This window comes from Stenotrophomonas beteli, assembly GCF_001431665.1.
Lineage (GTDB): Bacteria > Pseudomonadota > Gammaproteobacteria > Xanthomonadales > Xanthomonadaceae > Stenotrophomonas > Stenotrophomonas beteli.
Map to the genome: position 1 here is coordinate 225,418 of NZ_LLXV01000021.1, position 51,783 is coordinate 277,200.

Genomic DNA, 51,783 nt, shown 5'->3' on the forward strand with positions numbered 1-51,783 from the left:
CACCGTACTGAGCGCCATGAAAGCGATCCAGCCGCCCCCGAAGAAGGAATCGGCCACCATGCAGCGGAACTGGACCACCGCCGGCTGGCGGGAACGATGGGTCAGCAGCAGCGCCAGCGCCGGCCAGGCCAATGCGTTGAGCAGCAACAGGCCCCAGGCCAGCGCGCCGTCCTGGCGCTCGAGGATGATCGAGGCAATCGGAACCGCACCCAGCCCGTTGCCGACGAAGCGCATCCAGCCGATGCGCCGGGCCGCACCAATGCCTTCGACCGCAACTTCCGTCGAGTCGGTGAAGTAAGGCATTGACGCCCCCCTTGCGTGATCGCACGTTCCACTACGGCCCTGCCGGGCGGTCCGCTACGAGTCTGACAGCTTTGCGTCAATTCAGGATCAAGGTGGCATCGGACGCAATGGAACTACCTGGCCGCATCCGCTCCCGAAGCGCCGGCGAGCATGGCCGCTTCCGACTGCCCGCGCGTCAGCGGGGGAATCTGACCCTTCTTCCATCACTTCCACGACGCGGTCATCGAGCAGTACTTGCGGCCGGCCAATTAATTCGATTATTCTAGAAATATGAAAACAAAGCAGGCAATCACGGCCCTCACCGCCCTCGGCCACGCCACCCGCCTGGCCGCCTTCCGCCTGCTGGTCGAAGCCGGGCCCGCAGGACGCATGGCCGGCGACATCGCCTCGATCCTGCAGGTGCCGCCGGCCACGCTGAGTTTCCATCTGAAGGAACTGCTGCAGGCCGGCCTGGTGGAAAGCGAGAGCCAGGGCCGCAACGTCTGCTACCGCGCCAACTTCAATGCCATGACCGGCCTGATCGATTACCTCACCCACAACTGCTGTGCCGGCTCACCTGCGCCGGGCTGCAGCCCCGGCGCGCCCGACTGCGCCGGCTGAACGGAGATCTGCGTGTGACCACAAAACGCGTGCTGTTCCTGTGCACCGGCAATTCCGCCCGCAGTGTGCTCGCCGAAGCCACCCTGCGGGCGTGGGCCGGGCATCGCTTCGAGGTCTTCAGTGCCGGCAGCCAGCCGACCGGCCAGGTCAATCCGTTCGCCATCGCCCAGCTGCAGGCCGACGGCATCGCCACCGCCGGGCTGCACAGCAAATCCTGGGACGTGTTCGCCGATGCCGCACCGATGGACCTGGTGATCACCGTCTGCGACGCCGCCGCGGCGGAAACCTGCCCCGTGGTGTTTGGCGATTTCCTGCGCACGCACTGGGGGCTGCCGGATCCGGCTGCGGTCGAAGGCAGCGACGCCGACATGGCCCAGGCATTCGCCCAGGCCCATGCCATCGTGAAAGTCCGGCTGCTCGCCCTGCTGGCCCTGCCTGCGGCCACCTGGAACGACCGTGGTGAACTGAAACACGCCCTGGACCGTATCGGCTTCGTGCAGCCCGCAGACCCGGGCGCATGAGCCGCCCCGCTCCGATGGGGCGCTTCGAACGCCACCTCACCCTGTGGGTCACCTTGTGCATCGCGGCGGGCACCGCACTGGGCCATTTCCTGCCCGCTGCATTCGCCGCGCTGGCGCGCACCGAAGTGGCCAGAGTCAACCTGCCGATGGCGGTGCTGATCTGGTTGATGATCATCCCGATGCTGCTGAAGGTCGACTTCGGCGCAATGCGCCAGGTCGGCCAACATTGGAAGGGCATCGGCGTGACGTTGCTCATCAACTGGGCGGTCAAGCCATTCTCGATGGCGCTGCTGGGCTGGCTGTTCCTGCGCCATGCCTTCGCCGGCTGGCTACCGCCCGGGCAGGCCGACAGCTACATCGCCGGCCTGATCCTGCTGGCGGCGGCGCCGTGCACGGCAATGGTGTTCGTGTGGAGCAACCTGTGCCGTGGCGATGCCAACTTCACGCTGAGCCAGGTGGCGTTGAACGACGCGATCATGGTGGTCGCCTATGCGCCGGTGGTGGCGTTGCTGCTGGGTCTGTCGGCCATCAGCGTGCCGTGGAACACGCTGATCCTGTCAGTGGGTCTGTACATCATCGTGCCAGTGATCGCTGCCGCAGCGCTGCGGCGCATGCTGCTGGCGCGTCATGGCCAGGCCGGCCTGGAGGCCGTGCTGCGCAGGCTCGGGCCGCTGTCGCTGGCCGCGCTGCTGCTCACCCTGCTGCTGTTGTTCGGCTTCCAGGGCCGCCAGATCGTGCAGCAGCCGCTGGTCATCGCGCTGATCGCGGTGCCGATCCTGATCCAGGTGTACTTCAATGCGGGGCTGGCCTACCTGGTGAACCGGCAACTGGGCGTCGCCCATTGCGTGGCCGGTCCGTCGGCGCTGATCGGCGCCAGCAACTTCTTCGAACTGGCCGTGGCGACCGCCGTGGGCCTGTTCGGTGTGCATTCCGGTGCAGCGCTGGCGACGGTGGTCGGCGTACTGATCGAGGTACCGGTGATGCTGTCGGTGGTCCGCATCGTCAACGCGTCGCAAGGCTGGTACGAACGCAGGCGATGATCACGCGCCCCAACCCTCACCCGCGCCGGGGCGCCGCCGTCGAACCCCGCACCATCAGGCTGAACTCCAGCGTCTGCTGAAGCGGCATATCGACGTGCTCGATGATGGCGAGCAGCAGATTGACCGCACGCTCGCCGATCTCCCGCATCGGTTGCCGGATGGTCGTCAGCGGCGGCGTGAGGTAACGCGACGATGCCAGATCGTCGAAGCCGACGATGGACAGGTCATCGGGCACGCGGATGCCCAGATCGCGGCAGGCCGCCAGGGCCCCCAGCGCCATCTGGTCGCTGAAGCAGAAAATCGCGGTCGGTGCGGGCGTGCTGCCCAGCAGCGCCGACGCTGCGGCATGGCCGGAATCCACCGAAAAATCGCCCGGCACGACGTTCAGCTGGCGCAGGCGACCACGCGCCCTGGCAGCCGCCCGCACTCCCTCCAGGCGCTGCTGGTGCAGAGGGTTGTCGGGCGGCCCGCCGACCACGGCGATCCGCTCGTGGCCCAGCGCGTACAGGTGCTCCATGACCGCGCGTGCGGCGGCCGCGTTGTCGATGTGGACGCTGGGCAGCCCCAGCGCCGGGTCGAACTCGCAGCCGTTGACCACCGGTGCGGCGGCGCCCTGCTGCTGGACGATGGCGCGCGCGGTGGGCGGCAGGCGATGCCCGAGCACGATCATGCCGTCGGCCTCATTGCGACGGAGCATCTGCGCGTAGCGCTCCTCGCGGTCGGGCTGGTCCTGGGTATCGCCCAGCAGCACCGCGTAGCCGAGCGCCTGCGCGGCGTCTTCGGCGCCCTGCAGGATCTGCGCGAAGAACGGGTTGGCGATGTCCGGCACGGTGACCAGGATCTTGCCGCTGCGCTGGGTCTTGAGCGTCCGCGCAACCGTGTTGGGCACATAGCCCAGCGCGGCGGCGGCCTGCTCGATGCGGGTGCGTGTGGCCGGCAATACCTTGTCCGGCCGCGAAAGCGCGCGCGACACCGTGCCGGCGGAGACGCCAACGTGCCTTGCAATGTCGTAGATGGTGGCCATGGCGTTAGTTGTCCTGTCCGCTGTGCAGTGCACAACAGCTCCTGCGTGCGCCCCTGCTAGGATAATGCAATCGATTGCATCGAGGGCGAATCCTCTTGAAGACGCTCAAGGGTCCAGCGCTGTTCCTGGCGCAGTTCATCGGCGACACAGCTCCTTTTGATCGACTGGACACGCTGGCCGGCTGGGCGGCGGGCCTGGGCTATTCTGGCCTACAAGTACCCACCAACGCGCCCCACCTGTTCGATCTGGCCGAGGCCGCGCGCAGCCAGGCGTACTGCGATGACATCGCCGGCATGCTGGCCGGGCACGGCCTGCAGATCACCGAGCTGTCCACCCACCTGCAAGGGCAGCTGGTGGCCGTCCATCCCGCCTACGACAGCCTGTTCGACGGGTTCGCGCCAGCGGACAAGCGCGGCGATCCAGCGTCGCGGCAGGCCTGGGCGGTCGAGCAGCTGCTGCTGGCGGCCCAGGCCAGCCGGAACCTCGGGCTGAGCGCACATGCCACCTTCTCCGGCGCGTTGGCCTGGCCCTACTTCTACCCCTGGCCGCAGCGCCCGCACGGCCTGGTGGAAGAAGCCTTCGCCGAACTCGGCCGCCGCTGGCGGCCCATCCTCGATGCATTCGACGCCTGCGGCGTGGACCTGTGTTTCGAAATCCATCCGGGCGAAGACCTGCACGACGGCGCGACCTTCGAGCGTTTCCTCGACAGCGTCGACCAGCATCCACGCGCGAAGATCCTCTACGACCCCAGCCACCTGCTGCTGCAGCAGCTCGACTACCTCGGCTTCATCGACCGTTATCACGACCGCATCGGCATCTTCCACGTCAAGGACGCCGAGTACCGCCCCAGCGCGCGCAGCGGCGTGTATGGCGGCTACCAGGACTGGATCGATCGCCCGGGGCGGTTCCGCTCGCCGGGCGACGGCCAGATCGACTTCAAGGCGATTTTCTCGAAGTTCGCGCAGTACGACTTCCCGGGCTGGGCCGTGCTCGAATGGGAGTGCTGCCTGAAGCACCCGGAAGACGGCGCACGCGAGGGCGCGGCCTTCATCCGCGACCACATCATCCGCGTGACCGAACGCGCCTTCGACGATTTCGCCGACAGCGGCACGGACACCGCTTCATTGCACCGCATGCTGGGAATCTGAGCCATTACCGCCCCGGGAGGGCAAGCCATGACGCACGCCATGTCGCGCTTGGGCGCGATGATGTTCCTGCAGTTCTTCATCTGGGGCGCCTGGTTCGTGACCCTGGGTACCTACCTGGTGCAGGGCCCGCTGCAGGCCAGCGCGAGCCAGGTGGCCACGGCCTTCCTCAGCCAGTCCATCGGTGCGATCGTCGCGCCGTTCCTGGTCGGGCTGATCGCCGATCGCTACTTCGCCGCGCAGCGCATCCTTGCGGTACTGCACCTGGCCGGCGCGGTGCTGCTGTGGCTGGCCTCCACGGCGGACAGCTTCAGCGCGTTCTCCGCCTGCGTGATGGGCTACATGCTGCTGTTCATGCCGACGCTGGCGCTGGCCAACAGCGTGGCGATGCGGCACATGCAGTCACCTGAAAAGCAGTTCCCGCTGGTGCGGGTGGCCGGCAGCGTCGGCTGGATCGTCGCCGGTGTGCTGATCGGCTGGCTGGGCTGGGAGCAGGCACACCGGCTCGAACTCACCTTCCAGATGGCGGCCATGGCGTCGCTGGTGCTGGGGCTGTACGCGTTCACCCTGCCGCATACGCCGCCGCTGGCCCGGCAGCGTGACGCCGGGCTGGGGCAGATCCTGGGGCTGGATTCGCTGCGGCTGCTGAAGTCGCGCTCCTATCTTGTCTTCTTCCTGGCTTCCATCGCCATCTGCATCCCGCTGGCGTTCTACTACAACTTCACCAACCCCTACCTCAACGACCTCGGCGTACGTGGCGCTGCCGGCCTGCAATCGCTGGGCCAGGTATCGGAAGTGCTGTTGATGCTGGCCATGCCGTTCCTGTTCGTGCGGCTGGGAGTGAAGACGATGCTGGCGGTGGGCATGGCGGCATGGGTGCTGCGCTATGCGCTGTTCGCCTTCGGCGATGCGGGCAGCGGCTTCTCGCTGCTGGTGATCGGCATCGTGCTGCACGGCATCTGCTACGACTTCTTCTTCGTCACCGGCCAGATCTACACCGATGCGCATGCCGGCCCGGACGCGCGCAGCAGCGCACAGGGTTTCATCACCCTGGCCACCTATGGCGTGGGCATGCTGATCGGCACGTTCCTGTCCGGCGCGGTGGTGGAGCACTTCACCACCGCGGCAGGGCCGGACTGGCAGCAGATCTGGCTGTTCCCGGCGGGCGTTGCGCTGGTCGTGCTGATTGCCTTCCTGCTGCTGTTCCGCGACCGGCCGCTTGCCGCGGCCGCGCCTTCCACACCCTAAGGACGCCTGCCGATGCCAACGCCTGGAATCGCCATCATCGGAACCGGCATGATCGGCGCCGTACACCACCGCGCGGCACTGCTGGCCGGCGCCCGCATCCGTGGTGTTGCGGCCTCTTCGCCGGACCGTGCACGCGAAGTCGCGCAGTCGTGGAATGTCGCGCGCGCCTATCGGGATGTCGAGGAGGTCATCGCCGATGCGCAGGTGCAGGTCGTGCACATCTGCACACCCAACCATCTGCACCGGCCGATGGCGCAGGCCGCCCTGGCAGCAGGCAAGCACGTGATCTGCGAGAAACCGCTGGCGACCACGCTGGACGATGCACAGGCGCTCGCGGCGCTGGCTGCCTCGACCGGATTGGTTGCCACGGTGCCGTTCGTCTACCGCTACCACCCGGTGGTCCGCGAGGCGCGTGCGCGCATCATGCAGGGTGAACTTGGGCCGTTGCACCTGATCCATGGCAGCTACCTGCAGGACTGGCTGCTGGACCCGGCCAGCAACAACTGGCGGGTCGACCCGGTGCTGGGCGGCGCGTCCCGCGTGTTCGCCGACATCGGCTCGCACTGGTGCGATCTGGTGGAATGGGTCAGCGGTGAGCGCTTCGCCGAGGTCAGCGCAGCGTTCGATACCGTGATCCGAGAGCGCGGCGCCGGCACCGCACAGAGCTTCAGCACCCCGGCCGACGGCGGCGCGCTGCAGGCGGTGGCCAGCGAAGATGTGGCGATGGCGATGTTCAGGACCGGCGCCGGCACGCTGGCATCGTTGACGACCAGCCAGGTCTCGGCCGGGCGCCACAATCGTCTCTGGTTCGAGATCGATGGTGCCCGGGCCAGCGTGGCCTTCAACCAGGAAGATGCCGAGCGGCTCTGGATCGGCCGGCCCGAGCAGCGCGAGGAGATCTTCGTGCGCGGCCCGGGCGCGGGAAGTGCCGGGCAGCGCCGGTTGTCGGTGCTGCCGGCCGGGCACGCACAGGGCTATGGCGCATGCTTCGACGCATTCGTCGCTGACACCTATCGCGCCATCGACGGCGAACGTGCCGAGGGCCTGCCGACCTTCGACGACGGCGTGCGCTCAGCGCGGGTCGTCGACCGTGTCATCGCATCAGCCAGGACACGCGCCTGGACCACCATCGACTGAACCCTGGGAGGAACGCCTGATGAAAGCCCCTGTCCGCCGGACCGCAGCGCTCGCCGTTCTGCTGCTTGCTGCCCTGCCCGCCTTTGCAGGGCAAGCCGTCGCCGCGCAGAAGCCCATCGCGGTGCAGATGTACTCGCTGCGCAATGCCGGTTCGCTCGACCAGCAGTTGAAGATCGTCCACGACGCCGGCGTCCATGCGGTGGAAACAGTCGGCACGCAGGGCGTCAGCGCCACCGAACTCAAGCAGCTGCTGGACCGTTACGCGATCACGGCCATCTCGTCCCACGTTGCCCTGGCCGAGCTGCGCAGGGACCTCGACGGCGTGGTGGCCTTCAACCGTTCGATCGGCAACACCACGCTGGTGGTGCCCTACCTGGACGCGAAGGACCGGCCGCGCGATGCCGCAGGCTGGACCGCACTGGGCCAGGAGCTGGGTCGCCTGGCGAAACAGGTGCGCGCCCAGGGCATGCGCCTGGCCTACCACAATCACGACTTCGAACTGGTCGACGTCGACGGAAAGACCGGCCTGGAACGGTTGTTCGCCGCGGCCGGGCCCGATCTGCTGACCGAACTGGACCTGGCCTGGGTCGCGCGCGCGGGCCTGGACCCGGCCGTGATGCTGGGCACGTTCCGCGGCCGCCTGTTCGCGGTGCACGCCAAGGACAACGCCCCCAAGGGCCAGGCCGAAGACGAAGGTGGCTTCGCCGCCGTCGGCCAGGGCGTGCTGGACTGGAACACGATCCTGCCGGCCGCATCCGCCGCCGGCGTGCAGTGGTACATCCTCGAACACGACCAGCCACGCGATCCGGCCAAGGTGATCCAGACCGGCGCGGACTACCTGCGTGAACACCTGACCGTCAGCCCCCGGCCCGCGCACAGCGCTAGCCCGCGAAGGAGACTTGCTTGAAGACGATGCTGAAACTGGCGCTGATGCTGTGCGGCGCAACGCTTGCGACCACCGGGTGGAGCAAGGGCGATCCGGCTGCCGGCGCCAAGCTCTACAGCACAAACTGCACGGCCTGCCATGGTGCCGATCGCGCCGGCATGCCCGGGGCGTTCCCGGCGCTCACCGATATCGGCAAGCGCCTGGATGGCGCACAGATCAAGGACAAGATCAGGAAAGGTGGCGGACTGATGCCGCCGTTTCCACAGCTGTCGCAGCAGGAGATCGACGACATCGCCAGTTACCTGGCGAAGTAGTCGATCGGCATCAGAGCTCGCGCACCCAGATATTGCGGTAGCTGACCTTCGAGTCATGCTCCTGCAGGTAGAGCGGCGCACATCCGTGCGGTGCATAGGAGGGAGGGCCGATGTACTCGGTCCTGCCCGCCACAACCGTATCGTCCTGCACCAGCACACCGTTGTGCAGCACGGTGATACGCGCGGGCGAGATGAGCCCGCCGCCCGGCGAGAAGCGCGGCGCCTTCCAGATGATGTCGTAGGCCTGCCACTGCCCCGGCGCCCGTGAGGCATTCACCCGCGGCATGGCCTGCTTGTAGATCGAGCCGGCCTGGCCGTTGGCGTAGGTCGGGTTGTTGTAGCTGTCGAGCACCTGCAGCTCGTACAGCCCCTGCAGGAAGATGCCGCTGTTGCCGCGGTTCTGGCCGTCGAAGCCCTTGGTCCCGACAGGCGTGCGCCACTCGACATGCAGCTGGACATCGCAGAAGCTCTTCCGGGTGCGGATACCCTTGCTGCCCGGCACCACGGTCATCGCGCCGCCGGCGACGGTCCAGGGCACGCGCCCGCCCTGCTCGGACTCCCAGCGCGAAAGATCCTTCCCATCGAACAGCACGATCGCGTCGGACGGCGCGGCGCCCGCCGGCGTGGCCACGATCGCGGGCACGGGTGACCACACCTCGGTTTTCTCCGGATCGCGCGCCGGATCGGCAGCGGCCTGCGCGAACACAGGTGCGGCGGCCAGCACGCCAGCGGCGATGAACAACGGCTTGATCCTCATGACGCGTTCCATCAGCTGGTCCCCCATGCAGGTGTACCAGGCACATAGGCCAGATCACCGTCATAGCGCCCTGGCACGGCGACGTACTGCAGCACCCCGGTCGCACCCACCTTGGAGGTGAAGAAGCCAAAGATGGCCAACTGCTTGATCATCGTGAAGTAATGCGGCATCGCATCGCCCTCGTCGGGGGTGCCGGTCTCGGTCACGTCGGCAGGGCGTGCCCTGGCCTCCGAATCCAGAACACGCAGCAGTTGGGTGCGGGCCTCCGGGGTGAGTGACACGAAGCGGCCACCGGCGCGCTTGTCGATGTCGGCCAGGCCGGCGCGGAACGTCGCCTGCTGCCGGGCGGTGTAGCAGTCGCTGACGAACGTCGCCATGAACGCGCCAGCGCCCGCATCCTTCGCCCCGGGTGTTCTCGTTCGCGGCAGGATGGTCTCGGCGATCTCATCCAGCATGCCGATATCGGCATCGGAAAAATGGACCGCTGCGGATGCAGCCCTTCCCTGCCCCTGCGCCAGCGCAGGCAGGCCCACCATCGCCGCTCCGGTGGCGGCGACAATCATCTTCAGCAGTTCGCGCCGATCCATCACAGGTTCCCCGCTTTCAGTTCGCGCACGGCGTGGTCGGCCGCGCGCGCGGTCAGCGCCATGTAGGTCAGCGAGGGGTTCACGCAGGCGCTGGAGGTCATGCAGGCACCGTCGGTCACATAGACATTGGGCGCATCCCAGACCTGGTTGTGCGCATTCAATACCGAGCTTTTCCGATCACGTCCCATGCGCGCGGTCCCCATCTCGTGGATGCCCTTGCCCGGGGCATAGTCGTTGTCGTGCATCTTCACGTCCTTGACGCCAGCCGCCTCCAGCATCTCGGCGGCGTCGGCGGCCATGTCCTTGCGCATGGCCAGTTCGTTGGCGCGCATGGACACATCCATCGCCAGCACCGGCAGCCCCCACTTGTCCTTGCGCTCGCGGTCCAGGCGGATCGTGTTGTCGTGGTGCGGCAGCATCTCGCCGAAACCGGTCATGCCGATCCGCCAGTCACCCGGCACGGTCAGTGCCTCCTTCAGATCGGCACCGATGTTGAGCTCGGCGATCTCGCGCGACCAGCCGGTGCGGCTGGCACCGCCCTGGTAGCCGAACCCGCGCAGGTAACCGCGCTTGTCGGCAGCGACGTTGCGGAACCGCGGAATGTAGAAGCCGCAGGGACGGCGGCCGAAGTAGTACTTGTCCTCGTAACCCTCGACCCGGCCCGAGGCACCCGCACCGAAATGATGGTCCATCACGTTGTGCCCGAGCTCCCCCGACGAGGAGCCCAGCCCGCCATCCCACACATCGGTGGCCGAGTTCATCAGCAGCCAGGTCGAGTTGAAGGACGATGCATTGAGGAAGATGACCTTGGCCGTGTACTGGTAGGTCTGGCCGGTTTCGGCGTCGATGACCTCCACGCCGCGGGCGCGCTGGCGGTCCTTGTCGTAGAGCACTTCCTTGACGATCGAGAACGGCCGCAGCGTCAGGTTGCCGGTCTTCATCGCCGCCGGCAGCGTCGCCGCCTGGGTCGAGAAGTAGGCGCCGAACGGGCAGCCCAGGATGCACTTGTTGCGGTACTGGCAGTTGACGCGGCCCTGCTCGGGCATCGGCTTTGTGATGTTGGCGGTGCGCGAGTGGATCATGTGCCGCGTTCCGCCAAACGCCTTCCTGATCCGCGCCGCCACATCCTTCTCGACGATGTTCAACGGGATCGGCGGCAGGAACTCACCGTCCGGCAGCACATCCAGCCCCTCGCGCGTGCCGGCGATGCCGGCGAATCGCTCCACGTGGTCATACCAGGGCGCGATATCGGCGTAGCGGATCGGCCAGTCGGTGGCGATGCCCTCCTTCAGGTTCGCCTCGAAATCCAGATCGGAGAAGCGATAGCTCTGGCGCCCCCACATCAGCGAGCGGCCGCCCACGTGGTAGCCACGGAACCAGTCGAACCGCCTGGTCTCGATATAGGGCGATTCCTGCTCGTTGGCCCACATCCCCTGCAGGTTCTCGGCCAGGCCGTAATCGCGCATCAGCACCGGGAACTCGGCCTTCATCGCCTGCGTCGGCCGGTTGCGGTGCGGGAAGTCCCACGCCTCCTTCATCGCGTTGACGTAGTCCTTGACGTGCTCGATGTTGCGACCGCGTTCGAGCATCAGGACTTTCAGCCCCTTTTCGGTCAGTTCCTTTGCCGCCCAACCGCCACTGATTCCCGAGCCAACAACGATGGCGTCGTAGTGATTATCTGCCATGGGTTTCTCACCTGGGTGGATATCGTTTTCAGACGTCGCAGAGGCGGATCGCCTCACGCAATGAGCCAATGGGATCGGGCGCTGCAGGCGTGAACTCCTGCGCCAGATACCCCTTGAAACCGGTGTCGCGGATCGCGCGGCAGATGGCCGGATAGTAGAGCTCCTGCTGGTCTCCGATCTCGTTCCGGCCGGGCACGCCTGCGGTGTGGTAATGCTTGAAGCAGGCGTGGTGTTTCCCGATGGTGGCGATGATGTCGCCTTCCATGATCTGCATGTGGTAGATGTCGTAGAGCAGGCCGAAATTGTCCGAGCCCAGCCGCTTGCACAGCTCCACGCCCCAGGCCGTGTGATCGCACAGGTAGTCGCGATGGTCGACCCGGGAGTTCAGCAGCTCCATCACCAGCACCACGCCACGCTTTTCCGCATGCCCGAGGATGCGCTTGAGGCCCGCCTCGGCATTGGCCATTCCGTCATGGGGATCCATGCCGTTGCGGTTGCCCGAGAAGCAGATGAGATTGCGATAGCCGGCATCGGCCACCAGGTCGATGTGCCGCGTGTAGCGCTCCACCAGCTGATCGTGGAACTCACGGCCGGCAAAGCCCTTGCTCAGTCCCAGCTCCGCGCCGTTGCACATCGAGCTGTAGACGCCGTGGGCTTTCAGCGTGGGCCAGTCTTCCGGGCCGACCAGATCGATGGCGGCAAACCCGATGTCCTTCACCGTCGTGCAGAGCTGGGCAACCGACAGCTGCGGGAAGGTCCAACGGGCAACGGCCTGCTTCAAGGTGCCTTTGAGCGGGGCATCGGCGGCGAATGCAGGGAGTACACCTGCAGCCCCCAGGCCAATGCCGCCGGCAACCGCAAGGCGTAGCGCGTCGCGTCGCGTGATGCCCATCGCCGGGGCCGGTCTGATCGAATGGATGGACATCCACCTGCCGGCCTCCCAACCGACATCAAACACTGAGGATTCACTGCAATGCAATCGATTGCACCATAGGGGAGGAATTTGTGTGTTTGCAAGTCGCAGTGCACGAAAATCAATGCTGCGAGGCACAACTCCGCAGCCGACCTGGAAAACAAAAGCCCCGCGTGAGCGGGGCTTTCCTTCTGACGGTGGGAGCAGGACGACGCCTGTTGGCTACAGGGTCGAAACCGTGCCACCGTCGATCCGATACTCCGCTCCGGCAATCGACGCCGACCGGGGAGACGCCAGGAACACAATCAGATCGGCCACCTCCTGCGGTGCCGCGGGCCGTCCCACCGGGATCCCGCCGAGCCAGTCCATGACCAGCCTCTTGCCGCCTTCATAATCGGTTCCCGCTTCTGCCGCGATCCGCTCTGCAAATTCCCGGGATGCTTCTGTCTCGATCCAGCCCGGCGCTACGCTCAGCACCCGCACGCCCTTGGGGGTGACCTCTCGTGAAAGCGACTTGCTGTAAGTCGTGAGTGCCGCTTTGGCGGCGGCGTAGGCGGTGGTGGACTCCGGCAGAGGCAGCATGCGCTGGATCGAACTGACGTGGATGATCACGCCAGCGTTCTGCGCGAGCATGGATGGCAGCAAGGCACGATCCAGACGGACCGCCGGCATCAGATTCAGGTTCAGCTCGGCAAGCCAGTGCGCATCACTGATCGCTGCGAAGCCGCCGCCAGGTGTCTTTGATCCCCCCAGCACATTGACCAGGATGTCTGCGCCGCCCCATGCCTGCAGCACGGCGTGGGCGAAGATGCTGGTGCCCTCGGCCGTCGACAGATCGGCGGCTACGTAGGCGACTCCTTCGACCGGGCGTGCCGGCAGGCTGCGCGCCGACGTCATCACCCTGGCCCCGGCCCCGGCGAGGGTCCTGACCACGGCCGCCCCCACACCGGCCGTGCCGCCGGTCACCACGGCCCTCAGGCCGCCGAGTTGAAGATCGAAGCTCATGCCGTGATCTCCAGCGACGCGATCAGGCCCCGCTCCAGTTCGAAACGGTAGCTCAGCAGAATCGGGCTGCCGGGGAAGTTGCCGCTCACGATGGCACGGACAACGTGGTATTGCGCCTGCTGCTCGATGGCGCTCGGCACGCTGGTGGCACTGTATCTGGCCGATGCCTCGGCCAGGAAGGCCTTGATGGCGTCGACGCCGACGACGGTGTGCCCGTCGTCCTTCAGCACAGCCTGGGCGGCAAAACAACGCGCCAGCACTTCAGGGTCATGTTCGGCCGCGAAGTACGCGGCAATGGGCTCTGGGAGGGTCAACGCATTCATTCCTGGCTCCTGCAGTGGTGAGGGGCTCAGGATGTGCACGCAGGCCAGTTAAGTGAATGCCCTATAATCCGAATGGGTTATGTCAAGAATCTCGCATAATGCGCGGATCCGAGTTCGCTGAACTGAAGGCCTTCATGGCGGTGGTGGAACGTCAGAGCTTCGCGCGGGCGGCGGAACATCTGGGGGTATCGCCCTCGGCCCTGAGCCAGACCATCCGCCAACTGGAAGGCCGTCTCGGCACCCGCCTTCTGAATCGCACAACACGAAGCGTGGCACCCTCGGCAAGCGGCGGGCGACTGTACGCGCGCATCGCGCCGCTGTTCCAGGAGTTGGCGGTAGCGGTCGCTGAAACCAGCGAAGCCAGCGGACGGATCAACGGGACCCTGCGAATCAACACGCTGGGCATCGCCGCGAGAACACTCATTGCCCCGCGGCTTGCCCGCTTCCACCAGGCCTACCCTGATGTCGTTGTCGACATCGTGGTCGACGACGCGCTCAGCGACATCGTCAGTGGCCGCTTTGATGCGGGCATCCGCGTGGGTGGCCAGCTCGAGAAGGACATGGTGGCCATCCGCCTCACCCCGGACCTGAACATGGTGGCCGTGGCGTCACCGGATTACCTGGCACGCCGCGGAACACCGCGAACTCCGGCGGAACTGCAGGATCACGCCTGCATCAACTGGCGGCTGCAGAGCGATGGCAGGCAGTACCGATGGGAGTTCAAGAAGCGAGGTCGCCACCTCGAGGTCGCCGTGGACGGTCCTGTCGTCACCAATCACGCTGACATCGGGATTGCGTCGGCCCTGGCCGGCCTTGGAATCGCCTATCACTTCGAACAGGATGGCGTGGGCGAACTGCTGGCCCAGGGACTGCTGGTGCGGGTACTGGCGGATTGGTCGGTCTCGCGGCCCGGGCTTTTTCTCTACTACCCGAACAGGCGGCATCGCCCCGCCCTGCTGGGCGCGTTCATTGACTGCCTGCTGGACCAGGGAATGTTCGGCAATCGGTGACGAGCTCGACGAACGTCCGCATCCTGCCGCCGGGCAATGGGATCCTGCCACGTCGCCTGTAACGAGAAGGGCCCCGGGCACGCGTGCCAGCAGCCCTTGCCGGGATACACGGAAGGTACGCTTAGAACGGAATATCGTCGTCAGCGAAGTCGTCCATCGGCGGTGCCTGCTGCGGCTGCGGGCGCTGGTTGCCACCCTGGTTGCCGTAACCGCCGCCCTGGTTTCCACCCTGGTTGCCGTAGCCACCGCCCTGCCCGCCACGCTGGCCACCGCCACCGCCGTACTCCTGGCGCGGGGCCTGCTGGCGCTGCGGGCGATCGCCGCCGTAGTTGCCGCCACCGCCACCGCCGCCTTCACCGCGACCGCCCAGCATCTGCATCTCATCGGCGACGATATCGGTGGAGTACTTCTCCACGCCGTCCTGGCCGGTGTACTTGTCGTAACGCAGGCTGCCTTCGACGTAGACCGAGCTGCCCTTGCGCAGGTACTCGCCGGCGATCTCGCCGAGCTTGCCGAAGAACACCACGCGGTGCCATTCAGTGCGTTCCTGCTGGTTGCCATCCTTGTCCTTGCGGACGCTGGTGGTGGCCAGGCTGATGCGGGTGATCGCCATGCCGCTCTGGGTGTACTTCACGTCCGGGTCGTTGCCGAGATTGCCGACCAGGATGACCTTGTTGATGCCGCGCGCCATAGATACCTTCGTCCGTTGTCCAGAGGCTGACCGCCAGTGATAGCACAGCCCCATGCGGGGGTGCAGTACGCGGGGCCGCCCCGGGTGAAATTTGGGGAAATGCAGGAACGAGACATCTTAGCATTGCCGCCGCCCTCTGCCCGGCCAGAAGACCTCGGCTGCCTCACAGAGTTGGCCTGATTTCCTTGTCCGGCAATGACTTATGTTCGGGCGGATGAATGCCTGAAGCGGCATTCGCTTCGGCCCATGGCATCATGCCCGGGCACCTTTCCCCTGCCCCCTCCGCGTTCCCATGACGATCAAAGGCAAAGCCACCTCCCTGGACATCGCCCACCTGGCCGGGGTCTCCCAGCCCACCGTGTCGCGGGCCCTGCGTGGCAGCCCGATGGTCAACGCCGAGACCCGCGAGCGGATCCTGCGCATCGCCCGCGAACTGAACTACAAGGTCGACAAGAACGCTTCCAGCCTGCGCCTGCGCAATGCGGGCACCCTGGCGCTGCTGTTCTTCGAAGACCCGACCAATGACGACTCGCTGATCAACCCGTTCTTCCATTCGATGCTGGGCTCGATCACCCGCGCCTGCGCGCTGCATGGGCAGGACCTGCTGGTTTCCTTCCAGCAGTTGTCCACCGACTGGCAGGCCGACTACGAAGACAGCAACAAGGCCGACGGCATCATCCTGCTTGGCTATGGCGACTACCATGAATCACGCGACCGCCTGCAGCGGCTGGTCGAACAGGGCACGCATTTCGTGCGCTGGGGCGCGGCCCTGCCCGGCCAGCCCGGCGTGTCGATCGGCAGCGACAATTTCCAGGGCGGGCATGACGTCACCACCCACCTGTTGCAGCGGGGCTGCCGCCGCATCGCCTTCCTCGGCCATGCCTCCAGCCATTATCCGGAATTCCAGGAGCGTTACCGCGGCCATGTCGCGGCGCTGCAGGAACACGGCCTGGCCGCCGAACCGGCGCTGCAGCACGATGCCATCACCACCGAGGCGTCCGGCCAGGAGGCCTGCCAGCTGCTGCTGGCGCGGGGCGAACCGATCGACGCGATCTGCGCGGCCAGCGACCTGATCGCCATCGGTGCACTCCGCGCCCTGCGCGACGCCGGCCTGCGGGTACCCCAGGACGTGGCGGTGACCGGCTTCGACGACATCCCTCTGGCGGCCTCGGTGTCGCCGGCATTGACCACCGTGCAGCAGGACACCAAGCAGGCCGGGCAGCTGCTGGTCGAACGCCTGCTGGCGCTGATCGGCCGGCAGCCGGTGGACAGCCAGAGCATCCCGGTGAAGCTGGTGGTGCGCGAATCGTCCCTGCGCGGCTAAGCGCCGCAGGGTGCGGTCGCTCTTTGCCTCGCCCTTGTTGCGTGGCCTGGTCTTGCCGTAGTGCCGAGCCATGCTCGGCCAACAGTCCACGTCAGCCGCGCAGGTTCAGCGCGCCCCGGCCTTCGGCCCCAGCAACGCCAGCAGCACGTACACCACGATCGAAGCGACGGTGCCGAGTGCCGCCGGCCACCCGAACGCCCAGGCCGGGCGACCCTGCTGGCGCGCCCAGTGGCCCAGATGCCAGGCCGCGCCCAGGTTGATCAGCCACGCAATGACGAACACCGGCCACTGCGCCATGCCCACCGCGCGCAGCAGGGGCATGGACACCAGCGCGGCAACGATGGCTGCGATCAGGAAGATCAACGCGGAGCGGGAATGCCGTGATGCCGGTGCGTCGGCGGGTAGTTCCCTCAATGCCATGGCCGAGCCTCGGTCCCGGTATTGCCCAAGGGGATCACGTACGACGCCCGAAGGGAAGCTCTCTGTAGAACCGAGCCGTGCTCGACTGATCCGGCATGGCGCGAACGGCAGCCGAGCATGGGCTCGGCTCTACATGACAATCAACCCGGGGCGAAGTCCTTCAGGATCTCGCCAACGCCGCTGGGCGAGATCTCAAAGCCGAGCGCAGTGCCTGGGTTGATCACCACCCCGTAGCCACCCGGTACGCGGCGCAGCACGTCCAGCATCAGCCAGCGGATCTGGTGTTCGGCCTGCTGGCTGTAGATGCCCACCCGCGACGGGTCGGTGAACACGGCCACATGCAGGATGCCCTGCTTGTCGAACAGCAACGGGTCGAAGCCGCTGCCATCGGGGGTGACCAGGCTTCCGGTCAGCAGCACTACCTCGGAGGCGACAAAAGCCTCCATGAAGGCGCGGATCGGCACCGCCCCGTCCATCGCCGCCTTCAACAGGGTTTCGATCGGGGTCTGCGGGGCGAGGTCGGTCATGGCGATACGGCGAAGCGTGAGGGATGCCTATTGTGCCGGATGCGGTCCCCCCGGTAGTGCCGGCCGCTGGCCAGCACCTGAAAGTGCCATGGATTCACGGGTTGCCGGCCAGCGGCCGGCACTACCGCCCCAGTCGCACGTCCCGCGCCTTCTGGTCGGCCATCGCCTTGTCCAGCTCGGCCTGCAGCGCTGGCTGCTGCACCGGCGCATCCAGCACGTAGACCTTCACCCCGTGCGCGGGCACTTCGGTCTGCAGGCGGTTCTTCACCTTCACCTCGCCGCCGCCCAGTGCGTCACGCCAGATGCCAGCCTGCAGGTAGCGCGCCACCTCGAAGGTGCGCGCCACATCGCCCTTGTTCAGCAGCACCAGCGCGGTCTGCGCCACATTTTCCTGCTGCAGCACGCGCAGGAACACCGCTTCGTCGCCGTGCAGGCGCTCGTTCACCTGCAGGCCGCGCTGCAGCGCCGGCGTGGCCTGGCGCAGTTTCGCGATGCGCTGCAGCGGCGCGAAGATCGGGCTCTGCGGCGCGGCATCGACTCGCTGCTGGCCGAAGTAGGCACGGTTGCCGGCATGCTCGGCACGGCCACGCATGAAGCCGGTTTCCGAACCGTAATAGACCACCGGAATACCGCGCGCGGTGAACAGCCAGTTGTGCGCGTCGATGAAGCCGTTGTCGCTGGCCTGCAGGCGCGGCATGTCGTGGTTGTCGTAGAAGCTCATCAGCTCGTACGGGTTCGAATACGGGCCGCCGCTCAGGTGCAGTGGCTCGGCCAGGACTTCAAAGCCCTTGCCCGCAGTGCCGAAGGCCTGTTCCAGCGCACCGCGTAACGGGAAGTCGAGCACGCTGACGTTGGCATTGGCCGGCCAGGTGTGCTCGGCAATACGCGCGGCATCGTAATCGAACGCTTCGCCGAACATGAACATGCCCGGATGCTGCGCACGGATGCGGCTGACGAATTCATGCCACCACGGGTGCGGCAGCCAGCCGATGGTGTCGATGCGCAGTGCATCCACGCCCTGTGCGGTCCATTGCAGGTAGGCGCCCACCAGGTAGTCCATCACCGCCGGGTTGTCCTGGTTGAAGTCGGACAGCTCGGCCAGATTGCCGTCGAAGATCGAACCGTCCTTGCTGTCGACCGGCCCGATGGTGTTGTAGAACGCGTGCAGCGGGTTGTGCTTCGGATCCAGCTTCTGTGGCGGCAGGTTCTGGTGATCGGCGATGAGCCTGCCGTCCTTGTCGAAGATCTGGCCGAACTGCGGTTGCCGCGTCGGCATGGTCCAGGCCGGTGAGCCGTGGTTGCCGACGATGTCCAGCACCACCTTCAGGCCGGCGCCGTGCAGGCCCTGGGTCAGACCGGCAAAGTCCAGGTCCTTGCTGGGCAAGTGCTCGTCCACCTTGTAGAAATTGATGCCCCAGTAGCCGTGGTAGCCGGTCTTGCCACGGTCGGTCAGCGTGCTGGTGCAGCTGATCGGCTTGCTGCCGGTGAAGGCCTCATCCGGGTTGTCGACGATCGGCGTGATCCACACCGCGCCGAAGCCGAGGTTGCGGATGTACTGCGCATTGTCGAGCACGCCGCGGAAGTCGCCGCCGAGGTAGCCGATGTTGCCATCCACCTTGTCCGGACAGGGCACCGGAATATCGAAGGTGGGGTGCGGGCCACCCTGGTCGCGGTGATCGTTGGACGGGTCACCGTTGACGAAGCGGTCAGTGACCACGAAGTACACCGCATCGCTGGCGAACGGCTCGGTGGTACCGACGTAGTCCGGGCGCGGCGCGGCCACGGCCTGGCCGGCGAACAGGGCAACGGAAACAGCAACAGCCAACGCAGCACGCATCACACCACCTCCGGACGGGACGGAACCCGCAGCACGCACAGGCCGGCCACGAACAGGCTGCAGCCGCCCAGCACCAGCACCTGCATCGGCTGGCCGCCCAGCCAGGCGCGCAGGGCAAAGCCGAGCGCACTGGCGGCAACCAGCTGCGGGATCACGATGAAGAAATTGAAGATGCCCATGTACACGCCCATCTTCGATGCCGGCACGCTGTCGGACAGCAGTGCATACGGCAGCGACAGGATCGACGCCCAGGCAAAGCCCACACCGGCCATGGACAGCAGCAGCCAGTGCGGATCGCGGATGAACATCAGTGAGACCAGGCCGGCGCCGCCCAACCACAGGTTGACCAGATGGCTCCAGCGCAGGCCGATGGCACGTACCATCGGCGGAATCAGCACCGCCGCCAGTGCGGCGAAGCCGTTGTAGGCACCGAACAGCACGCCCACCCAGTTGGCGCCTTCGTTGTAGGCCGCCGACTGCGGATCGGTCGAACCGAAGTGGGTACCAGCCACCGCAGCGGTGGTGTAGATCCACATGGCGAACAGCGCGAACCACGAGAAGAACTGCACCCACGCCAGGCGACGCATGGTGATCGGCATCGCGCGCAGGTCGCCGACGATGGCGGCCAGCATGTGGGTGGCCGGCAACGCGCGCGCGGCCGCCAGCAACAGGCCATAGCCTGCGCACAGGCCGGCCAGCACGTACAGCATCCTGTCGCCTTGCCGCCAGGTGATCAGCAGTGCCAGCAACACACCCAGCCCGAGCCACACCGCCACCTGCGTCCACGGTGCAGGACCGCTGATCACCGCTGCGGCGTGATGTGCCGGAGGCTCGGCATCCTCGAAACCGGCCAGCTCTGCCGGCGAGTATTCGCGGGTGCTGAGCACCGTCCAGGTGATCGCCGCCAGCAGCACGACGGCGCCGAAATAGAACGCATAGCGCACCGTGTCGGGCACTTCGCCGGCGGCGGCGGTGTTGGCCACGCCGAAGTGGGCCAGGATGAAGGGCAGGAAGCTGGCGACGATCGCGCCCACACCGATGAAGAAGCTCTGCATTGCATAGCCGGTGGGGCGCTGGCGCGGTGCCAGCTGGTCACCGACGAAGGCACGGAACGGCTCCATCGACACGTTGATCGAGGCGTCCAGCACCCACAGCGTGCCGGCGGCGATCCAGAGTGTCGGCGAATTGGGCATCACCAGCAGCGCCAGCGTGGTCAGCACCGCGCCAATCATGAAGAATGGACGACGGCGGCCCCAGCGCGTCCAGGTGCGATCGGACAGGTAGCCGATCACCGGCTGCACCAGCAGGCCGGTCAGCGGTGCGGCGATCCACAGCCCCGGCACCGCCTCCATGTCCGCACCCAGGGTTTCGAAGATGCGGCTGGCATTGGCGTTCTGCAGGGCAAAGCCGAACTGGATGCCGAGAAAGCCGAAACACATGTTCCAGATCTGCCAGAACGACAGGTGTGGCTTGGCGGGACGATTCATCGTGCGCCCTCGTTCGCAGCCACCGGCGCCACCTTCAGCGCTTGCACCCGGGCCTGGTTGAGCACGCCGTCGCGCCCGCCCCTGCCGCCGGTGTAGTGCGCGAAATGCTCAAGCGCACTCATGTTGAAGCCCTCTTCAAGGGTGGCCGTGCATCGCCCCTTGGGCACCACGAACGTTGCCGAAGTGGACTCCTGCACGGCCACGCTGTGCGGAAGCACCACCGCATGCCGCTGCAGCGGCTGCCCCGGGCACTGCAGTGCCAACTGCTTCACTGCGGCGGTGACGCCGGTGTTGATGGGTCCATTCGGATTGGCGTACTGCAGACGCAGGCGCACCTGGCCGGCGGCGGCTGGGCTGAACTGCCAGCGCTGCGCGCCCTTCAGCACCTGCTGCGGGCCGACGCAGGCCGTGGGGCTGTGCAGGGATTCCAGCGCACCTTCGCGCCGGGTCAGGCTCAGGCAGTGCTGCAGGCCATTGTCGTCAATGCGCGCCAGGCCCTTGCTCGCCGGAACCGCTCGACCGTCCAGCCACAGCACCTGGCCGGCCGCGACCGCGACATGCCAGCCCTTGCCACTGCGTCGTGCCTGCGGTGCCGCCGGCGTGGCCGGCGCGCGTGCATTGGCGTCGGCGGCCGTTGCGCCGATGCCGGCCACCGGCGGAGCAGCCACCAGCTGCACGGTCGTGGTGGCGCCACGCGTCTTCACCTTGCCCGCCACCAGCAGGCCGTCGCCCAGCTGGTTCGGGCGCACCAGCACATAGCGCTTGCCAGCGGCGTCCAGGCTGATGCGGCGCTGCGTGCCGAACAGTTCCGGCACCAGCACCGCTGGCAGCTTGGGTTGTACACGACCATCGTCCTGCACGCCGAACACGCCCTCGATCACCATCGACAGATAGCCGGCCACCGACCACAGCTGGCGTTCGGAATTGACCACCGGGCCGCTCAGCGCACCCTCGTCGACATGCACGGCCTGGCTGGCCAGTTCGTAGTTTTCCATGTTGGATCCGGCCAGCGCGGCGCCGCGCATCAGCGAACGGATCTCGGCGGCAATGCGCGGGGCATCCTCCAGCTGGCGCGCAGCACGCAGCGAATAGGCGCTGACGAACGGCCAGATCGCGCGGTTGTGATAGATCGATTGCTGCGCTTCCTGCGGCCAGACCACCGGGCTGCCGGCCGGCCCCATCGGGTAGGCCGCCAGCGCATGGCGCGCACGCTCGGCCGGCAGCACGCCGGCCAGGATGCCCAGCGACAGGCCCAGCAGATCGACCTTGGCGTACGGCACCGGGTGCGCGGCCTCGCCGATGTAGCTCATGTACTGGCCGCTGTCCTGCCGCCAGAAGCGTGCATCGATCTGCACCGCCAGCGCATCGGCCCAGGCCTTGTATTGCCCGGCGCGCTCGTCGCCCAGCTGCGTGGCCATCTGCTGGCCCAGGCGCAGGGCCTGGTAATGCAGCACGTTGGTGGACAGCGCATAGGAATCGCCGATGAATCGCACGTTCTCGCGGGTCCAGTCCGGGTAGGTCTGCTCGCGCCAGTCCAGGAACGAGGTCTCGCCACGGTACAGGCCCATCTGCGCGTCGAACACCATCGCACGGTCCTGCGCCAGCGTGCCCTGCAACGCCTGCCAGACCTGGTCGGCAAAGGCCGCATCATCCAGCAGGTGGCGCGCGGCCAGGAACCACACCACGCGGTCGCTGCTGATCGGCCAGCTGCCGCCGGAACCGGTGTCCTGCGCCACGAACAGGCCGGGCGTGTGCCCATCGCGCGCCGCCGACAGCTTGAACTGCAGTGACTGCCGCGTGCGCTGCGGGTCCAGCCGCGCCAGCGCCAGATCGGCGGCAAAACTGACATCGCGGGTCCACACGTAGGGCCAACGCGCGCCGGTCTGGAAACATTCGCAGGGCACCGGCCGGCCTTCGTCGAAGGCCGGGTCACGGATCGCATCCACGCGGTCCTGGTCCATGTCCTGCTGGGCCAGTGCAAACAGCGCATCGAACATCACGCTGCCGGTCTGGCTGCGCATCGGCATCGGCGCGATACGCACCTCGCCCGCCGGCGCATGCAGCACGAAGCTGCCGTTGGCAGCGGCTTCGGCGCGCGCATTGCGGCCGTCGAATTGCAGGTCGGCCGCCTGCGCGGTCGAACCCAGCGCTGCCCCCAGGGCAGCGGTCAGGCAAATGATCTTCAGCATCGAAGCGGCGGACCGGCTTGCGCCCGTCGGCCTCCCTCCCTCTCTGCACGCGTTGTAGGTCCGCACCGTCGTTGCCGGCGGGCGGGCGCGGCCCCTCCCTCAAGGTGCCCTGGCCCCATGGTAGACGCGGGGCTGTCGGCTGCGTCCAGTTGCATACGTATTCATGGCATCACGCGGTGGCGCGCCCGCCGCGCTGGCTTATGGTCCGGGTCTGCCAACGGCGCCTTGGGAGGGGAATTGCCGATGTCACCTACTGCTGTACGCGCGGTGTTCGCGCACATGCTCGGCCTGGCCCTGATCGGGTGGGCCACGCTGCTACAGGCCGCGCCGCAGGTGGCCAGCGTCGAATCGCCGGGCAAGGTTCTGAAGGTCACTTTGGTGCTGGACGGCGGCACCGCCCGCTACCGTGTCGAGCGCCTGGGCGACACCGTGGTGGAGGATTCCAAGCTCGGCTTCGCCCTGCGCGACGGCCGCCTGGACCGCGATTTCGCCCTGCTGGGCCAGCAGCGGCGCAGCGTCGATGACACCTGGGCGCAGCCGTGGGGCGAACGCCGGCTCACCCGCAACCACTTCAACGAGCTGACCGTACAGCTCGCCGGAACCACCGGCAGCAAGCGACGGCTGGATGTGGTGTTCCGCGTCTACGATGATGGCCTTGGCTTCCGCTATGTGTTCCCTGAACAACCGAACCTGCGCGAAGCCATCATCGATGATGAACTGACCGAGTTCGCCATCGCGCCCGAATCAACCGCCTGGTGGATTCCCGCCGGCGAGCCGATCCACTACGAGTACCTGTACCAGCGCACGCCGCTGCGCGAAGTGCCGCTGGTGCATACGCCGATGACCCTGCGCAGCCGCGACGGCCTGCACGTGGCGATCCACGAGGCGGCGCTGGTGGACTACGCCGGCATGTGGCTGCGCCGCACCGAGGGCCAACGCCTGCGCGCGCAGCTTTCGCCCTCGGCCGAAGGCTGGAAGGTACGCCGCACCCTGCCCTTTGCCACGCCGTGGCGCACGCTGCAGATCGCCGATCGCGCCGGCGGCCTGGTCGAGTCGGACCTGATCCTCAACCTCAACGAACCCAACGCGCTGGGGGATGTGAGCTGGGTGAAACCGGCCAAGTACCTGGGCGTGTGGTGGTCGATGCACCTGGACAACGAGAGCTGGGCGACCGGGCCGAAGCACGCGGCCACGACCGCCAAGACGAAAAAGGTCATCGATTTCGCTGCCGCCCACGGCTTCCGCGGCGTGCTGGTGGAAGGCTGGAACCCGGGCTGGGACGGGATGTGGGTGGGCAATGGCTACGACTTCGATTTCACCCGCGCTACGCCTGATTTCGACATTGAAGCGCTGTCGGCATATGGCCTGAAGAAGGGCGTGCACCTGATCGGCCACCATGAAACCGGCTGCGCCATCGAGCACTACGAGGACCAGCTGGGTGCCGCACTGGACCTGTATGCACGGCTGGGGGTGGACCAGTTCAAGACCGGCTATGTGTGCGACGACGGCCAGGTCGATCGTCGCAATCCGGCAGGGGGGCCGCTGTGGCGCGAGTGGCACGACGGGCAATTCATGGCCCGCCACCATCTGAAGGTGGTGCAGGAGGCCGCGCGCCGGCACCTGTCGGTCAACCCGCATGAACCGATCAAGGACACCGGCCTGCGCCTTACCTACCCCAACTGGATCTCGCGCGAAGGCGCGCGCGGCATGGAATACAACGCGTGGGGCCAGCCACCGAACCCGCCCGAGCACGAGGTCAACCTGGTGTTCACCCGCATGCTGGCCGGGCCGATGGACTACACCCCCGGCATCCTCAGCCTGAAGGGCCGCCACGGCCAGGCGATCCCCAGCACGCTGGCGCGGCAGCTGGCGCTGTACGTGGTGCTGTACAGCCCGATCCAGATGGCCGCCGACCTGCCCGAACACTACCTGCAGCATCGCGAGGCGTTCCGTTTCATCGAGGACGTGGCGGTGGACTGGGAGCAGAGCCGCGTGCTCGAGGGCGAAGTGGGCGACTACGTGACGATCGTGCGCCGCGACCGCAACAGCCGCGACTGGTTCCTGGGCAGCATCACCGACGAGCACGGCCGCGTGCTGCCGGTGTCGCTGGGCTTCCTGGAACCCGGCGTGCGCTATCGCGCCGAGATCTACCGCGATGGTGAAGGTGCTGATTTCCGCAGCAACCCGTTCGCATTCGCCCGCGAAACCCGGGAGGTGACCAGCGCCGACGCCCTGACGCTGGTGCTGGCGCCGGGTGGCGGCCAGGCCATCCGCTTCACGCCGATCCGCTGAACGTTTTCCTACCTGCGCCCGCGTAGCGCCCGAGCCCATGCTCGGGCGGCGGTGCGTAGCACCGAAACGCAGCCGAGCATGGGCTCGGCTCTACCGAACAAGGCGCCTGAAAGCGATTACATCCCTGCACACGCCATTGAATACGTATGCAGGGTGATTCCCGCGAAGAACGCGCTGCCTACCATAGCGGCGACGACAGCGGCCACCGCGTCGCACGTTCACGGCCCTGCCGGAACGCTCACAAATCGATCTGCAACATTGCCTGGGAGGGGAAAATGTTGAACCACAAGCGCAGCGCGCTGAGCATCGCGCTGGCCGTTGTCCTGGCGCCGACACTGGCGTCGGCACAGTCCACGCAGAACACCACCACGCCGGCCGGCACCAGCGCCACCAACCTCGATACGGTGCAGGTCACCGGCATCCGCCGTGGCATCGAGAACGCGATCGCGGTCAAGCAGGACGCCACCTCGGTGGTCGAGGCGATTTCCGCCGAAGACATCGGCAAGCTGCCCGACGTCAGCATCGCCGAATCGATCTCGCGCCTGCCCGGCCTGGCCGCACAGCGCGTGGCCGGCCGTGCGCAGGTGATCAGCGTGCGCGGCCTGTCGCCGGACTTCGCCACCACCCTGCTCAACGGCCGCGAAGTGGTCAGCACCGGTGACAACCGCGGCGTCGAGTTCGACCAGTACCCATCCGAACTGGTCAACGGCGTGACCGTGTACAAGACCCCGGATGCGGCACTGGTCGGCCAGGGCCTGTCGGGCACCATCGACATGCAGACCGCACGTCCGCTCAGCTTCGGCGAGCGCGTGATCGCGGTCAGCGGCCGCTACCAGAAGAGCTCGCTGGGCCGCGCGGCCAATGTCGATCCGTACGGCAACCGCTTCAGCGCCAGCTACATCGACCAGTTCCTGGACAAGACCCTGGGCATCGCCATCGGCTACGCGCACAGCGACATGCCGATCCAGGAAAACCAGGTCGGCCTGTACGAACCGTGGACCACCGAGCACACCGACAAGGGCGACCGCCCGGGCGTCGGCGCCGGCACCTACTTCTCCGATGGCATCAAGGCGCTGCGCCGTACCGGCAACAACAAGCGCGACGGCGTGATGGCCACGATCCAGTTCCGGCCGAACAACGGCTGGACCAGCACCTTCGATGCGTTCCACACCGAAGCCGAGCAGATCGATACCGCCAACCAGTTCGAGCTGAATCTCAGCAACTACAACGGCAACTACACCCCGGGCCTGCTGGTCAGCAATCCGCAGGTCAACGCCAACGGCTCGTTCACCGGCGGCACCGCCAGCGGCGTATACCCGCTGGTGCGCGGCATGTACAACAAGCGCAAGGACAAGATCGATGCGTTCGGCTGGAACAACGAGTTCAACTTCGGTGGCGTCAAGCTGGTCGCCGACCTGAACTACTCCAAGGCCACGCGCGATGAGCTGAACCTGGAGAACAACCTGCAGCTGACCCCGATGCCGCAGCTGGATACGGTCGGCGTGTCGATCCGCCAGAACGGCTTCTCGCAGATCAGCCCGGGCCTGAACTACTCCAACCCCGACGCGTTGTTCCTGACCAACACCATCTACGGCTCCGGCTACGGCAAGGTGCCGCAGGTGGAAGACCGCCTGAAGGGTGGCAAGCTGGCCGCAACGATCGCCTTGCCCGAAGCGATCGCCTCGTGGGCGCCGGACATCGACATCGGCGTCAACTATGCCGACCGCCGCAAGGTGAAGACCCAGTCCGAGGGCAACATCCTGCTCGGCGCGCAGGGCGATGCCAACATCGCCGCGGACCTGCAGTACCGCCCGGTCAATCTCGGTTTCGCCGGCCTGGGCACCATTCCGGCGTGGGATGTGCCGGCTGCGGTCGGCCGCTACATGACCTTCAATCCGGTCGACAACCTGGACTACCTGATTCCCAAGTCGTGGACGGTGCAGGAGAAGATCACCACCGCCTGGGCGCGCCTGAACATCAACACCGACATCGGCGAAGTCGGCGTGCGCGGCAACATCGGCGTGCAGATGCAGCACACCGACCAGAGCTCGGATTCGCGCTACTGGGACAGCTCGCAAACGGCCGGCAACAACATCCAGCCCTACTCCGCGGGCCGCACGTACAACGACTGGCTGCCGAGCCTGAACCTGGCCTTCCTGTTCCCGCACCAGCAGACCCTGCGCTTCGCCGCCGCCAAACAGGTCGCACGCCCGCGCGTGGACCAGATGCGCGCCGGCCTGGAGTTCGGCGTGGATACCGGCACCGGCCGCCCCGGCGGCAGTGGCGGCAACCCGCTGCTGGACCCGTGGCGTGCCACCGCGCTGGACCTGTCCTATGAGAAGTACTTCGGCGAGAAGGCCTACGTCGCCGCCGCGATCTTCTACAAGGACCTGAAGAGCTACGTCTACACCCAGTCGGTGGACAACTACGACTTCACCGAACTGCTTCGCAACTACGTTCCTCAGCAAGGTGCGGCGCCGGTTCAGTACACCGGCACCTTCTCCGCGCCGCAGAACGGCAAGGGCGGCACGCTGAAGGGCCTGGAGCTGACCGGGTCGTTCCCGCTGGAGATGCTGACCGACAGCCTGCGCGGGTTCGGCGTGCAGGCCAGCGCGACCTTCAACAAGAGCGACATCACCATCCTGGACCCGGAAAGCGCGTCCAGCGTGGGCAGCGACCCGATCAGCCTGCCGGGCCTGTCCAAGCGCGTGTACAACTTCACCGCCTACTATGAGCGCAATGGCTTTGAGGCACGTGTCAGCCAACGCCGTCGTTCGGACTTCATCGGTGAGATCGGCAACTTCAACGGCAACCGCAGCCTGCGTTACGTCGTCGGCGAGAACGTGACCGACGCGCAGGTCAGCTACACCTTCAGCGACAGCAGCGCCCTGCGGGGGCTGACCGTGCTGCTGCAGGGCAGCAACCTGACCAACGAGCCGTACCGCACCTACGCCGGCAGCAAGGATCGTCCGCTGGAGTACATCGAGTGGGGCCGCACGTACATGCTGGGCGTGAACTACAAGTTCTGACCCGCACCGGGTAGGGCCGGCCGCTGGCCGGCAACAGAAAACAGGGAGCAGGACCGGAAACCCGCTGCGCAGGCAGCGGGTTTTCTTTTGCGCGGGTGCCGGCAGTTGGTCGGCCAGGGCCACCCACAAAAAAGGGACGGGGCGCTTCGGCCCCGTCCCCGCAAGTACCGCCACCGGAGAAAACGGTCAGCTGCGTCGGGCGCAATACACCGCGCGCGGCGGCAGCTGGAGTTCATTGCCCTGCACCGTGCCCGCATCCGGGCCCGGCACCGCCACCTGCTGCCAGTCACCTGGCGGCAGCGGATGGCTCACCGCCTCGGCCGACAGGTTGAAGGCCAGCAGGAGGGTTTCATCTGCAAGCATACGCTCGAACAGCAGCACGGGCTCGGCGCTTTCAAGAAATCTGATGCTGCCATGCAGGAGGGCCGGCTGGGTATGCCGCCAGGCCAGAAACGCGCGGAACGCCGACAGCACCGAATGCGGATCGCGCTCCTGCACGGCGACCGCCGCGGCCCGATGTTCGGCCGGGATCGGCAGCCAGGGCTGGCCGGTGGTGAAGCCGGCCAGCGGCGCGTCGGTCCATGGCAGGGGGGTACGGCAGCCGTCACGGCCCTTGAAGTTCGGCCAGAAGGTGATGCCATAGGGATCCTGCAGGGCCTCGAACGGCACCTCGGCCTCGGCCAGGCCCAGCTCTTCGCCCTGGTACAGGCAGACCGAGCCACGCAGCGAGCACAGCATCGCCACCAGCATCCGCGCCAGGCGAGGATCGGCCGGGTGGCCACCCCAACGGCTGACCGCGCGCTCCACATCGTGATTGGACACCGCCCAGCACGGCCAGCCTTCGGTCATTGCCGCTTCCAGGCGCGAGACCGTATCGCGGATATAGGCCGCGCTGTAGTCATCCACCAGCAGCTCGAAGCTGTAACCCATGTGCAGGCGGCCGTCGCGGGTGTACTCGGCGGTGGTCGCCAGCGAGTCCTCCGAAGAGATTTCGCCCAGGCTGACCGCCCCCGGGTATTCGTCCAGCAGCGCGCGCAGGCGCTCCAGGAACGGCAGGTTCTCTGGCTGGGTGTTGTTGTAGTAGTGGTACTGGTAGGCGTACGGGTTGTCCGGGCTGAAGCCGCGCCCAACCCGCTTGTCGGCGGGCTTGGCCGGGTTGTCACGCAGCTGTGCGTCGTGGAAGCAGAAGTTGATCGCATCCAGGCGGAAGCCATCCACGCCGCGCTCCAGCCAGAAGCGCACGTTGTCCAGGGTGGCCTGCTGCACGTCCGGGTGATGGAAGTTCAGGTCCGGCTGGTCGACCAGGAAGTTGTGCAGGTAGTACTGCTCGCGGCGCGGCTCCCACTGCCAGGCACAGCCGCCGAACAGCGACAGCCAGTTGTTCGGCGGCGTGCCGTCCTCGCGCGGGTCGGCCCAGACGTACCAGTCGGCCTTCGGATTGCTGCGGTCCTGGCGGCTCTCGCGGAACCAGGCGTGCTCGATCGAGGTGTGGCTGAGCACCTGGTCGATCATCACCTTCAGGCCCAGGCCGTGGGCCTTGGCCAGCAGGCGGTCGAAGTCGTCCAGGCTGCCGAACAGCGGATCGACGTCGCGGTAGTCGGCGATGTCGTAGCCGAAGTCGGCCATCGGCGACCTGAAGAACGGCGAGATCCAGATTGCATCCACGCCCAGCGCGGCAATGTGGTCCAGGCGCTGGATGATGCCTGGCAGATCGCCCACGCCATCGCCGTTGGCGTCCAGGAAACTGCGCGGGTAGATCTGGTAGATGACGGCTCCGCGCCACCATGGATAGTGCGACATCGACAGCCCCCCTCCGGGCATGCAGGACCCGCCGGGAGCGGGCCGAAATCCTGATCCGGCAAGCTTAGCGGCGGGCTCCCGGGCATGGCGCAACCTGCATACGTATTCACGCCGGCGTCGGCGTTGGCCGGCCAGCAGACGCCCGCCCGCCCGGTTTGCGCCCGAATTCACGGCCAGCGCCTATAATCGGTGGTGAGCCTGAAAGCCTGATCGCATGACCATCACCGAAGACACCCGTCCCGCCCTGGGCCTGCCCCAGATCCAGTCGCTTGCCGCGGCCGACATGGCCGCCGTCGACGCCCTGATCCGGCGCCGGCTGTCTTCGGACGTCGTGCTGATCAACCAGATCGCCGACCACATCATTTCCGCCGGCGGCAAACGCCTGCGCCCGATGCTGGTGATGCTGGCCGGCCACGCGGTTGGCCAGGCCGGCCCGGAGCACCACCAGCTGGCGGCGATCATCGAGTTCATCCACACCTCCACCCTGCTGCACGACGACGTGGTGGACGAATCCAGCCTGCGCCGTGGCCGCAGCACCGCCAACGCGCTGTGGGGCAACGCGCCCAGCGTGCTGGTCGGCGACTTCCTGTACTCGCGCAGCTTCCAGCTGATGGTCGAGCTGGAGCGCATGCCGGTGATGCAGATCCTGGCCGATGCCACCAACCGCATCGCCGAAGGTGAGGTGCTGCAGCTGCTGCACGTACACAACCCGGATACCGACGAAGCCGCCTACCTGCGCGTGATCGAGCGCAAGACCGCCGTGCTGTTCGCCGCCGGCACCCGCCTGGGTGCGCTGGCCAGCGGCGTGGACGAAGCGACCCAGCAGGCCCTGTTCGACTATGGCATGCACCTGGGCTACGCGTTCCAGATCGCCGACGACGTGCTGGACTACTCGGCCAACGCCGAGGAGCTGGGCAAGAACCTGGGCGACGACCTCGCCGAGGGCAAGGCCACGCTGCCGCTGATCCACGCGATGGCCCACTCCGACGACGCCACCCGCGAGCGCCTGCGCACCATCGTGCAGGACGGCGACGCCTCGGCGATGCCGGAAGTGCTGGCGGCGATCCGTGCCACCGGCGGCCTGGAGTACAGCCGCCGCCGTGCCGAGGAATACGCCGAAGCGGCCGAGCGTGCACTGGATGGGCTGGCCGACAATGATGCCGTGGCCGCCCTGCGTGGCCTGGCCCGCTACGCGGTGCAGCGCTCGCATTGATGGCGGAGGTGTGCCGACCGTTGGTCGGCACTGAAACATCGGTAGTGCCGGCCGCTGGCCGGCAACCTCATGATGCTGCGGATGTCACGGGAATGCCGGCCAGCGGCCGGCACTACCGCTGCACGAATCAACGTTTCTCGAAGCGTTCCTCGAAGAACTCATCCAGCGCCTTCCACGCGCGCTTGGCCGCCCGTTCGTTGTACTGGCACCCCGGCGGGCTGTTGGCATCGCGCTCGGCGAAGCAGTGCACCGCACCGCTGTAGCTGGTGAATTCCCAGTCGACCCTGGCCGCGTCCATTTCCTTCTGGAAAGCGGCGATGTCCTCAGCGCTCACGCTCTTGTCATCGGCCCCGTTCAGCACCAGCACCGACGGATGAGTGCCACCCGCCTGCGCCGGCAGCGGTGAACCCAGCCCACCATGCAGGCTGACCACAGCGGCCAGCGGCGCACCGGCACGGGCCAGTTCCAGCACGGTGGTACCGCCGAAGCAGAAACCGACCGCGCCGATCCGGCTGGCATCCAACGGCGCCTTGCCGGCCTGCGCCTTGAGCACGTTCACCGCCTCCAGCGCGCGTGCACGCAGCAGCGGCCTGTCATTGCGCAACTTGGTCGCCACCGGCCCGGCCTCGGCATCGGTCTTCGGCCGCACGCCCTTTCCGTAGACATCGGCCACCAGCACCACGTAGTCATCCCCGGCCAACTGCTTGGCCTTCTCGATGGCCGATGCGTTCACGCCCTTCCAGTTCGGCACCATCACCAGGCCCGGGCGCTTGTCGTTGTCGCCATCGTCATAGACCAGCACGCCACTGAAGGTCGCGCCCTGGTGCGTCCATTCCACCGGCTGGGTCTTCATCGCCGCCCACGCCGGCATCGCCGCCAGCCCCAGCATCATCGCCACACCGCATCGCCAACGATTCATGCGCCTGCTCCGCAAGAAAAAGGGGACGGAGGGGATTAAGCCGTTTTCGCCCCTCCCGCGTCGCATTCTGCATTGGCGGCGTGACGCAGGTGTGGTTGGATACGACTTAATCCCCTCCGTCCCCTTTTTTCGCATGAACCTGGTTGACCGCTTTCTGTCTGGCCTGATCCCGCGCCTGCCTGCCGACGATGCCCCGCAGTGGGCACATGTCCAGGGCGCCAGCGCCGAAGACCTGCAACGGCTGCGTGTGCAGTGGCCGCTGGTGCCGGACAGCCTGGTGGAGCTGCTATCGCGCGTGGATGGCACCCACTTCCGCGACTACCCCGGCGGCAAGGTCTGCGTGCTGATGCTCGGCTCGGACGTGGAGGACGGCGGCTACCCGTACTACCTGCGCTCGGTCGCGCAGATCTTCGAAGACCAGCAGCACTGGGACGACAGCATCCGCTCGATCTACGAAGAATGGCTGGATGACGAGCCGGAGATTCTCGGCGAGGGCATCGACGCCGATCTGCCGATGAACCGCCGCCTGTGCTTCTCGCACTGCATGAATAATGGCGGCACCTCGATGCTGTATCTGGATTTTGATCCTGCGCCGGGCGGCACCATCGGCCAGGTAGTGCGCTACCTGCACGATCCGGACAGCTACGCGGTGATCGCGCCGAGCTTCGATGCGTATCTGCAGCAGTTGATTGACGGCGGCTACGCGTTCATCGACGAAGACGAATGAAGGCAGCCGAGCGTGGGCTCGGCCCTGCAGTAGATCCACGCCATGCGTGGATGAATGTCTCTCCGTAGGTTGCCGGCCAGCGGCCGGCACTACCCGCGATCGATCCAGTACAACGTGCCCGGCTCGAATGCCAGCAGATCCGACGCCGTCAGGCGCGCTCGCGGCCAGTGGTGCTCCGGCGGCTTCGGCTGCCGGGCACCCAACGAACCGTCATAGTCGCGCACCAGCAGGCCGATGCGCGCGGCCCCAACCTGCAGCAGCGCGTCGATACGCTGCAGCCACTGGCCGGCGTCGATCAAGGCTTCATCCCGGCGCGCGTCCTGTTCCTGCTCATGCCGCGCCAACTGCCCGGCCAGCGCACGGGCGATCTTCGCCTCGCTCCAGCCCTTCTTCCGCCAGCGTTCGGCATCGCCCTTCCACGCCTGCTCGGCATGCGACGAGGCCAGCGCCGTACCGCAATCGCAGTGGGCGGCACTCAACCACGGCTGCCAGCCAGGCCCGACCGCCGCCTGCAGGCTGGGCGAATCCTGCGCGAACAGGCGCCGTCCGCTGCGGTGGAAGACCGCGGCGGCCGCCTCATGGTCCAGCGTGCTGGGCAGGAACACGGTGATGAAAGTACACATGCGGGCTTCTCGATCCATCCTGGAAGGGCCCATGGTAGATCCACGCCATGCGTGGATGGGGGGTCAGAGCCCTTTCCTGCGGAAAGGGATCCGACCCCGATCCGGCGGATCAGGCGATGCCCAATCCCGGGATCGCACTGATGCTGTCCGGATCGAATCCAGCCAGCTCGGCGAAATGACGGCCACGCGCGACGTAGTCCCGGTAGGCCCCGAAACTCGGCGCACCGGGCGACAGCAGCACGACCCCACCCTGCGCGCCCAGCGCCGCGCGAGCCAACGCCATCGCCTCCGGCAGATCAGCGGCGGCGTGCAGGCCGAAGCGACCGGCGTCGGCCAGCGGCTGCAGCATCGCGTGGATGCGCGGGCCGTTGCTGCCCATGGTCACGATCTCCACCGGCGGCACATCGTGCGCCATGTGCTGCATGAAATCGGTCCAGTCCAGGCCACGGTCGTGCCCGCCTACCAGCAGCGCGATGCGCTGGCCAGCGAAGCACTCCAGCGCGGCCAGGCTGGCGTGCGGCGTGGTGCTGATCGAATCGTTGATGTAGGTCAGGCCATCGGCCACGCCGATGCGCTGCAGGCGGTTGGGCAGCGGGCGGAACTCCTGCACCGCCGGCGCCAGCGCCACTGCATCCAGCCCCAGTGCTTCCAGTGCGGCCAGCACCGCGCACAGGTTGCCGCGGTTGTGGCGGCCCGGCAACGGCGTGTTGCGGGTATCGAACACGGCCTGCTCACCGCGGTGCACGACATCGCCGCGCATGTGCCAGCCCTGCGGCTGGCTGAACCAGACCACCTCACTATCGGGCAGCGACAGCGCGGCCAGGTGCGGATCGGCGGCATTGAGCACGGCGATGCGCGGCGCGGCTTCGGTCACCAGCCGCAGCTTGTCGTCGATGTAACGCTGCTCGCTGCCGTGCCAGTCCAGATGTTCCGGGAACAGGTTCAGCACCACCGCCACCTGCGGATGGGCGCCACTGCGCGCCACTTCGCCGGTCTGGTAGCTGGACAGCTCCACGGCCCAGTACTCGGGCGCGGGGTGCGGGTCCAGCACTTCCAGCAGCGGCAGGCCGATGTTGCCGACCAGGCCGGTGCGATGCCCGGCCGCGCGCAGCAGGTGCGCAACCAGCGCGGTGGTGGTGCTTTTGCCCTTGGTTCCGGTCACGCACACGGTGTCGTGCACGATGCCATCGGCACCCGCATGCTCGGCGAACCACAGCGCAGTACCACCGATGAAGGCGGTGCCCTGCCCCGCCGCCGCCAGCGCGATCGGCTGGTAGGGACTGATGCCGGGCGATTTGATCACCACGTCGAACGCGGCCAGCGCTTCAGCGGAAGGCTCGCCACGCACGTCCAGCACGCCCTGCGTTTCCGCACGCGCGGCCTCGACTTCGGCCGCCGGGCAGAACAGGCTCAGCGGCAGCGTGGGCAGGCGCTCACGCAGTACCGCAAACGCGGCACGGCCCTCACGCCCCCAGCCCCACAGCGCGACGCGCTTGCCTTCAAGCTGCGAAATCTTCACGCACCTGTTCCCACAGTCCAGCCGGAATGCGGTGCTCGCCCTGCAGCAGCAGCAGCGGTGCCAGTTCCAGTTCGGCCGCCTCCAACTGCGGCTGGATCTCGTTGCAGAAGCGCTTCACCAGCACGTCTTCCTTCCACTCCGGGCGCTGCGCCAGGGTCGCCATCGCCGCCCGCGATTCGCGGCCTTCGCCTACGCACTCGAACGGCTTGTGGTCCTGGAATTCCAGCAGTGCGTCGAAGCCACCGGCCTGCTCTGCATCGTCCAGCAGGTTGCGGCCGAAGATGCGCACCAGGCGCGTCTTGGGCATGAACGGAGCCAGCGCCAGGAACACGAAATGGCATTTCGGGCAGACGCCGCACCAGCGGTTCACCGGGCGCTCGCCGAGGATGTGGAAGTTGCGGTTGCAGCTGGAGAAATGCGCGTCGTAGAAGTCACTCTTGGCGAACTGGCGGGCCACCGCCAGCTCGGACATCGGGCGCAGCAGCGAGTAGTACTGCAGGTCCGCCGCCACGTACTTCTGCACATGGCTGCCGAACGCCTGCTCGCAGGCCCAGCCCTTGGACCACTGGTGGTTCACTTCGCCGGTGCCTGGAATCTGGCTGCCGTAGCTGGCCGAGCGCTCGTTGGAAAACACGACCTGGTCCACGCCGTGCAGCAACGCGGCCAGCACCATGATCGCCGAGTTCACCACCGTCACCGGGATATGGCCGTTCCAAGCCCCCTGGCGGTTCAACTCGAACAGTTCCGGTGCCAGCGTGCGGCCCAGGTTCAATGTCGGCAGGCCGGTGCGCTCGGCGCACGCACGGATCAGCTGCGAGCCACCGATCCAGGTCACGGTCTCGTCCACGCCGGCACGGCGCAGCGCTTCGATGCTGACCAGCGAATCCTTGCCGCCGCCGATGGCCACCAGCGCGTGCGGCTGCAGGCCCAGCGCCGGCGCCTGCACGGCCTCGCCCTGCACCGGCAACCGGAAGCGGCCGCGCAGGTTCAGGCCGTTGCGGTAGGCGAATTCGCCCAGGCCATTGAGGTAGATGGTCTCCACCAGCGCGGCGGTATCGGCATCGATGCTGTAGCTGTCGATGCTGACCGTATCCGGTACTCCGGCCTTGTAGTAGCTGACGCCGGCGATCAGGTGCAGCAGCTGCAGCGCGCGCTGCACCGCTGCCGCACGTGCCTGGTCCAGCACGAACGGCGCGCCGGGGACGCTGATGGTCTCCACCATCTCCGGGCCGTCATCGAAGGCGTAGACCAGCCTGGCCACGCCGGTATCCGCGGCAAATTCGCAGCGGACGAAGCGGAAGCGGGAAACCTGGTGTTTGTCGAAAGCAGTCATGGTGTATCCGGTCAGGCACGGGACCGCGCGCTGGCGCGGGGCGTGTCGGTGGGCGGGTGCAGGGCGCGCAAGGGGATCACTCGATCACGTCCTCGCGCGGCAGCAGCCGCTGGTTGTAGGTGTTGGCCATCACGTAACCGTAGGCGCCGGCATCGGCGATCAGCATCACGTCGTCCGGCGCGGTGGACACTGGCAGCTTGCGGCGCTTGCCGAACACATCGCTGGATTCGCAGATCGGGCCCACCACATCGAACGCCGCTTCGGCATAACCGCCCTGGCGGCTGAGGTTCTCGATGTCGTGCCAGGCGTCGTAGAGGGCCGGGCGCATCAGCGCGTTCATGCCGGCATCGAGGCCCACGCGGCGCACGCCGTCCTTCTCCACCACCTGGGTGGCGTGGGTCAGCAGCACACCGGACTCGGCCACCAGGTAGCGGCCCGGTTCGATCGCCAGGCGGAACGCCGGGTGCAGCGCCTTGACCTCGGCCAGGCCTTCGGCCCATGCCTCAAGGTCGAACGGCTCGTCCTCGGCGGAATACGGAATCGGCAGGCCGCCGCCGATGTCGATGGTCTGCACGCTGCCGATGCGGCGCGCGAAACCTGCCAGCTCATCGCACATCAGGCGCCAGTGCTGCGCGGTCTCCACGCCGCTGCCCAGGTGCGCATGCAGGCCCACCACGCGGGTGCCCAGCTCGGTGGCCGCGCGCACGAACTCGTCCACGCGGGCGATCGGCAGGCCGAACTTGGACTCCTTGCCGCCGGTGCGGACCTTGGCATGGTGGCCTTCACCACGCCCCAGGTCGACGCGCAGCCACAGTTCGCGGTTGCGGAACAGGTCCGGCCAGCGCTGCAGCGCTTCGACGTTGTCGACGGTGACGGTCACGCCAAGCGCGAACGCTGCCTCGTATTCGCTGCGCGGGCAGAAACTCGGGGTGAACAGTACGCGCTTGGGCGACAGTTCCGGCAGGTGCTGGAACACGTGCTTCAGTTCGCCGTGCGACACGCACTCCAGGCCGAAGCCTTCGGCCTCCAGCAGTTGCAGGATGGCCGGGTGGCTGTTGGCCTTGATCGCGTAGTAGCGCTGGTCGATCGGCTTGATCGCCGCCAGCGCACGGGCACGGGCACGCACCGTCGGCAGGTGATAGACGTAGCGCGGCGTGCCGGCATCGGCCAGCTGCAGCAGGTGCGCGCGCTGGCCACGCCACCACGGCGTGCCACGCGGGCGCACGCTTCCGGCAATCTCGCGCCAGCGCGGGCCGAACACCTCGGTCTCCTCCACCGGCATCGCGCCGCTGTCGATCAGCTCGGCATGCAGGATCGGCAGCAGGCCATCGGCATCGGCCTCGTCGATGACGAAGGTCAGGTTCAGGTCATTGGACGACTGCGAGATCATGTGCACGCGCTCGCGGCCGAAGGTGGCCCACACATCCGACAGCTTGTGCAGCAGGGAGCGCATGCCCAGGCCCACCAGCGTGATTGCTGCGCACGGCACGATCACCTTGACCTTGCAGATCTGCGACAGGTCGGCAGACAGCGCGGCCAGCACATCGGTGTTGACCAGGTTCTCCGACGGGTCCAGCGACACGGTGACGTTGGTCTCGGCCGAACCGATCAGGTCCACCGACAGGCCATGCTTCTTGAACAGGCCGAACACATCGGCCAGGAAGCCGACCTGCTGCCACATGCCGATGCCTTCCATCGACACCAGCACGATGCCGTTGCGGCGGCTGATCGCCTTCACGCCCGGCACCGGCGCGGCATTGCCGTCGATGCTGGTGCCCGGCAGTTCCGGGCGTTCGGTATCGAGGATGGCCATCGGCACGCCGGCGTCGCGGCACGGCTTGATCGAGCGCGGGTGCAGCACCTTGGCACCGGTGGTGGCGATTTCCTGCGCTTCGTAATAGTCCAGGCGGGTCAGCAGGCGGGCGTCGGGCACGTCCTTCGGGTTGGCGCTGAACATGCCCGGCACATCGGTCCAGATTTCCACGCGGCTGGCGCCGAGCAGTGCACCGAAGTACGCCGCCGAGGTATCCGAGCCACCCCGGCCAAGAATGGCCGTGCTGCCATCGGCGTGGCGGGAAATGAAGCCCTGGGTGATCAGCAGGCGGGTCGGCTGTGCGCGGAAGCGCTGCATCCACTCTGCATCGGCACGCCACTGGCAGTTCACCGACAGGCGCTGCGACCAGTCGCTCTGGTTGGGCTGCGGCGGCATCGCGTCCAGCCACTGGCGGGCATCCATCCAGCCCATGTCCAGGCCCGAGGCCCGCAGATAGGCCGCACCCAGCGTGGAGGACAACAGCTCGCCCTGACCCAGCACTTCGGCCTGCCATTCCAGCGGGCGGGTGGCCGCACGCGGGTCGTCGAGCAGCCCCTGCAGCGCGGCCAGGCGCTCGGCCAGCACCTCGCGGCCCAGGTCCAGCTCGGCCAGGAAGCCCTCATGGCGCTCGACCAGCGCCGCCATGCGATCGCGGCTGTCCGGCGCACCATCGGCGATGGCGGTCAGTTCATTGGTGACGCCCGACAGTGCCGAAACCACCACCAGCACGCGCGAGCCGGTCTCTTCCGCGCGTTTTTTCGCCAGCTTCCCGATCGTGTCCCAGCGGTGACGGCGCGACACCGAGGTGCCGCCGAACTTCAGTACGATCCAACGATCGACAAGGGGGGAAGCTGACATGGATAGACTATGTGTGAAGTGGGGAAGCCGCCCGTGGGGGCGGAACCTTCGATTCTAAGCCCAATGGACCCGCCGATGGCCGCCTTCCGTTACCTGCAGCTGGATGTCTTCGCTTCCCACCCCGGCAGCGGCAATCCGCTGGGCGTGGTGCTGGGCGCCGACGCGTTGTCCGGCGCCCGCATGCAGGCGCTCGCTGCCTGGCTGAACCTGTCCGAGACGGTGTTCTTCCTGCAACCCAGCGCTGCGGGCGCCGACTACCACATCCGCATCTTCACCCCCGGCAGCGAGCTGCCGTTTGCCGGCCATCCCAGCGTGGGTGCGGCCTGGGCAGCGGTCACATGCGGCCTGGCCGCGCCGCGCGATGGCGGCGCGCTGGTCCAGCAGTGCGCCGCCGGCCTGTTGCCGGTGCGTGTGAGCGGGGCCGCCGATGCGCCGACCATCGAACTGGCCAGCCCGCCGGCACGCCAGCTGCCGACCGCCCCCGGCGCGGTGCCGGAACCGCTGCTGGCCCTGGCCGCCGCCGGCCATCGGCCGGAACTGTGGGACAACGGTCCGCGCTGGTGGCTGCTGCCGCTGCGCGACGCCGCCGCCGTGCGCGGCCTGGCCCCGGACATGGCGGCGCTGCGTGACTGGACCAATGCGACCGGCGCGACCGGCGTTGCCGTGTTCGCCGATGAAGTTGCCGCCGACCACAGCCGCGTGGTGCGCGCGTTCTGCCCGGGCGACGCGGTGACCGTACCCGAGGATCCGGTGACCGGCAGCGCCAATGCGCTGATCGGAGCGTGGCTGCGGCAGCGCCAGGCACTGCCCGGCCACGAGGGCCGCTACGTGGCCAGCCAGGGCCGCGAAGTGGGCCGCGATGGCCGCGTGCAGGTGCAGGTTGATGCGCAGGGCACCGTATGGATCGGCGGCCAGGTGCAGCCGGTCATCGACGGCCAGATCAGCTGGATGTAGAGCCGAGCCCACGCTCGGCTGCTTCTTCTCACACCCCGACACAGCCGAGCATGGGCTCGGCTCTGCAACCGCGCGTTAAGCTGCGCGCCACCTGCTCCTGGAGTTCTGCCCTGATGCCCCCCCGCCGTTTCCTGCAGCTCGATGTATTTTCCCCGCGCGCCGGCGCCGGCAATCCGCTGGCCGTGGTACTGGATGCCGAAGGCCTGGACGATGCCGCGATGCAGGCCATCGCCCGCTGGACGCGCCTGCCCGAGACCACTTTCGTGTTCCCGCCGCAGGCGCCGGGCGCCAGCTACCGGCTGCGCATGTTCAGCCCGCAGAAGGAAGTCCCGTTCGCCGGCCATCCCAGCGTCGGCACCGCGCATGCGGTGCTGCAGGCGGGCCTGGCGGTGCCGGTGGAAGGCCTGCTGGTGCAGGACGGCATTGCCGGCGCGCTGCCGCTGCGCGTCAGTGGCGAAGGCGCCCAGCAGCGCATCGCCATCCGCACCCCGCGCGCGCAGCTGGCCGAGACCACGGCGGCCAATGATCCTCGACTGCAGGCGGCGCTGAAGGGCTGGCCGCTGGGTCCTTTGCCACCGGCGCGCATGCAGGGCGGCCGCAGCTGGTGGGTGGTGCAGGTGGCCGATGAAGCAGCATTGCGCGCCCTGCGCCCGGACTGGGAGGCGGTGGCCGCACTGGCCGAATCGACCGACAGCATGGGCGTGTTCGCCTATGCCTTCAGCGATGGCCGCGAGGGCTTCGATCTGGCGGTACGCGCCTTTGTCGGCAATGGACGCCGCTTCGAGGATGCCGCGTCGGGCGCGGCCAACGCCGTGCTGGCCGCGTGGCTGGACCTGCGCGATGCGCTGCCCCGTGGCCGTGCGCCGTTTGAAGTCAGCCAGGGCCGCGAAGTCGGCCACGATGCGCGCCTGACCCTGCGGGTGGATGAGGACGGGGAGGTCTGGTCGGGCGGCCAGGTGCAGACCGTCATCACCGGCACGCTTGATTGGTAAAGGGACACCGTAGAGCCGAGCCCACGCTCGGCTGCTCTCCGGCTGTTTCATGGCACCTGTGGGAGCCGAGCACGGACTCGGCTCTACACAAGAGTCGGCTCAGCCGAGCTCGGCCTCCAGGCTGATCGGCACCGCGCTGAGCGCCTTGGATACCGGGCAGTTCTGCTTGGCGTCATCGGCAATGGCGCGGAACTGCGCCGCGTCGATGCCCGGCACCACAGCTTTCACCTTCAGCCGGATCTGCGACAGTTGCGGCCCCCCTTCCAGCGACAGATCGACCTTGGCTTCGGTATCCAGCGAGGTCGGGGTGAACCCGGCGTCGCCGAGCTTGGCCGACAGCGCCATGGTGAAGCAGCCGGCGTGCGCGGCGGCGATCAGCTCTTCGGGGTTGGTGCCCTTCTCCTCACCGAAACGACTGTTGAAGCCGTAGCGGGTCTTGTCCAGCAGGCCACTCTGCGGCGTGCTCAACTGGCCCTTTCCTGACTTCAGATCGCCTTCCCAGTGCGCGGTGGCGTGTCGTGAGATTCCCATTCGTACGGCTCCTGCGTGGTGGTGATGAACGCTCACCCTCGCACGCGGCGCGTTAGCCCTGCGTCGCTCCGCCGCAGCCAGGGCGTCCGGCGCACGCGCTGCGGATGGACGGTTCCACACCAGGCCGCCACGCTTTTTTCCCTTGTTTTCAGTGGTTTCGCGCACTTCATCCTGCGCCGGGTTGCGCCCGCCGGGCGTCCCGGAGCGGCCCCATCCCCCACCACCGGCCATGTACTGAATCGGCCTGGATATGAAAAAACATGCACTTTCCGCACTTCGGGCTATTGGCGGCGCCCGAGAGTTGCCCTACATTGCGCTTGCCGACGGGGTTCGGCGCCGACCAAACAACCAACCGTTCACGGAACAGGAAACCATGGCAAAGACCGCTAAGAAGGCTGCCCCGAAGAAGGCAGCGAAGAAAGTCGCGACGAAGGCAGCCGCCAAGCCGGCCGCTCCGAAGCCGATCAAGGAAGTGCTGACCAAGTCGGGCCTGGTTGCACACATCGCTGAAGCGTCCGGCGTCGTCGCCAAGGACGTCCGCGCGGTGCTGGCCTCGCTGGAAGGCGCAGTCGCCTCCTCGGTGCACAAGAAGGGCGCTGGCTCCTTCACCCTGCCGGGCCTGCTGAAGATCACCACCGTCAATGTGCCGGCCAAGCCGAAGCGCAAGGGCATCAACCCGTTCACCAAGGAAGAGCAGTGGTTCGCCGCCAAGCCGGCCACCACCAAGCTGAAGGTGCGCCCGCTGAAGAAGCTCAAGGACGCCGCGCTGTAAGCGCGTACCCTTCTGCTGGTTCGCGACGGGACGGCCTTGGCCGTCCCGTTTTTTTTGCCCGGGCAACGGTTGCGCAGAACCCCGCCGCGCGTGGCCCGTCGGCCGAAACACAGCGTTTCCCGGCCTGCGCCATCCCCTGCGCAGGCCCGCCACCATTGGCTGCGCCCCACCTGCTGCAGCCGCGGAACGTACCGGGTGGAACACTGCGTGCAGCGCCGGCCGTCGCCGCCGGCCGCGTGCTTGCCTATGGTGGTCACATCCTCCACAGCTACGGCGAGCATCCCCCATGGCCAGCCCCTCCACCCGCTACCGCATCTCGGTGACGCCCATCGAAAAGGACGGGGTGCAGTGCACCGGGCGCTGCACCATCGAACTGGAGCATCGCGCCAGCCGCGACCTGATGCGCCTGCTGGAAGCCGCGCCGCGCACGGCCGGGCTGGGCGGCGACGAACGCGCCACCCTGATCATCGCGGCACAGCTGCTGCGCGACATCGTGCAGCGCCATGCCGGCAGCGAAGGCCACGCACTGGCCGCCGTTGCCGCCCCGACACTGGCCGCGCTGGACGCCCTGGAGCAACTGCCCTCCTCCCGCTGACGATCCGGGAATCGATACACTGCCGCGCTCCAGATTGCCTCGGGGAGGAGGCAGGCATGTACCGTCAACTGCTGCTGGTCGTACCCCTGTTGCTGCTGGGCTGTTCCCGGCCCGCCACGACACAGGCCCCCGCGGGCGAACCTGCCACCGCCACTGACGCGGGCAACGCCTCGGCGCGGACCGAGGCCGATCCTCCCGCGCTGCAGGCGCCGGTCGTCGCGCCGTTGTTCGCCGCCGTCGATGCAGACGCCGAGTCTCCGGCCGCACTGCTGGACCGTTACGTGATGGCGCTGCTCAACCGCGATCGTGCCACCGCCGATGCCGCATGGACATTCCCACCCGCCGACGACGCCCGTGCCGACGATGCCGCGCTGCGCCAGCTGGAGGGCGTGCGCAGCATGCGCCTGAGCACCGAGCTGCCGATCGCCCGCGACGGTCAGCAGCCACCACGGTTGCTGGAAGTTCCCGTGCAGGTGCGCGCGCTCACCGCCGATGGCACCGTCCGCTTCGGCGGCTGGTACCGCGTGCAGCCCAGCGCCGATGGGCGCGCCTGGCAGATCCAGTCGGCGCAGCTGCGGCCATCGCTGGACTGAACCGTTGCGACGGCATGCACGCACGATTCAGCCAGCAGGACTACTCTGTCCTTCATCCATTCCGCCATCGGCCACCACCATGCGCCTGCGTTCCCTGATGACCCGCCTCGCCGCATCCACCGTACTGATCGCTGCGGCGATCGGCGCGCAGGCGGCGCCCTCGATTTCCGGCCGCGAACTGTCGGTCGGCGCCAGCGATGTGCAGCAGTACCTCGATGGCAGCTTCCCGCGCACCCAGGATGCATTGGGCGGCCTGATCGCGCTGACCATGAGCCATCCGCAGCTGAGCCTGCCGGCAGGCGAACGGTTGAACCTCGGCATGGACGTGGCACTGGCCACCGCCGGGGGCAGCCCGGCCAAACTGGGTACGGTCAAGCTCAGCAGCGGCCTGCGCTACGACGCACAGACCCAGGGCTTCCATCTGCAGCAACCCAGCGTGGATGACTTCACTCCGGCCAGCCAAGGCGGCCGCCTGGACTCGCGCACCCGTGGCCTGCTCAATGCGTGGCTGAGCGACTACGCCCAGCGCGAACCGATCTACAAGCTGGATCCTGCCGTGGCCGGGGTGCTTGGCGCCCTGCAGGTGCAGTCGGCGCAGGTGAAGAACGGCAAGCTGGTGGTCACCTTCAACCAGAACCTGGGCAACCTGGTGCCGGCCGGCGTGCTGGGTAAATAAGGGCGTACCGGGTCAACAGGGCGTACCGGGTCAACAAGGCAGTGCCGGCCGCTGGCCGGCAGCACAGTCACTGCGACTGCCGGCCAGCGCTCGGCACTACCTGCCACACCTCACGCGGCAAGCGCCTTTATCACCGCCTCACTGAAGGCCGGGATATCGTCCGGCTTGCGGCTGGTGATCAGGCTGCCGTCGACCACCACCTCGGCATCGCGCCAGCGCGCACCGGCATTGGCCAGGTCCTGCTGCAGCGACGGCCACGAGGTCAGCTCGCGGCCCTTGGCAAGGCCGCTGTTGATCAGCAACCACGGGCCATGGCAGATGGCCGCCACCGGCTTGCCTGCGCCTGCCACGCTGCGGATGAAGCCCAGCGCGGCCTCGTCGGTGCGCAGGGTGTCCGGGTTGATGACCCCGCCGGGCAACACCAGGGCATCGAAGCGCGCCGGATCTGCCTCATCCAGCGGAATGTCCACCGCGACCGCGTCGCCCCAGTTCTTCTCTTTCCAGCCCTTGATGGTCGCCTCCTTCGCGGGCGACACCACGCTGACCCGCGCGCCCTCCGCTTCCAGCTGCCGCTTGGGCTCGGTCAGCTCGGACTGTTCGAAGCCGTGGGTGGCCAGGATGGCAATCTGCTTGCCCTTCAATCGTTCTGCCATGGGTGCACTCCAGTTCGGGGAGCGCACAGCGTGGACGAACCTGCCTTGCACGGCGGTGACCCTGCCGTGCACGGCGGGTGGAGAGGACCCGTGCCGGCCAGCGGCCGGCACTATCGGAAGGGTCAGCGCTTGGGCTGCAGCATGGTGCCGGTGCACTTGGGCGAGCCGCAGCGGCACTCCCAGATCTTCTTCAGCTTGGCGGTGTGGCGCTCGGCCAGGGTGATGCCGTAGTTGTAGGTCAGCTCCTCACCGGCCTTGATGTCACGCAGGGCCTCGATGAACACCTTGTCACCGCGGCTGTCGCCGTCCTCGTCTTCCTCGATCACCGCCTCGCAGTTCGGGTCGCAGCTGTGGTTGATCCAGCGTGCATCGTTGCCCTTGTAATTGGCATCGATCACCCAGTCGTCGTTGAGGGTGAACAGGAAGGTATGGCCGCTTTCGACATCGCCGCTGTCATCGGCATCGACGTCGCCGTGGCTGCGCAGCAGGCCCTTGTACTGGATCACGCGCTCGCCCTGCTTGATCGGGGCCACGGCGAACACGCCGTTGCCATGGATGGCGGACTTGCGGGCTTGGATCTTCTTCGGCATCGGCACGGGCTGTTTGCAGCGGATGGGGCCTTGATTCTCGCCCATTCCGGGTGATTTGCGAAAATCACCTCATTGGCGCAGCATGGCGGCCCTGCAACGGCCCCGGCGTCTCCTCCCGGCGCAGCCCCAGCGCCGGCTGAATGCCCGGGTTGGATGGCGGCGAAGAAAAGCGTACAATTTCAGTCCGCTTTAAGAACCGCTCGCATCCCCATGTTGCGCGTCACCAAGCTCACCGATTACGCCACCGTCGTGCTGACCGTGCTCGCCGCCCGCCCGGGCGAGGTGCTCAGTGCCACCGAACTGGCCGAGTTCACCGGCCTGGAGCCGCCCACCGTCAGCAAGGTGCTCAAGCCGCTGGCCCAGGCCGGCCTGGTCGAGGGCCTGCGCGGCGTGCGTGGCGGCTACCGCCTGACCCGCCCGGCCATCGAGATCTCGCTGTTCGAGGTGGTCGAAGCGATGGAGGGGCCGCTGGCCCTGACCGAATGCAGCCACGACCACCACCAGTGCGGGATGGCGCCCAAGTGCGGCGCGCGCAGCAGCTGGCGGCTGATCAACGACGTGGTCTCCGAGGCCCTGCGCGATGTCACCCTCGCCCAGATCCTGCCCCCTCTTCCCCTTGCCGATGACGAACAGCGCCGCACCATCGCTGTCGACGTCGTCTCCTGATCCACAGGCAGCCCCCATGGCCACCGAAACCATCGAAAACGTCGCCCACGACGACACTCCCAACCGCGAGATCCACGAGCAGCTCGGCCGCAAGTATTCGGCCGGCTTCATCACCGAGATCGAATCGGACTCGCTTCCGGCCGGCCTGGACGAGGACACCATTCGTGCCCTGTCGGCCAAGAAGGACGAGCCGGAGTGGATGACGCAGTGGCGCCTGGACGCCTACCGCCACTTCCTGACCCTGCCGATGCCGGATTGGGCCAAGCTGGAGATCGCACCGATCGACCTGCAGGCACTCAGCTACTACTCCGCGCCGAAGGGCCCGAAGTACGCCTCGCTGGACGATGTGCCCAAGGAACTGCTCGACACCTACGACAAGCTTGGCGTGCCGCTGCATGAGCGCGCCAAGCTGGCCGGCGTGGCGGTGGATGCGGTGTTCGACTCGGTGTCCGTCGGGACCACCTTCCGCAAGGAGCTGGCCGAGAAGGGCGTGATCTTCTGCTCGATGTCCGAGGCCATCAAGGAACACCCCGAACTGGTCCGCCAGTACCTGGGCACGGTGGTGCCGGTCGGCGACAACTACTTCGCCGCGCTCAACTCGGCGGTGTTCTCCGACGGCAGCTTCGTGTTCATTCCCAAGGGCGTGCGTTGCCCGATGGAACTGAGCACTTATTTCCGCATCAACGCCGGCCACACCGGCCAGTTCGAGCGCACCCTGATCGTGTGCGAGGACAAGGCCTACGTGTCCTACCTGGAAGGCTGCACCGCGCCGATGCGCGACGAGAACCAGCTGCATGCAGCGGTGGTGGAACTGGTCGCGCTGGAAGATGCGGAGATCAAGTACTCCACCGTGCAGAACTGGTACCCGGGCGACGAGAACGGCGTGGGCGGGATCTACAACTTCGTCACCAAGCGTGCCGAATGCCGTGGCGCGCGCAGCAAGGTCACCTGGACCCAGGTCGAGACCGGCTCGGCGATCACCTGGAAGTACCCGTCCTGCGTGCTGCTGGGCGACGATTCGGTGGGCGAGTTCCACTCGGTGGCGCTGACCCATCACCGCCAGCAGGCCGACACCGGCACCAAGATGATCCACGTCGGCAAGCGCACCAAGAGCAAGATCGTCAGCAAGGGCATCAGCGCCGGCCGCGGCCAGAACACCTACCGTGGCCTGGTCAAGGTCGACCGCAACGCCGATGGCGCGCGCAACTACACCCAGTGCGACTCGCTGCTGATCGGCAAGCAGTGCGGTGCGCACACCTTCCCCTACATCGAGGTGAAGAATCCGGGCGCCACCGTCGAGCACGAGGCCACCACCTCGAAGATTTCCGACGACCAGCTGTTCTACTGCCGCGCCCGTGGCATCAGCCAGGAAGACGCGGTGTCGATGATCGTCGACGGCTTCTGCAAGCAGGTGTTCCGCGAACTGCCGATGGAGTTCGCAGTGGAAGCCAAGAAGCTGCTGGAAGTCTCGCTGGAAGGTTCGGTGGGCTGATCGCCTGCCCCCTGCCCCCTGCCCCTCGCAAAACGCATTCTCTTTACCGGCGGGCCACGGCCCGCCCCACGGAAACTCCCACCATGCTGAAGATCGAAAACCTCCACGCCCGCATCGGCGGCAAGGAAATCCTCAAGGGCCTCTCGCTGGACGTGAAGCGCGGCCAGGTGCACGCCATCATGGGCCCCAACGGCGCCGGCAAATCCACCCTGGGCAATGTCCTGGCCGGCCGCGACGGCTACGAAGTGACCGAAGGCAGCGTGCAGTTCGACGGCGTCGACCTGCTGGACCAGGACCCGGAAGCGCGCGCCGCCGCCGGCCTGTTCCTGGCGTTCCAGTACCCGGTGGAAATCCCCGGCGTGAACAACACCTACTTCCTGCGCGCCGCACTGAACGCGCAGCGCAAGGCGCGTGGCGAAGACGAACTGGATTCCATGCAGTTCCTCAAGCTGGTACGGCAGAAGCTGGCCGTGCTGCACCTGAAGGACGAACTGCTGCACCGTGGCGTCAATGAAGGCTTCTCCGGTGGCGAGAAGAAGCGCAACGAGATCTTCCAGCTGGCCGTGCTGGAGCCGAAGCTGGCGATCCTGGACGAGACCGATTCGGGCCTGGACATCGACGCACTGAAGAGCGTGGCCGACGGCGTCAACGCACTGCGCGGCGCCGACCGCTCGTTCCTGGTCATCACCCATTACCAGCGCCTGCTGGACTACATCAAGCCAGACGTGGTGCACGTGCTGGCCGACGGCCGTATCGTCAAGACCGGCGGTCCGGAACTGGCGCTGGAACTGGAAGCGCACGGCTACGATTTCCTCAAGGATCGCGTGGTGCGCGAGGCAGCGGTCTGATGAGCGCGCTGCTCGACTCGATGGCCCAGGCCTTCTGCGGCAGCGATGCGCGCCGCGAAGTGCTCGACGCGGCCCTGCGTGACGGCCTGCCGGCCGCGCGCAATGAAGCCTGGAAGTACACCTCGCTGCGCCAGCTGGAGCGCCGTGCGTTCGCCGCTGCGCCGCTGTCACCGCCGGTACTGGATGCAGCCATGCTGGACGGCATCCCTGCGCCGCGCCTGGTGTTCGTCAACGGCCGCCTGGATGCCGCGCTGAGCGATGTGCAGGCACTGCCGGCCGGCGTGCAGCTGCAGCCGCTGTCGGCGGCACTGGCTGCGGGCGAGGACGCCGTGCGTTTCCTCGGCCGCCGCTACGAGCGCAGCGAAGAGATCTTCGCCCGCCTCAACGCCGCGCTGGCCGATGAAGGCGTGGTACTGCGGGTGGACGAAGGCGTGCAGGTCGACGCGCCGCTGCAGCTGGTATTCGCCAGCGTCGCCGGTGATACCGACCTGGCCTGGCACCACCGCCACCTGATCGAACTGCGTGCCGGCGCCAGCCTGGGCGTGGTCGAGCACCGCTTCAGCGTCGGCGATTCGGCCCACCTGGACAACACCGTGCTGCACGCCCACGTCGCCCGCGATGCCGTGCTCAAGCATGCCCGCGTGCAGGCCGGCAGCGCGCGCCAGACCAGCTTCCTGCGCACCGACGCGGTGCTGGCCCGTGACGCGCAGTACCACCGCGTTGATCTGGAGCTGGGTGCAGCGCTCAGCCGCCATGAACTGAACGTGCGCCTGGAAGGCGACAACGCCCGGCTGACCGCCAATGGCGTGCTGCTGGGCAATGGCCGCCGCCATGTCGAGACCCGCCTGGGCATCGACCACATCGCGCGCGATACCGCCTGCGAACTGCTGTGGCGTGGCGTGGCCGCCAACCGCAGCCGCGTGGTGTTCCATGGTGGCATCCAGATCCGCGAAGGCGCTGACGGCACCGATGCGAACCTGTCCAACAAGAACCTGCTGCTGTCGGCCGACGCCGAGATCGATACCCAGCCGACGCTGGTGATCGACGCCGATGAAGTGAAGGCCGCGCATGGCGCCACCGTCGGCCAGCTCGATGCCAATGCGCTGTTCTACCTGCGCTCGCGCGGGCTGCCGCAGGCCCAGGCGCAGGCGCTGCTGAGCGCGGCGTTCTGCCACGAACCCCTGAAGATCCTGCCGGACGCGTTGCGCGAGCAGCTGGCACGCCGCCTGGACAAGGCCCTGGCCGAGGCGGGTGTGGCATGAACCTGTCCTCCCCGCGCCCGATCGAAGAACGCACCGGTGCCCCGGACTGGGATCGCGTCCGCCTCGACTTCCCGTTGCTGATGCGGGAAGTGCACGGCAAGCCGCTGGTCTATTTCGACAATGCCAACACCGGCCAGAAGCCGGTGCAGGTGATCGGCGCGGTGGACGAGTTCTACCGACGTTACAACGCCAACGTCAGCCGCGCCGTGCATGCACTGGGCAGCGAAGCCACCGATGCCTACGAAGGTGCGCGCAACAAGCTGGCGCGTTTCCTCAACGTGCGCCCCAGCGACCTGGTGCTGTGCAGCGGCACCACCTTCGCCATCAATCTGGTGGCGTATTCGTGGGCCCTGCCGCGGTTGAAGGCCGGTGACGTGATCCTGGTCTCGCGCATGGAGCACCACGCCAACATCGTGCCGTGGCAGCTGGTCGCACAGCGTACCGGCGCCACGATCCGCGTCGCCGGGATCACCCCCGATGGTGCACTGGACCTGGACGCCCTGCGCGCGGCGATGACCCCCGAGGTCAAGCTGCTGGCCGTCACCCACGTTTCCAATGTGCTCGGCACGGTCAATCCGGTGCGCGAGATCTGCCGTGAAGCGCGCAAGCGCGGCATCATCACCGTGGTCGATGGCTCGCAGGCGGTGCCGCACCGCAAGGTCGACGTGGCCGCGATCGGCTGCGACTTCTACGCCATCACCGGCCACAAGATGTGTGGTCCGACCGGTACCGGTGCGCTGTGGGCCCGTCGCGAGCATCTGGACGCGATGCCACCGTTCCTCGGCGGCGGCGAGATGATCAAGGAAGTCAGCTTCGACGGCACCGTGTTCAACGATGCCCCGCACAAGTTCGAAGCCGGCACCCCGAACATCGCCGGCTTCATCGGCCTGGGCGTGGCCGCCGACTACCTGCAGCAGCTGGGGCAGGACCACGTGGAAGCGCGCGAAGCCGAACTGCTGGCGCACTTCACCGAAGAACTGCGCCGCGTCGATGGCCTGCGCATCATCGGCGAAGCACCGGAAAAGGCGGCCGTGGTCTCGTTCCTGATCGACGGCGCGCATGCGCATGATCTGGCGACCCTGCTCGACCTGGAAGGCGTGGCCGTGCGATCGGGCCAGCACTGTGCACACCCGCTGCTGCAGTACTTCGGCGTTGCGGCTACCTGCCGTGCCTCGCTGGCGTTCTACAACACGCATGCCGAGATCGAGCGGTTCATGACGGCGTTGACGAAGGTGCGAAAGCTATTGGGCTGAGCCGGCACACCGGGGTCAGATCCCTTTCGCGATGCGAAAGGGCTCTGACCCCATCAGCATTCCCAGCAACCGCCGTTGCGACTGCAATGCTCGCCGGATCGCCGCCAGATCTGCGGCAGGAATGCCCTCCTTGATGAACTCCACATAGCGCCTGCGCCGTTCATCCGCATCAGAAGCCATCAGCTCAAATGCCGAATGCGGCTCCAGCAGCGCATTGGGTTTGCCACACGCATTGGCCCGATAGCTCGACCAGCGATAGTCCCCTGGGCGCGCCACTGTTCCCGCACGGACCGGGTTGAGTTCGATGTAGCGCTGGCAGGCAAGCACATACCGATCAGTGTCGACCAGCGTTGAATGGAAACGCCCTTCCCACAGGGTTCCCGTGTGGCCCTGTCGATCGTTCACTCGGCGCACGTAGGCCCGGTTTACCGCCTGCATCATCCGAGACAAGCCGCCGGACACATCGGGCGTCGCCAGCAGGTGGATGTGATTGTCCATCAGCATATAGGCGTGGACCCGGCACTGCTGCTGACCTGCGTGATGACACAGCAGGCGCAGGTAGGCGACGCGGTCGCCATCCGCAAAGAACACGGGCTGACGATTGTTGCCGCGCTGGACGACATGTTGCGGATATCCGGGCGCATCGATGCGCCGTGGCCTTGGCATGGGCTGCTCCTGGTAGCAGGGGGTCAGGGCCCTTCGCTGCGCAAAGGGATCTGACCCCGAGCATCCGCCGATTCCGGGCCCGTGCCAGTCGGTCCATGGCCTGCCGTTGAGTCAGTAGATACCGGGGTCAGATCCCTTTCG

At 67.2% G+C, this 51,783-nt stretch carries 48 protein-coding genes and 1 pseudogene (1 of these 49 only partly in view); 25 read left to right on the plus strand and 24 right to left on the minus strand.

Features of this window, described 5'->3' with window-relative positions:
* Window positions 1-303, minus strand: the start of a protein-coding gene (locus ARC23_RS05360; protein ID WP_057496266.1) for a sensor domain-containing diguanylate cyclase. 750 nt of this gene lie to the left of the window's left edge; 303 of the gene's 1,053 nt are visible here — the first part of the coding sequence; its start codon is at window positions 301-303; the stop codon falls past the left edge of the window.
* Between the two features lie 270 nt (window positions 304-573).
* On the opposite strand from ARC23_RS05360, the gene ARC23_RS05365 reads away from it, so the two are divergent.
* From ARC23_RS05365 to arsB, 3 genes are read left to right on the plus strand one after another with little or no spacing between them, the layout of a single operon-like run.
* On the plus strand, window positions 574-903 hold the full coding sequence (locus ARC23_RS05365; RefSeq protein ID WP_057496267.1) for an ArsR/SmtB family transcription factor: 330 nt from the start codon (window positions 574-576) through the stop codon (window positions 901-903).
* 14 nt (window positions 904-917) lie between these two features.
* The gene (locus ARC23_RS05370; RefSeq protein ID WP_057496268.1) at window positions 918-1,424 is read left to right on the plus strand and encodes an arsenate reductase ArsC; all 507 of its coding nucleotides are present in this window, start codon (window positions 918-920) and stop codon (window positions 1,422-1,424) included.
* A 14-nt stretch (window positions 1,425-1,438) separates the two neighbouring features.
* Entirely contained in the window at window positions 1,439-2,464 is a 1,026-nt protein-coding gene (gene arsB, locus ARC23_RS05375) for an ACR3 family arsenite efflux transporter (RefSeq protein ID WP_057496269.1), read from the plus strand.
* 16 nt (window positions 2,465-2,480) lie between these two features.
* On the opposite strand, the gene ARC23_RS05380 is transcribed toward arsB, so the two are convergent.
* A complete protein-coding gene (locus ARC23_RS05380) occupies window positions 2,481-3,488 on the minus strand; it encodes a LacI family DNA-binding transcriptional regulator (protein WP_057496270.1) in 1,008 nt (335 codons plus the stop codon).
* A 95-nt stretch (window positions 3,489-3,583) separates the two neighbouring features.
* Between ARC23_RS05380 and ARC23_RS05385 the strand changes: the two genes are divergently transcribed.
* The 5 genes and pseudogenes from ARC23_RS05385 (at window position 3,584) to ARC23_RS05405 (ending at window position 8,218) form a co-directional block, all read left to right on the plus strand.
* Window positions 3,584-4,636, plus strand: a complete 1,053-nt coding sequence (locus tag ARC23_RS05385; protein ID WP_057496271.1) for a sugar phosphate isomerase/epimerase family protein — start codon at window positions 3,584-3,586, stop codon at window positions 4,634-4,636.
* A gap of 27 nt (window positions 4,637-4,663) precedes the next feature.
* Window positions 4,664-5,881 carry a nucleoside permease gene (locus tag ARC23_RS05390; protein ID WP_057496272.1) on the plus strand — a complete coding sequence of 406 codons (1,218 nt, stop codon included), beginning with the start codon at window positions 4,664-4,666 and terminating at the stop codon, window positions 5,879-5,881.
* 12 nt (window positions 5,882-5,893) lie between these two features.
* A complete protein-coding gene (locus ARC23_RS05395) occupies window positions 5,894-7,018 on the plus strand; it encodes a Gfo/Idh/MocA family protein (protein WP_057496273.1) in 1,125 nt (374 codons plus the stop codon).
* Between the two features lie 19 nt (window positions 7,019-7,037).
* Window positions 7,038-7,903, plus strand: a pseudogene (locus ARC23_RS05400) (sugar phosphate isomerase/epimerase family protein).
* Between the two features lie 27 nt (window positions 7,904-7,930).
* Complete coding sequence (locus ARC23_RS05405; RefSeq protein ID WP_057496323.1) at window positions 7,931-8,218, plus strand: c-type cytochrome; 288 nt, start codon at window positions 7,931-7,933, stop codon at window positions 8,216-8,218.
* A 10-nt stretch (window positions 8,219-8,228) separates the two neighbouring features.
* Here the strand turns inward: ARC23_RS05405 and ARC23_RS05410 are convergent, their stop codons facing one another.
* The 6 genes from ARC23_RS05410 to ARC23_RS05435 form a co-directional block, all read right to left on the minus strand.
* Window positions 8,229-9,002, minus strand: coding sequence for a 3-keto-disaccharide hydrolase (locus ARC23_RS05410; protein WP_080393027.1), 774 nt, complete (start codon window positions 9,000-9,002; stop codon window positions 8,229-8,231).
* Entirely contained in the window at window positions 8,987-9,562 is a 576-nt protein-coding gene (locus ARC23_RS05415; protein WP_057496275.1) for a gluconate 2-dehydrogenase subunit 3 family protein, read from the minus strand. Before ARC23_RS05415 ends, ARC23_RS05410 begins: the two co-directional genes overlap by 16 nt.
* Window positions 9,562-11,247, minus strand: a complete 1,686-nt coding sequence (locus ARC23_RS05420) for a GMC oxidoreductase (RefSeq protein WP_057496276.1) — start codon at window positions 11,245-11,247, stop codon at window positions 9,562-9,564. Before ARC23_RS05420 ends, ARC23_RS05415 begins: the two co-directional genes overlap by 1 nt.
* A 28-nt stretch (window positions 11,248-11,275) precedes the next feature.
* Window positions 11,276-12,172, minus strand: a complete 897-nt coding sequence (locus ARC23_RS05425; RefSeq protein WP_057496277.1) for a hydroxypyruvate isomerase family protein — start codon at window positions 12,170-12,172, stop codon at window positions 11,276-11,278.
* 210 nt (window positions 12,173-12,382) lie between these two features.
* Window positions 12,383-13,165 (minus strand): SDR family oxidoreductase, encoded by a 783-nt coding sequence (locus ARC23_RS05430; RefSeq protein WP_057496278.1) that lies wholly within the window; start codon window positions 13,163-13,165, stop codon window positions 12,383-12,385.
* Window positions 13,162-13,488, minus strand: a complete 327-nt coding sequence (locus ARC23_RS05435) for a nuclear transport factor 2 family protein (RefSeq protein ID WP_057496279.1) — start codon at window positions 13,486-13,488, stop codon at window positions 13,162-13,164. Before ARC23_RS05435 ends, ARC23_RS05430 begins: the two co-directional genes overlap by 4 nt.
* Window positions 13,489-13,586: 98 nt before the next feature.
* On the opposite strand from ARC23_RS05435, the gene ARC23_RS05440 reads away from it, so the two are divergent.
* Complete coding sequence (locus tag ARC23_RS05440) at window positions 13,587-14,498, plus strand: LysR family transcriptional regulator (RefSeq protein WP_057496280.1); 912 nt, start codon at window positions 13,587-13,589, stop codon at window positions 14,496-14,498.
* 121 nt (window positions 14,499-14,619) lie between these two features.
* Here the strand turns inward: ARC23_RS05440 and ARC23_RS05445 are convergent, their stop codons facing one another.
* Window positions 14,620-15,189: a single-stranded DNA-binding protein gene (locus tag ARC23_RS05445; protein WP_057496281.1), complete on the minus strand. Its 570-nt coding sequence runs from the start codon at window positions 15,187-15,189 to the stop codon at window positions 14,620-14,622.
* Window positions 15,190-15,481: 292 nt separating this feature from the next.
* Here ARC23_RS05445 and ARC23_RS05450 point away from each other — a divergent pair, with 292 nt between their 5' ends.
* Window positions 15,482-16,513 (plus strand): LacI family DNA-binding transcriptional regulator, encoded by a 1,032-nt coding sequence (locus ARC23_RS05450; protein WP_057496282.1) that lies wholly within the window; start codon window positions 15,482-15,484, stop codon window positions 16,511-16,513.
* Window positions 16,514-16,618: 105 nt separating this feature from the next.
* Here ARC23_RS05450 and ARC23_RS05455 read toward each other — a convergent pair whose 3' ends face one another.
* The 5 genes from ARC23_RS05455 to ARC23_RS05475 all read right to left on the minus strand — a co-directional run bounded on the left by ARC23_RS05455 (window position 16,619) and on the right by ARC23_RS05475 (window position 22,973).
* Window positions 16,619-16,933 (minus strand): hypothetical protein, encoded by a 315-nt coding sequence (locus ARC23_RS05455; RefSeq protein ID WP_057496283.1) that lies wholly within the window; start codon window positions 16,931-16,933, stop codon window positions 16,619-16,621.
* Between the two features lie 140 nt (window positions 16,934-17,073).
* A complete protein-coding gene (locus ARC23_RS05460) occupies window positions 17,074-17,460 on the minus strand; it encodes an SseB family protein (protein WP_057496284.1) in 387 nt (128 codons plus the stop codon).
* Window positions 17,461-17,581: 121 nt separating this feature from the next.
* Window positions 17,582-19,297, minus strand: coding sequence for an alpha-amylase family glycosyl hydrolase (locus ARC23_RS05465; protein ID WP_057496285.1), 1,716 nt, complete (start codon window positions 19,295-19,297; stop codon window positions 17,582-17,584).
* On the minus strand, window positions 19,297-20,784 hold the full coding sequence (locus ARC23_RS05470) for an MFS transporter (RefSeq protein ID WP_057496286.1): 1,488 nt from the start codon (window positions 20,782-20,784) through the stop codon (window positions 19,297-19,299). Before ARC23_RS05470 ends, ARC23_RS05465 begins: the two co-directional genes overlap by 1 nt.
* Window positions 20,781-22,973 (minus strand): glucosidase family protein, encoded by a 2,193-nt coding sequence (locus ARC23_RS05475; protein WP_057496287.1) that lies wholly within the window; start codon window positions 22,971-22,973, stop codon window positions 20,781-20,783. Before ARC23_RS05475 ends, ARC23_RS05470 begins: the two co-directional genes overlap by 4 nt.
* 237 nt (window positions 22,974-23,210) lie before the next feature.
* Between ARC23_RS05475 and ARC23_RS05480 the strand changes: the two genes are divergently transcribed.
* Together ARC23_RS05480 and ARC23_RS05485 are read left to right on the plus strand one after the other, a co-directional pair.
* Entirely contained in the window at window positions 23,211-25,265 is a 2,055-nt protein-coding gene (locus ARC23_RS05480) for a glycoside hydrolase family 97 protein (RefSeq protein ID WP_057496288.1), read from the plus strand.
* Window positions 25,266-25,540: 275 nt separating this feature from the next.
* A complete protein-coding gene (locus ARC23_RS05485) occupies window positions 25,541-28,294 on the plus strand; it encodes a TonB-dependent receptor (RefSeq protein WP_057496325.1) in 2,754 nt (917 codons plus the stop codon).
* A gap of 186 nt (window positions 28,295-28,480) precedes the next feature.
* Here ARC23_RS05485 and ARC23_RS05490 read toward each other — a convergent pair whose 3' ends face one another.
* Complete coding sequence (locus ARC23_RS05490; RefSeq protein WP_057496289.1) at window positions 28,481-30,094, minus strand: alpha-glucosidase family protein; 1,614 nt, start codon at window positions 30,092-30,094, stop codon at window positions 28,481-28,483.
* 214 nt (window positions 30,095-30,308) lie between these two features.
* Between ARC23_RS05490 and ARC23_RS05495 the strand changes: the two genes are divergently transcribed.
* The gene (locus ARC23_RS05495) at window positions 30,309-31,307 is read left to right on the plus strand and encodes a polyprenyl synthetase family protein (RefSeq protein ID WP_057496290.1); all 999 of its coding nucleotides are present in this window, start codon (window positions 30,309-30,311) and stop codon (window positions 31,305-31,307) included.
* Window positions 31,308-31,434: 127 nt separating this feature from the next.
* Here ARC23_RS05495 and ARC23_RS05500 read toward each other — a convergent pair whose 3' ends face one another.
* The gene (locus tag ARC23_RS05500) at window positions 31,435-32,226 is read right to left on the minus strand and encodes a dienelactone hydrolase family protein (RefSeq protein ID WP_057496291.1); all 792 of its coding nucleotides are present in this window, start codon (window positions 32,224-32,226) and stop codon (window positions 31,435-31,437) included.
* Window positions 32,227-32,359: 133 nt separating this feature from the next.
* On the opposite strand from ARC23_RS05500, the gene ARC23_RS05505 reads away from it, so the two are divergent.
* On the plus strand, window positions 32,360-32,953 hold the full coding sequence (locus tag ARC23_RS05505) for an SMI1/KNR4 family protein (RefSeq protein WP_057496292.1): 594 nt from the start codon (window positions 32,360-32,362) through the stop codon (window positions 32,951-32,953).
* Window positions 32,954-33,042: 89 nt separating this feature from the next.
* Here ARC23_RS05505 and ARC23_RS05510 read toward each other — a convergent pair whose 3' ends face one another.
* From ARC23_RS05510 to ARC23_RS05525, 4 genes are all read right to left on the minus strand, one after another.
* Window positions 33,043-33,576 carry a hypothetical protein gene (locus ARC23_RS05510; RefSeq protein ID WP_057496293.1) on the minus strand — a complete coding sequence of 178 codons (534 nt, stop codon included), beginning with the start codon at window positions 33,574-33,576 and terminating at the stop codon, window positions 33,043-33,045.
* Between the two features lie 109 nt (window positions 33,577-33,685).
* Window positions 33,686-35,095 carry a UDP-N-acetylmuramoyl-L-alanine--D-glutamate ligase gene (murD, locus tag ARC23_RS05515; protein WP_057496294.1) on the minus strand — a complete coding sequence of 470 codons (1,410 nt, stop codon included), beginning with the start codon at window positions 35,093-35,095 and terminating at the stop codon, window positions 33,686-33,688.
* Window positions 35,076-36,428: a UDP-N-acetyl-alpha-D-muramoyl-L-alanyl-L-glutamate epimerase gene (murL, locus tag ARC23_RS05520; RefSeq protein WP_057496295.1), complete on the minus strand. Its 1,353-nt coding sequence runs from the start codon at window positions 36,426-36,428 to the stop codon at window positions 35,076-35,078. The genes murD and murL overlap by 20 nt, the downstream gene beginning before the upstream one ends.
* A 76-nt stretch (window positions 36,429-36,504) precedes the next feature.
* Window positions 36,505-39,099, minus strand: a complete 2,595-nt coding sequence (locus ARC23_RS05525) for a bifunctional aspartate kinase/diaminopimelate decarboxylase (RefSeq protein ID WP_057496296.1) — start codon at window positions 39,097-39,099, stop codon at window positions 36,505-36,507.
* A gap of 75 nt (window positions 39,100-39,174) precedes the next feature.
* Between ARC23_RS05525 and ARC23_RS05530 the strand changes: the two genes are divergently transcribed.
* Entirely contained in the window at window positions 39,175-40,053 is an 879-nt protein-coding gene (locus tag ARC23_RS05530) for a PhzF family phenazine biosynthesis protein (protein WP_057496297.1), read from the plus strand.
* A 113-nt stretch (window positions 40,054-40,166) separates the two neighbouring features.
* Window positions 40,167-41,045 carry a PhzF family phenazine biosynthesis protein gene (locus ARC23_RS05535; protein WP_057496298.1) on the plus strand — a complete coding sequence of 293 codons (879 nt, stop codon included), beginning with the start codon at window positions 40,167-40,169 and terminating at the stop codon, window positions 41,043-41,045.
* A gap of 99 nt (window positions 41,046-41,144) precedes the next feature.
* On the opposite strand, the gene ARC23_RS05540 is transcribed toward ARC23_RS05535, so the two are convergent.
* Window positions 41,145-41,576: an OsmC family protein gene (locus tag ARC23_RS05540; RefSeq protein ID WP_057496299.1), complete on the minus strand. Its 432-nt coding sequence runs from the start codon at window positions 41,574-41,576 to the stop codon at window positions 41,145-41,147.
* 373 nt (window positions 41,577-41,949) lie between these two features.
* Here ARC23_RS05540 and ARC23_RS05545 point away from each other — a divergent pair, with 373 nt between their 5' ends.
* The 4 genes from ARC23_RS05545 to ARC23_RS05560 all read left to right on the plus strand — a co-directional run bounded on the left by ARC23_RS05545 (window position 41,950) and on the right by ARC23_RS05560 (window position 44,212).
* A complete protein-coding gene (locus ARC23_RS05545) occupies window positions 41,950-42,348 on the plus strand; it encodes an HU family DNA-binding protein (RefSeq protein WP_057496300.1) in 399 nt (132 codons plus the stop codon).
* A gap of 286 nt (window positions 42,349-42,634) precedes the next feature.
* Window positions 42,635-42,943 (plus strand): DUF3861 family protein, encoded by a 309-nt coding sequence (locus ARC23_RS05550; protein ID WP_057496301.1) that lies wholly within the window; start codon window positions 42,635-42,637, stop codon window positions 42,941-42,943.
* Between the two features lie 56 nt (window positions 42,944-42,999).
* Window positions 43,000-43,536, plus strand: coding sequence for a hypothetical protein (locus ARC23_RS05555; RefSeq protein WP_057496302.1), 537 nt, complete (start codon window positions 43,000-43,002; stop codon window positions 43,534-43,536).
* A 79-nt stretch (window positions 43,537-43,615) separates the two neighbouring features.
* A complete protein-coding gene (locus ARC23_RS05560) occupies window positions 43,616-44,212 on the plus strand; it encodes a DUF1439 domain-containing protein (protein WP_057496303.1) in 597 nt (198 codons plus the stop codon).
* Window positions 44,213-44,322: 110 nt separating this feature from the next.
* Here the strand turns inward: ARC23_RS05560 and ARC23_RS05565 are convergent, their stop codons facing one another.
* Entirely contained in the window at window positions 44,323-44,865 is a 543-nt protein-coding gene (locus tag ARC23_RS05565; RefSeq protein ID WP_057496304.1) for a type 1 glutamine amidotransferase domain-containing protein, read from the minus strand.
* A 122-nt stretch (window positions 44,866-44,987) separates the two neighbouring features.
* Entirely contained in the window at window positions 44,988-45,455 is a 468-nt protein-coding gene (locus tag ARC23_RS05570; RefSeq protein WP_012479369.1) for an SET domain-containing protein, read from the minus strand.
* Window positions 45,456-45,665: 210 nt separating this feature from the next.
* On the opposite strand from ARC23_RS05570, the gene ARC23_RS05575 reads away from it, so the two are divergent.
* From ARC23_RS05575 to ARC23_RS05595, 5 genes are all read left to right on the plus strand, one after another.
* Complete coding sequence (locus tag ARC23_RS05575; protein ID WP_005408436.1) at window positions 45,666-46,121, plus strand: SUF system Fe-S cluster assembly regulator; 456 nt, start codon at window positions 45,666-45,668, stop codon at window positions 46,119-46,121.
* A 16-nt stretch (window positions 46,122-46,137) separates the two neighbouring features.
* Window positions 46,138-47,613, plus strand: a complete 1,476-nt coding sequence (sufB, locus tag ARC23_RS05580; RefSeq protein ID WP_057496305.1) for a Fe-S cluster assembly protein SufB — start codon at window positions 46,138-46,140, stop codon at window positions 47,611-47,613.
* 83 nt (window positions 47,614-47,696) lie between these two features.
* Entirely contained in the window at window positions 47,697-48,461 is a 765-nt protein-coding gene (sufC, locus tag ARC23_RS05585) for a Fe-S cluster assembly ATPase SufC (protein WP_057496306.1), read from the plus strand.
* On the plus strand, window positions 48,461-49,723 hold the full coding sequence (sufD, locus tag ARC23_RS05590) for a Fe-S cluster assembly protein SufD (protein ID WP_057496307.1): 1,263 nt from the start codon (window positions 48,461-48,463) through the stop codon (window positions 49,721-49,723). Before sufC ends, sufD begins: the two co-directional genes overlap by 1 nt.
* Window positions 49,720-50,976 carry a cysteine desulfurase gene (locus ARC23_RS05595; protein ID WP_057496308.1) on the plus strand — a complete coding sequence of 419 codons (1,257 nt, stop codon included), beginning with the start codon at window positions 49,720-49,722 and terminating at the stop codon, window positions 50,974-50,976. Before sufD ends, ARC23_RS05595 begins: the two co-directional genes overlap by 4 nt.
* Before the next feature lie 15 nt (window positions 50,977-50,991).
* Here the strand turns inward: ARC23_RS05595 and ARC23_RS05600 are convergent, their stop codons facing one another.
* Window positions 50,992-51,642 (minus strand): transposase, encoded by a 651-nt coding sequence (locus tag ARC23_RS05600; RefSeq protein WP_057496309.1) that lies wholly within the window; start codon window positions 51,640-51,642, stop codon window positions 50,992-50,994.
* Between the last annotated feature and the right edge of the window lie 141 nt (window positions 51,643-51,783).

Bases quoted from the DNA above. Each gene is read 5' to 3' on its own strand.
- ARC23_RS05430 (WP_057496278.1), bottom strand. From the start codon at position 13,165: ATGAGCTTCGATCTTCAACTCGGCGGCCTGAGGGCCGTGGTGACCGGC.
- ARC23_RS05395 (WP_057496273.1), top strand. From the start codon at position 5,894: ATGCCAACGCCTGGAATCGCCATCATCGGAACCGGCATGATCGGCGCC.
- ARC23_RS05560 (WP_057496303.1), top strand. From the start codon at position 43,616: ATGCGCCTGCGTTCCCTGATGACCCGCCTCGCCGCATCCACCGTACTG.
- ARC23_RS05600 (WP_057496309.1), bottom strand. From the start codon at position 51,642: ATGCCAAGGCCACGGCGCATCGATGCGCCCGGATATCCGCAACATGTC.
- ARC23_RS05470 (WP_057496286.1), bottom strand. From the start codon at position 20,784: ATGAATCGTCCCGCCAAGCCACACCTGTCGTTCTGGCAGATCTGGAAC.
- ARC23_RS05570 (WP_012479369.1), bottom strand. From the start codon at position 45,455: ATGCCGAAGAAGATCCAAGCCCGCAAGTCCGCCATCCATGGCAACGGC.
- ARC23_RS05445 (WP_057496281.1), bottom strand. From the start codon at position 15,189: ATGGCGCGCGGCATCAACAAGGTCATCCTGGTCGGCAATCTCGGCAAC.
- ARC23_RS05530 (WP_057496297.1), top strand. From the start codon at position 39,175: ATGGCCGCCTTCCGTTACCTGCAGCTGGATGTCTTCGCTTCCCACCCC.
- ARC23_RS05495 (WP_057496290.1), top strand. From the start codon at position 30,309: ATGACCATCACCGAAGACACCCGTCCCGCCCTGGGCCTGCCCCAGATC.
- ARC23_RS05540 (WP_057496299.1), bottom strand. From the start codon at position 41,576: ATGGGAATCTCACGACACGCCACCGCGCACTGGGAAGGCGATCTGAAG.
- ARC23_RS05490 (WP_057496289.1), bottom strand. From the start codon at position 30,094: ATGTCGCACTATCCATGGTGGCGCGGAGCCGTCATCTACCAGATCTAC.
- sufD (WP_057496307.1), top strand. From the start codon at position 48,461: ATGAGCGCGCTGCTCGACTCGATGGCCCAGGCCTTCTGCGGCAGCGAT.
- ARC23_RS05485 (WP_057496325.1), top strand. From the start codon at position 25,541: ATGTTGAACCACAAGCGCAGCGCGCTGAGCATCGCGCTGGCCGTTGTC.
- ARC23_RS05595 (WP_057496308.1), top strand. From the start codon at position 49,720: ATGAACCTGTCCTCCCCGCGCCCGATCGAAGAACGCACCGGTGCCCCG.
- ARC23_RS05475 (WP_057496287.1), bottom strand. From the start codon at position 22,973: ATGCTGAAGATCATTTGCCTGACCGCTGCCCTGGGGGCAGCGCTGGGT.
- ARC23_RS05535 (WP_057496298.1), top strand. From the start codon at position 40,167: ATGCCCCCCCGCCGTTTCCTGCAGCTCGATGTATTTTCCCCGCGCGCC.
- ARC23_RS05460 (WP_057496284.1), bottom strand. From the start codon at position 17,460: ATGACCGACCTCGCCCCGCAGACCCCGATCGAAACCCTGTTGAAGGCG.
- ARC23_RS05365 (WP_057496267.1), top strand. From the start codon at position 574: ATGAAAACAAAGCAGGCAATCACGGCCCTCACCGCCCTCGGCCACGCC.
- ARC23_RS05510 (WP_057496293.1), bottom strand. From the start codon at position 33,576: ATGTGTACTTTCATCACCGTGTTCCTGCCCAGCACGCTGGACCATGAG.
- ARC23_RS05575 (WP_005408436.1), top strand. From the start codon at position 45,666: ATGTTGCGCGTCACCAAGCTCACCGATTACGCCACCGTCGTGCTGACC.
- ARC23_RS05550 (WP_057496301.1), top strand. From the start codon at position 42,635: ATGGCCAGCCCCTCCACCCGCTACCGCATCTCGGTGACGCCCATCGAA.
- ARC23_RS05565 (WP_057496304.1), bottom strand. From the start codon at position 44,865: ATGGCAGAACGATTGAAGGGCAAGCAGATTGCCATCCTGGCCACCCAC.
- murL (WP_057496295.1), bottom strand. From the start codon at position 36,428: ATGACTGCTTTCGACAAACACCAGGTTTCCCGCTTCCGCTTCGTCCGC.
- ARC23_RS05380 (WP_057496270.1), bottom strand. From the start codon at position 3,488: ATGGCCACCATCTACGACATTGCAAGGCACGTTGGCGTCTCCGCCGGC.
- ARC23_RS05500 (WP_057496291.1), bottom strand. From the start codon at position 32,226: ATGAATCGTTGGCGATGCGGTGTGGCGATGATGCTGGGGCTGGCGGCG.
- sufC (WP_057496306.1), top strand. From the start codon at position 47,697: ATGCTGAAGATCGAAAACCTCCACGCCCGCATCGGCGGCAAGGAAATC.
- ARC23_RS05435 (WP_057496279.1), bottom strand. From the start codon at position 13,488: ATGAATGCGTTGACCCTCCCAGAGCCCATTGCCGCGTACTTCGCGGCC.
- ARC23_RS05390 (WP_057496272.1), top strand. From the start codon at position 4,664: ATGACGCACGCCATGTCGCGCTTGGGCGCGATGATGTTCCTGCAGTTC.
- ARC23_RS05440 (WP_057496280.1), top strand. From the start codon at position 13,587: ATGCGCGGATCCGAGTTCGCTGAACTGAAGGCCTTCATGGCGGTGGTG.
- ARC23_RS05410 (WP_080393027.1), bottom strand. From the start codon at position 9,002: ATGGGGGACCAGCTGATGGAACGCGTCATGAGGATCAAGCCGTTGTTC.
- ARC23_RS05450 (WP_057496282.1), top strand. From the start codon at position 15,482: ATGACGATCAAAGGCAAAGCCACCTCCCTGGACATCGCCCACCTGGCC.
- ARC23_RS05525 (WP_057496296.1), bottom strand. From the start codon at position 39,099: ATGTCAGCTTCCCCCCTTGTCGATCGTTGGATCGTACTGAAGTTCGGC.
- ARC23_RS05415 (WP_057496275.1), bottom strand. From the start codon at position 9,562: ATGGATCGGCGCGAACTGCTGAAGATGATTGTCGCCGCCACCGGAGCG.
- ARC23_RS05505 (WP_057496292.1), top strand. From the start codon at position 32,360: ATGAACCTGGTTGACCGCTTTCTGTCTGGCCTGATCCCGCGCCTGCCT.
- ARC23_RS05545 (WP_057496300.1), top strand. From the start codon at position 41,950: ATGGCAAAGACCGCTAAGAAGGCTGCCCCGAAGAAGGCAGCGAAGAAA.
- sufB (WP_057496305.1), top strand. From the start codon at position 46,138: ATGGCCACCGAAACCATCGAAAACGTCGCCCACGACGACACTCCCAAC.
- ARC23_RS05555 (WP_057496302.1), top strand. From the start codon at position 43,000: ATGTACCGTCAACTGCTGCTGGTCGTACCCCTGTTGCTGCTGGGCTGT.
- ARC23_RS05420 (WP_057496276.1), bottom strand. From the start codon at position 11,247: ATGGCAGATAATCACTACGACGCCATCGTTGTTGGCTCGGGAATCAGT.
- ARC23_RS05455 (WP_057496283.1), bottom strand. From the start codon at position 16,933: ATGGCATTGAGGGAACTACCCGCCGACGCACCGGCATCACGGCATTCC.
- ARC23_RS05425 (WP_057496277.1), bottom strand. From the start codon at position 12,172: ATGTCCATCCATTCGATCAGACCGGCCCCGGCGATGGGCATCACGCGA.
- ARC23_RS05405 (WP_057496323.1), top strand. From the start codon at position 7,931: ATGCTGAAACTGGCGCTGATGCTGTGCGGCGCAACGCTTGCGACCACC.
- ARC23_RS05465 (WP_057496285.1), bottom strand. From the start codon at position 19,297: ATGCGTGCTGCGTTGGCTGTTGCTGTTTCCGTTGCCCTGTTCGCCGGC.
- arsB (WP_057496269.1), top strand. From the start codon at position 1,439: ATGGGGCGCTTCGAACGCCACCTCACCCTGTGGGTCACCTTGTGCATC.